Genomic DNA, 56,490 nt, shown 5'->3' with positions numbered 1-56,490 from the left:
AAGTCGGCGACACCGAGCTTGCCGTCACGCGCCTTGCGCACGATCTCCTCGTAGGCCGTCCAGAAGCCCGCGAAGTCCATGGTCTCCGCGGCCTTGATGCTGGGGACCAGCAGGGTGCGGCCGCCGTCGGGCTTGGGCACGTCGATCGCCAGGCCGAGGTTGATGTGGGCCGGGGTGATCTGGTGGGGCTTGCCGTCGATCACGTCGAAGCCGACGTTCATCTCCGGCATCGCCCGCACCGCCTTGACCAGCGCGTAGCCGATCAGGTGGGTGAACGAGACCTTCCCGCCGCGGGCGCGGGCGAGGTGGTTGTTGATGACGGTGCGGTTGTCCCACAGCAGCTTGACCGGGACGTCGCGGACCGAGGTCGCGGTCGGGACGGTCAGCGACGCCTCCATGTTCTGCACGGTGCGCGCCGGGGCGCCGCGGAGCACGGTGTACGTCGGCTCGTCGCTCGCCGCGGCCGGGGCGGCCGGGCGGGACTCCTTCGGCGTCGGGTTGCTGGTGCCCTTGGCCGGCTCGGCGGCCTTGGTGGTGGGCCGGGGCTTCGCCACCGGCGCCGGCGTCGGGGTGGGGTCGACGTGCTCGACCTGCTTCTCCGGAGCCTTCTCGGGTGCCTTCTCAGCAGGCTTCTCGGGAGCCTTCGCCGCCGGGGCCGGCTCCGTCCTGGTCGCCGCGGTGGCGCCGTTCGCGGAGCCGTTCGACCCGCCCGCACCGTTGGTGGAGCCGTTGGTCTGGAAGTACTTCACCCACGTGGCGTCCACGCTGCCGGGATCCCGCTTGTACTGGTCGTACATCTCCTCGACGAGCCATTCGTTGGCTCCGAAGTCGGCGGAGGGGACGTCGGACTGTGGACCTGGGGACTGCGGCACGGCTTGATTCGCCTCTTCCGGGACGGGCGCGGGGGAGTAGTTCAGTAGCCAAGGTTAGACCCCCGGACCAGCAATTCCAGACTGCCGGGGTGGCTTTTCGGCGTGGTGTGCCGCGGGCCACACCACGGTCACGGAGACTGCTCTCTGATCGGCATCGGCAGCGGGGAGTTTCGGAGTATGGGCAGGCGAGCTCGACGGATGACGCGCGTGGTCGCGGGACTGGCGCTCGTGGCCCTCGGATCGGGCGCGTGCACCGACGACGGCGGGTCCGACGGGACAGGACCGGACGGCGGTTCTCCCGCCGGGGCGAGCGCGACGGAGCGGACGGTCGAGACCCGGGTGTCGTTCGGTGTCCTGACCGGCAGGCTCCCGAGCGACGCGCGGCAACGGCTGTCCAGCCAGGTCGGCGCCGTGGTCGACGGCTGGATCGACGCGGCGTACGTCGGGGGCGACTACCCGCGCCGTGACTTCTCGGACGCGTGGCCGGGCTTCACCGCCGGTGCGCAGCAGGAGGCGCACCACGACCGCGCGCTGATGAGCAACGAGGACGTCGGCGACCGGATCGACGGGGTCGAGCTGCACAAGAGCACCGTGAAGCTCGACGTGCTCGCGGTGAAGCAGCACCCCGTCGGCGTGACGGCCCGGGTGTTCGTCGGGTTCCGCACCACCGGCGACGTCGAGCGGGAGGTGCGGGTGAGGGGCCGGCTGTTCCTGACCCACACCGACCGCGGCTGGCGGGTCTTCGGCTACGACGTCACGAAGGGGGACGCATGACCACCCCACGGAACATGGACCGTCTCCGGCGGCCGCTCCGGCTCCTGACGATCGGTCTGGTGCTCGCGGTCGCGGCCTTCGTGGTGCCCGACTCGGCCGTGAAGAGCACCGAGGTGGCCCTGGTGAAGGTCGACCGCGCGAACGGCGTCGACCTCACCCCCGACGTGATCTGGATCCTGGCGGTCGGCTCCGACGCCCGGCCGGGCGAGGACATGACCCGCTCCCGTGGTGACGCGCTCCAGCTGGTCGGGATGGACACCAGGACCGGCGCGGCGACGGCGATCGGCGTCCCGCGCGACTCGTGGGTCTCGATCCCCGGCCACGGCTACGAGAAGATCAACGCCTCGCTCTACTTCGGCGGGCCGCAGCTGCTCGGGCAGACCGTCGGCAACCTGGTCGGCATCCAGCCCGACTACGTCTTCGTCACCCGCTTCAAGTTCTTCCAGGCGATGATCGGCGACATCGGCGGCATCGACGTGGTCAACCCGACCGCCTTCGACGACACCTACCTCAAGCCGGAGGGCTTCCCGAAGGGCAGGCTCCACCTCGGTGGGTACGACGCCATGGCGTTCTCCCGGATCCGGCACAACCTGATCCGCGGCGACTTCGACCGCTCGGCCAACCAGCAGCGGGTGCTGCGGGGCATCCAGGCCAGGGTCCGCGCCCGGTCCGTCGTGCCCGGCTTCCTGGAGCGAGGCGTCCTCACGGTCATGCAGCACCTCTACACGGACCTGTCGCCCGCCGAGCTCTTCCGGCTCGCGCAGGCGATGGCGCAGGTCGAGCCGGGCAAGATCACGAACTGCGTGGTGCAGGGCGGGATCGGCGACATCGGCGGGGCGAGCGTGGTCCTGCCGTACGTCGACCAGGCTCGCCGGCTCGGCGACGAGGCCCGGAACGACGCGACGATCGAACACTGCTGACCCGGAGAGCAGCAGTGGCCGATCGTCGATGACGCGTCGGGGTGTCGCGGTCAGTTCGGCACGATGTGGCCGCCGGCCCAGCCGACCTCGAGGACCGAGCCGCCCGGGATCAGGTCGCGCAGGGTCAGCCGGAACGCCTTGACCTCGGCGCCGAGCCGGTTCTGCTTGACGATGCGGTACTCCAAGATGTTGCCGTCGCCGAGGTCGACCTGCTGACCCGGCTCGGGCAGCGCGACCTCCTCGCCGTTCAGCGTGATCTTCGCCAGGCCGGTCCGGATCGTCCGCTCGACCTTGGTCGTGTCCTGGGGCTTGCGCAGGGTGACCTTCGACCTGATGCCGTCGATGACCAGGCCGAGGCTCGGGACCTTCAGCGAGCCGATGGTGCTGGAGACGAACCCGCGGGCCGAGCCGTTGGCCTTCTGGTCACCCCTCAGGGCGTAGTGGATGTCGGTGAGGTCGACCAGGCCGCCGAGGACGGACACGTCGGCGATCCGGTGGTGCCGGACCTGGCCCTGGGTGCCCTGGCACGGGATCGACTGCTCCTGCAGGCCGCCGAGGCGGAGCAGGTCGTTGCCGCCGAACATCTCCAGGCCCATGGCCCGGGAGTGGAAGACACCGGCCGGGACGGGCTCGGCGATCGTCGTCCGGGCACGGCCGAGGGTGATCACGGTGTCGTGGCCGGTCGCGTTGACCAGCAGGCGCAGTGCGTAGGTCTCCGAGGACGCGGAGTGCGGCCCGACCCGGCCCGACCGCACGCCGCCGAGGCCGATGCTGCCGAGGCCCGGGATCTCGATCTGGTTGCCCGTCGTGTCGCTCAGCAGCTGGATCACCTGGCTCGCCACGTCACCCGTGGTCGAGCCGAGGACGTCGAGGAGGTCCTGGAGCTCCTGGGGGATCTGCTCGGGCAGGTTGCCGATGTGGAGGCCGTCGAAGGTGAAGGTCTCCTGGTGCCCGAAGGTGCCGTCCTTCTTGCGGAAGCTGTCGGCCGTCGAGGTCAGGCCCTGGAGCGACAGGGTGGGCGTCGCGACGCCCTGGAACTCGCCGCCGAGCGTGAGGTCACCGATCGTGCTGATGCCGCGGACGCCGTGCACGCCGTCCTCGAGGTAGGTGTTGGTCCGGCTGGACGCCGCGGAGACGTGCACGAGCTCGTTGTCGGGGATCGTGAGCGTCGAGTTCTTGACCACCTGCCGGCCGGCGACCCGGGTGCACTGCTGCTGGGCGAACGCCTCCTTGGCGTTGCGCAGCTCGACGCCGTCGACGATCACCTTGGTGCCGTAGACGGTTGCCTTGTAGCCGAGGTCGGTCCGGACCGGGTGACCCGCGCGGTGGCCGCTCGTGCCGGCGTCGGCGGACGGGATGGCGGCGAGGGTGCCGGCGAGACCGGCGGCGAGACCGGCGGCGCAGACGGCGGTCGCTGCGACTGCCCTGCGGAGGGACGAGGTGTTCACGTGCAGTCCTGCTTTCGTGGCCGGGGCCGCCGCGTCCTCCCGGTCGCGTGGCGGCTGCTGATCCCATGTCGGCGATCCCCCGATGGGTCGCTCCGGGCACGATTGTGCGGTCGGGAGCAGCGTCCGCGGGAGAGGGCGGGACGAGAAAGGGCCGAGCGGTCAAGACCTGTTCGGGTCATTTTCGCCGCCGGCGTAACCCCGGACGGACTAGCCCGTTTCCCAGCTTTCTGAAACGCGTTCCAGTCCGGTGTGAGAAGCGCCCCCGGCAGGATTCGAACCTGCGGCACCTGGTACCGGAAACCAGTGCTCTATCCCCTGAGCTACGGAGGCAACACCCCCGCTGTGCGGAGGCTGCGCGTCACCCTACAACCGACGTGCGAGCGACGTGCAATCGCCCTCGGCGGTCCCATGCCCGATATCGATGCGAGGCCCCGGTGTCCACGCCGATACCCTGGGCCGGTGACTCCCGAGCAGCTCTCCACCGCGATCGTCGACGTCCTGACGACGCTGTCCACCGACGGTGCCATCACCCTTCCGGACGGCGTCCCGACGAGTGTGACGGTGGAGCGCCCGCGCCAGAAGGGGCACGGCGACTATGCGACCAACGTCGCCCTCCAGCTGGGCAAGAAGGCCGGGCTGAGCCCGCGCGCGTTCGCCGAGCTGGTCCAGCGGGGACTCGAGCGGACCGACGGCATCGCCGGTGTCGAGATCGCGGGTCCGGGCTTCCTCAACATCACGGTCGCGGCCGGCGCCCAGGGCGTGGTGGCGGCGCAGATCGTCGACGCAGGGGAGTCGTACGGGTCCTCCGACGCGTTTGCCGGCGAGAAGATCGACCTCGAGTTCGTGTCCGCCAACCCGACCGGTCCGCTCCACATCGGCGGCGTGCGGTGGGCGGCGGTCGGTGACGCGCTCGGCCGGATCTTCACGATGACCGGCGCCGAGGTGACGCGGGAGTACTACTTCAACGACCACGGCGCCCAGATCGACCGGTTCAGCAGGTCGCTGCTCGCGAGCGCGAAGGGCGAGCCGGCGCCGGAGGACGGCTACGGCGGCGAGTACATCCACGAGATCGCCGCGGCGGTCGTCGCGAAGGAGCCGCAGGTCAAGGACCTGCCCGACGCCGAGGCGCAGGAGGTCTTCCGGGCCGAGGGCGTCGAGATGATGTTCGCGGAGATCAAGCAGAGCCTGCACGACTTCGGGGTCGACTTCGACGTCTACTTCCACGAGAACAACCTCCACAAGAGCGGGGCCGTCGACCGGGCGATCGCGCGGCTGACGGAGCTCGGCAACACCTACGAGAAGGACGGCGCGCTCTGGCTCGCCACCGAGAAGTACGGCGACGACAAGGACCGCGTCATCATCAAGTCCGACGGTGAGGCGTCGTACCTGTCCGGTGACCTCGCCTACTACCTCGACAAGCGCGAGCGCGGCTTCGACCGTTGCCTGATCATGCTCGGCGCCGACCACCACGGCTACGTCGGGCGGATGCACGCCATGTGCGCCGCGTTCGGCGACGTGCCCGGCAAGAACCTCGAGATCCTGATCGGCCAGATGGTCAACCTGCTCAGCCACGGCCAGCCGCTGCGGATGTCGAAGCGGGCGGGCACCGTCGTCACCATCGACGACCTGGTCGGCGCGATCGGCGTCGACGCCAGCCGCTACGCGCTGGCGCGCTTCAGCTCGGACTCCAACATCGACCTCGACCTGGACCTGTGGGCCAAGCAGACCAACGACAACCCGGTCTACTACGTGCAGTACGCCCACGCCCGGGTGTCCGGGATCCTCCGCAACGCCGGTGAGCTCGGCATCGAGTGGTCGACCGCCGACTTCGACCCGAGCCTGCTCTCCCACGAGAAGGAGGGCGAGCTGCTGCGGTCGCTCGCCGAGTTCCCGCGCGTGGTCGCGAGCGCCGCCGAGCTGCGCGAGCCGCACCGGGTGGCGCGCTACCTCGAGGACATGGCCGGGGTCTACCACCGCTTCTACGACAACTGCCGGGTGCTGCCGATGGGCGACGAGGAGGTCAACGACCTCCACCAGGCCCGCCTCGTGCTGGTCGCGGCCACCCGCACGGTCCTGGCCAACGGCCTCCGCCTGCTCGGGGTGTCCGCCCCGGAGCGGATGTAGCCGGATGTCCCACGAAGCGGGTTGGGCCCACGCCCCGGGTGCCCTGCGGGGTCCGGCGTGGCTGCGTGAGCCCGTCGACGCCGACGCCCTGGTCCCGCAGCTCTGGTCGTCGACCGCCCACAAGGTCGACGGCGTCCTGCACGTCGGCGGGCTCTCGGTGCCCGACCTGGTCGCCGAGGTCAACACCCCGGCGTACGTCCTCGACGAGGCCGACTTCCGGATGCGCGCCCGCGCCTTCCGCGACGCGTTCTCGGCCTACGACGTCTTCTACGCCGGCAAGGCCTTCCTCTGCACGGCCGTCGCCGGGTGGATCGCCGAGGAGGGCCTCAACCTCGACGTCTGCTCCAACGGTGAGCTGACCGTCGCGCTGCGGGCCGGCTTCGACCCGGCCCGGATCGGCTACCACGGCAACAACAAGACGGTGACCGAGCTGCGGCGCGCCGTGGCCGAGGGCGTCGGGCGGATCATCGTCGACTCCTTCGACGAGCTCGCGCGGCTCGAGATGATCACCTCCGACACAGGCCTGCGTGCCCGGGTGATGATCCGGGTCACCGCCGGCGTCGAGGCCCACACGCACGAGTACATCGCGACCGCTCACGAGGACCAGAAGTTCGGCTTCTCGATCACCTCCGGCGACGCCTTCGAGGCCGTACGACGCGCCGAGGCGGCCGCCGGCATCGACCTGCTCGGCCTGCACTCCCACATCGGCAGCCAGATCTTCGACTCGTCCGGCTTCGAGGTCGCCGCCCGCCGGGTGCTCGCGCTCCAGGCGCGGGTGTCGAGCGAGCTCGGGGTGACGCTGCCCGAGATGGACCTCGGCGGCGGCTACGGCATCGCCTACACGACCCAGGACGACCCGTCGGACCCGGCGCAGCTCGCGACGGAGATGAGCAAGATCGTCGAGCACGAGTGCCGCGCCCTCGGCATCCCCGAGCCGCGGCTCTCCATCGAGCCCGGCCGCGCGATCGTCGGCCCGGCGATGTGCACCGTCTACCAGGTCGGCACCGTGAAGCCGGTCCAGCTCGACGGCGGCGCCGTGCGCACCTACGTCTCGGTCGACGGCGGGATGAGCGACAACATCCGCACGGCGCTCTACGACGCCGACTACTCCTGCACGCTCGCGTCGCGCTCGTCGACGGCGCCGGCCGTGCTGTCGCGCGTGGTCGGCAAGCACTGCGAGGCCGGTGACATCGTGGTGAAGGACGAGTTCCTGCCCGGTGACGTCGCACCGGGTGACCTGGTGGCCGTGCCGGGCACGGGTGCCTACTGCCGGTCGATGGCCTCCAACTACAACCACGCGCTGCGGCCGCCGGTGGTCGCGGTGCGGGACGGGGTCGCGCGCGTCGTCGTGCGCCGCGAGACTGAGAACGACCTGTTGGCAACGGACATGGGTGATGCGCAGTGAGTGAGGGCGACAAGCGGCTCCGGGTGGCGGTGCTGGGCTGCGGCTCGGTCGGCTCCCAGGTGGTGCGGCTGCTCAGCGAGCAGGCCGGCGACCTGGCGGCCCGCGTGGGCGCGCCGGTGGAGCTGGTGGGCGTCGCTGTCCGCCGCCTCGACGCCACCCGCGACGTCGAGGTGGCCCAGGGGCTGCTGACGACCGACGCGATGGGCCTGGTCACCCGCGACGACGTCGACGTGGTCGTCGAGGTGATCGGCGGCATCGAGCCGGCCCGGTCGCTGATCTTGGCGGCGCTCGAGGGTGGTGCCTCCGTCGTCACCGCCAACAAGGCGCTGCTCGCCGAGGACGGCCCGACGCTCTTCGAGGCCGCCGAGAAGGCCGGCCGCGACCTCTACTACGAGGCCGCCGTGGCCGGCGCCATCCCGATCCTGCGCCCGCTGCGCGAGTCGCTCGCCGGTGACAAGGTCACCCGGGTGCTCGGCATCGTCAACGGCACCACCAACTTCATCCTCGACAAGATGGACACCTCGGGCGCGGGCTTCGCCGAAGCGCTCGAGGAGGCCCAGGAGCTCGGCTACGCCGAGGCCGACCCGACCGCCGACGTCGAGGGCTTCGACGCCGCCGCCAAGGCCGCGATCCTCGCCTCCCTCGCGTTCCACTCGCGGGTCACCGCGTCCGACGTCCACCGCGAGGGCATCTCCGAGGTCACCGCGGCCGACATCCAGTCGGCCCGTGAGATGAACAGCGTCGTGAAGCTGCTCGCGATCTGCGAGCTCAGAGCCGGATCCGGGGGGGACGACGCGGTCGCCGTCCGCGTGCACCCCGCGATGATCCCGAGGTCCCACCCGCTCGCGTCGGTCCGCGAGGCCTACAACGCGGTCTTCGTCGAGTCGGAGGCCGCCGGTCAGCTGATGTTCTACGGTCCCGGCGCCGGTGGCTCGCCCACGGCGTCGGCCGTCCTCGGCGACCTGGTGACGGTGGCCCGCAACCGGCTGGCCGACACCCGCGGCGTCGGGGAGTCGGCGTACGCCGACCGCGCGGTGCTGCCGATGGGGGAGACCCTCACCCGCTACCACGTGGCGATCGACGTCGACGACCGCGCCGGCGTGCTCGCCTCGGTCGCGACGGCGTTCGCCGAGCACGGTGTCTCGATCCAGACGGTGCGCCAGGAGGGCCGTGGCGCTGACGCCCAGCTCGTCGTCGTCTCGCACGAGTCGACCGACGCCGCGCTGAGCGCGACCGTCGAGCACCTGCGCAGCATGGAGATCGTCCGCGAGGTCACCTCGGTGATGCGCGTCGAAGGAGCGATGGAATGACCACCCGCACCCCCGCCCACACCCACCAGTGGCGCGGCGTGATCGAGGAGTACCGCGACCTCCTCCAGATCCCCGAGGGCACGCCGGCGGTCACCCTGCGTGAGGGCGGCACGCCCCTGGTCTCGTCGGAGTGGCTCTCCGGTCTCACCGGTGCGGAGGTGTGGCTCAAGGTCGAGGGCGACAACCCGACGGGCTCCTTCAAGGACCGCGGGATGACGGCCGCGATCTCGGTCGCGAAGCACGAGGGGGCCGAGGCCGTCGTCTGCGCCTCGACCGGCAACACCTCGGCCTCGATGGCGGCCTACGCCGCGAAGGCCGGCCTCAAGCCGCTCGTCCTCGTGCCCGAGGGCAAGATCGCCGCAGGCAAGATGGCGCAGGCGATCCTCCACGGCGCCCAGGTGATCATGGTGCGCGGCAACTTCGACGACTGCCTGGGCCTGGCCAAGGGGCTCGCCTGGGACTACCCGGTGGCACTGGTCAACTCGGTGAACCCGGTCCGGCTCGAGGGCCAGAAGACCGCCGCCTTCGAGATCGTCGACTTCCTCGGCGACGCCCCCGACTACCACCTGCTGCCGGTCGGCAACGCCGGCAACATCTCGGCGTACTGGCTCGGCTACACGCAGTACGCCGACCTCGGCGCGGCCACCAGGAAGCCGGTGATGCGCGGCTTCCAGGCCGAGGGCGCGGCCCCGCTGGTCACCGGTGAGCCCTTCCCCGACCCCGAGACCCGGGCGACCGCGATCCGGATCGGCAATCCCGCGTCGTGGAAGCTCGCCGAGGCGGCCCGCAACGAGTCCGGCGGCCGGTTCGCGTCGGTCACCGACGACCAGATCCTCGCCGCCCAGCGCGAGCTGGCGTCGCGCGACGGCGTGTTCGTCGAGCCTGCCTCCGCGGCCGGGGTCGCGGGCATCCTGCAGGAGCTCGCCGGTGGCGAGTCGTACCGCGGCAGCACCGTCGTCATCACGGTGACCGGCCACGGTCTCAAGGACACCGTCACCGCGCTCGAAGGCTTCACCGAGAGCGGCGGCAGCATCGTCGACACCGTCATCGACGCCGACGTGACCGAGGCGGCCGCCGCCGCCGGTCTCGCCTGATCCCGTGGTGACCTTCGTCGAGGGACCCGTCCGGGTCTCGGTCCCGGCGACGTCGGCCAACCTCGGCCCCGGCTTCGACTCCCTCGGGCTCGCCCTGGCGATGCGCGACGAGCTGGAGGCCGAGGTCGTCGAGGTCGGCCTCCAGGTCGACGTCTCCGGGTCCGGCGCCGAGGACCTGCCTCGCGACGAGTCCCACCTGGTCGTCCGGTCGATGCGCGCGGCCTTCGACGTGATGGGCGCCCAGCCGGGCGGACTCCGGCTCTCCTGCGCGAACGTCATCCCGCACGCCCGCGGCCTCGGCTCGTCGTCGGCCGCGATCGTCGCCGGGGTCGTGCTGGCCCGTGGCCTGGTCGCCGGGGGAGCGCTGCTCGTCGACGACGAGTCCCTGTTCCGGCTCGCCGCCGAGATCGAGGGCCACCCCGACAACGTCGCACCGGCCTTCCACGGCGGGTTCGTGATCTCCGGCAGCGAGGACGGCTTCTACGCCGTCACGTCGCCGGTCGACCCGCGGATCGAGACGGTCGTCTTCGTGCCGCCGACCCCGCTGTCCACCGAGGTCGCTCGCGGCCTGCTGCCCGCGGAGGTGCCCCACGCGGACGCGGCGGCCGACGCGGGTCGTACGGCGCTCCTGGTCGCGGCGCTCGCCGGCCAGCCCGAGCAGCTCTGGCGAGCCACCCGCGACTACCTCCACCAGGACTACCGGCGCGCGGCGATGCCCGACTCGCTCGCCCTGGTCGACGCCCTGCGCGCCGACGGGGTCGCGGCGATCGTGTCCGGCGCGGGGCCGACGGTGCTCGCCTTCACCGACGCCTCCGGCGCGGCCACCCTGGAGAGCCGCTGCCCCGCGGGCTGGGCCGTGCACCGCCTCGCTGTCGACCGGGACGGCGCGCGGTTGTCCTGACCGTGGCCGATGCCACACTTCCCGCGCCTGGTGGTATGTTGGCGGCGCGCCGGAGATCTCCGGCGTGGCACCGCCGCGGACGCTCAGACCTCGGCAACGGTGCACACCCTTCCTCTTCCAGGCGCGGAGACCATTCGCGCACACCCGCTTGGATGCCGTCGGCTCGGCGAGCACCCGCGGACGAGGAAGCAATGACCAGAAGCCGACGGCGTCCGCCGGATCGGCACTGATACGTGGGAAGGACCTCACGTGACGGAAACCATCGACTCCACCACCGACGCCCCCAGCTCGGGCAAGAAGCGCGGTGGCGGGCTCAACTCCATGCTGATCGCCGACCTGAAGGCCATGGCCGGCGGCATGGGGATCCCGGGCTCCGGCTCGATGAAGAAGGCCCAGCTGATCGAGGCGATCAAGGCCGGGCAGTCGAGCAGGGGTGCGACGAAGGGCCCGGACTCGGGCGCCGCCGAGTCCCAGGACAAGCCGCGCGCGAAGGCCCCCGCCAAGTCCCAGGACAAGCCGCGGGAGAAGGCCTCCGAGAAGGCCCCCGAGAAGGCCCCCGAGAAGGCCCGGGACGCCGCGCCCGAGCAGGCACCCGAGCAGGCCCCGGACGCCTCCCAGGAGCGCACCCGGACCCGTACCCGTGACCAGGGCGGGAACCCGAACCGCGACCACCAGGCCACCCGCAACCAGGACCGAGCCCGGGACAACCAGGCCGGCAACCAGGACCGCGACCAGCAGGCCAGCCGCAACCGGGACAACCAGCAGCACCGGGACAGCCAGCAGAACCGGGACAACCAGAACCGGGACAACCAGAACCGGGACAACCAGAACCGGGACAACCAGAACCGGGACAACCAGAACCGGGACAACCAGCAGCACCGCGACCAGCAGCACCGCGAGCGCGACATCCAGGGCGGCAACCAGCAGGACCAGGGGGACGAGGGCGACGGCAGCCGCCGCAACCGGCGCCGCAGGGGTCGCGACCGCGACCGCACCGGCGTCCGCCCCGCGGGCACCAGCGGCGGCAGCCAGCGCAACGAGCCCGACACCACGATCCTCGAGGACGACGTCCTGGTGCCCGCCGCGGGCATCCTCGACGTGCTCGACAACTACGCGTTCGTCCGGACCAGCGGCTACCTCCCCGGCACCGAGGACGTCTACGTCTCGCTGTCGATGGTGCGCAAGTTCGGCCTGCGCCGTGGTGACGCGATCGTCGGTCAGGTGCGCCAGCCCCGCGAGGGCGAGCGCAAGGAGAAGTTCAACCCGATGGTCCGCATCGACGGCGTCAACGGCGCCGAGCCCGAGGCCAGCAAGAACCGGGTGGAGTTCTCCAAGCTGACCCCGCTCTACCCCACCGAGCGGCTGCGCCTCGAGACCGAGCCGGGCAACCTGATCGGGCGGGTCATCGACATCGCCGCCCCGATCGGCAAGGGCCAGCGCGGCCTCATCGTGTCGCCGTCGAAGGCCGGCAAGACGATGATCATGCAGTCGATCGCCAACTCGATCACGACGAACAACCCCGAGTGCCACCTGATGGTCGTGCTCGTGGACGAGCGTCCCGAGGAGGTCACCGACTTCGAGCGCTCGGTGAAGGGCGAGGTCATCTCCTCGACCTTCGACCGGCCCGCGAGCGACCACACCATGGTCGCCGAGCTGGCCATCGAGCGCGCCAAGCGCCTCGTCGAGCTCGGTCACGACGTGGTCGTGCTGCTCGACGGCATCACCCGCCTGGGCCGCGCCTACAACCTCGCGGCCCCCGCGAGCGGCCGGATCCTCTCCGGTGGCGTCGACTCCGCCGCGCTCTACCCGCCGAAGCGCTTCTTCGGTGCCGCCCGCAACATCGAGAACGGCGGCTCCCTGACCATCCTCGCGACCGCCCTCATCGAGAGCGGCTCGAAGATGGACGAAGTGATCTTCGAGGAGTTCAAGGGCACCGGCAACATGGAGATCCGGCTGCGCCGCGACTTCGCCGACAAGCGCCTGTTCCCCGCGATCGACGCCGTGCAGTCGGGCACCCGTCGCGAGGAGCTCTTGATGAGCCAGGAGGAGCTCGCCATCGTCTGGAAGCTCCGCAGGGTGCTGTCCAGCCTCGACGGCCAGCAGGCGCTCGAGCTGCTCCTGGAGCGGCTCAAGAAGACGCAGACCAACATCGAGTTCCTGATGCAGGTCCAGAAGACGACCCCGACGCCGGGTGCTCGCGAGGACTGATCCAGACCGCAACACGCCGAGGACGGGCCGCGCCGGCAAGGCGCGGCCCGTCTTTGTGTCCCCACGCCTTCCCTTGGGGCCGATGACGGATAGGCTGCGAGTCGCACACCGCCCGAAAGGGCCTGGATGGGAAAGAGGACCTTGTGGCTCGGATCCTGGTCGCGGACGACGACGTCGACATCCGTGAGCTCGTCGAGTTCAAGCTGTCGACGCTCGGACACGACGTCGTGGCGGTGTCGGACGGCGCTGCCGCGATCGACGCGTGCCAGGCACAGCGGCCCGACCTCGCGGTGCTTGACGTCATGATGCCCGGAGTCTCCGGCCTGGACGCGATCCGAGCGATCCGCGCCGACCCCAACCTGGCGGACCTGCCGGTGATCCTCCTGACGGCCCGGGCCCAGGAGTCCGACGTCGAGACCGGCTTCGACTCCGGCGCCGACGACTACATCACCAAGCCGTTCAGCCCGCGCGAGCTCGCCTCGCGGGTGCAGGCGCTCCTCAGCCGCTCGACCTGACCAACCAGGGCCCCGGTGGTTCCGCGCGGTGGTCTGGATTCGCCACGCCCGCGGTGCCCGCGGCGCTATCCTCGTCGTGGGAACGCGCCGGGGGGGCGCAGTGGGGGAGTCGTCTCATGAGTTCAGGTCGTCCGGTCGCGCGCTTGCTCGCGCCGGTCATCATCCGGGTCAGCGTGATGGCCGCGTTGATGGCGGTGATCGCGGTCGCGGGCGTCGTGCTGTCGACCGCTGCCGTCAACTACCTCACCCACGACCTGCAGCCGGCGGCGGCCGCCAACCAGGACGTCTACCAGGACCTCACGGACATGTCGGCCGGCGTCGAAGGGTGGTCCAGCAGCGGCCAGCAGGCCGCCGTCGACGACTACCGTCAGGCCCTGCTGCGGCTGCCCGCGCACGAGACGGAGGTCCGCCAGTTCGCCGCCGGTGACAACGAGCTGGAGCTGCTCGTGACCCGCCAGGAGCGGGCCGCCGAGGCCTGGATCGAGAAGTACGCCGGTCCGCGCATCGAGTCCGCGGGCGGCAAGGCCGCCACCCCGCAGGAGGTGCGCGCCGGGATCCAGCAGTTCGACGCGATCCGCAGCGCCCACCAGGAGACGAGCCAGGCGTTCGACAGCCGGGTCCGCCAGGCCAGCACCGACGCGTCGTTCCGTCTCAAGGGGACGATCCTCGCGGTCGTGCTGCTCGCCATCGCCGCCTGGTACGTCGTCTCGCGGGCCCGGCGCCGGCTGATGACCGAGCTGTCGGAGCCGCTCCTCTCCCTCGAGAAGGTCGTCCAGCGGATGGCCAGGAACGACAACGAGGTGCGCGCCGAGCTGAAGGGACCGAAGGAGGTCCGCGCGGTCGCGACGGCGCTCAACGAGTTCGCCGACGCCCAGGGCCGGGCCCGCGCCGTCGAGGGCCGGATCACCAAGGAGCTGCGCACCCTCGACACCGCGAAGGACGACTTCGTCTCCAACGTCTCCCATGAGCTGCGGACCCCGCTCACGACCATCAGCGGCTACCTGGAGATGGTGGCCGAGGAGTTCGAGGACGACATGCAGCCCCGCCACCAGCGGATGCTCGAGGCCACGCGCCGCAACGTGGCGCGGCTCAAGCTGCTCATCGACGACCTGCTGGCGCTCTCGAAGGCCGAGAGCCGCACCACCGACCTGGACCCGGTCGACCTGGCGTTGCTCGTGCGTGAGGTCGTGACCGACGTCCGGATCACCGCGGCCCGCCGGGGCATCCACATCCAGGTCACCACGCCCGACGAGATCGTCGCGGTGCTCGCCGACCGGGCGATGCTGCACCGTGCGTTTCTCAACGTGCTGTCGAACGCGGTGAAGTTCAGCCACGACAACGGCGAGATCGCGGTCGACATGACCGTCTCCGGGCGGCTGGTCGAGGTCGCGATCGTCGACCACGGCATCGGGATCCCCGAGGCCGAGATCGACCGTCTCGGCACCCGCTTCTTCCGGGCGTCCAACGCGGTCACGAACGAGATCGCCGGCACCGGCCTCGGCCTGCGGATCATGCAGACGATCATCGACAAGCACGCGGGCGACGTGATCATCGAGTCCCGCGAGGGCGTCGGCACGACGGTCGCCGTACGGCTCCAGGTGCACACCGACGGTCCGCCGCCGGTGTCGCTGGAGGCTCTGCTGAGCGCGGATCCTCCGCCGGTCGCCGAGATCGAGGCCCAGGTCGAGAAGGAGACCGCCGACGCCACCGAGGAGGCCACCGGCGAGACCGCGGGCCGGCCCGCCCAGACCGTGGCCGAGCCTGCGCCGGACCCCGGTCTCCCGCGGATCGTCCCGGCGTTCCCGCGCCGCCCGTCGACCTCCGTCAAGTAGCGCGGGCACCGGGAATGCCGCCGATTACCGCAGCGTTCTCACCCATGACACAATCATGTGCTGGCTCCGGTTCACGCCTTCTCGTAGGGAGAGGCGACCCGGCGGCCGATGAGAGGACACCATGAAGAAGGACATCCACCCCGAGTACGTCGACACCCAGGTGACCTGCACCTGCGGCGCGTCGTTCGTCACCCGCAGCACCGTGACGTCCGGCAGCATCAAGTCCGACGTCTGCTCGCAGTGCCACCCGTTCTACACCGGCAAGCAGAAGATCCTCGACACCGGCGGCCGCGTGGCCCGCTTCGAGGCCCGCTACGCCAAGAAGGACGCTTCCGCGCAGAAGTAGCTTCGATCGAGCGCCGGTCCCCGCCACGTGCGGGGACCGGCGCTCGTGATTTGTCACGGTGTCTCGAAACCCAGCATCACATCCGTCCCAGCCGTCCTGAGGAGAGCTCATGTTCGAGGCCGTCGAGAGCATGCTCGCCGAGCACGCCGCGCTCGAGCAGCAGCTCGGCGCACCCGAGACCCACGCCGACGCCCGGCTCGCGAAGCAGCTCAACCAGCGCTACGCGGTGCTGTCGTCGATCATCGGCGCCTGGCGCGACCTCCAGGCGCTCGAGGACGACCTCGGAGCGGCCCGCGAGCTCGCCGACGAGGACACCGCGTTCGCCGACGAGGTCGAGTCGCTCGTGGCTCGGCAGCACGAGGCCGAGGAGCGGCTCCGAAGGCTGCTGGTGCCTCGCGACCCGGCCGACGAGAAGGACGCCATCCTCGAGGTGAAGTCGGGGGAGGGCGGCGAGGAGTCCGCGCTGTTCGCCGGCGACCTGCTGCGCATGTACACCCGGTACGCCGAGGCGCGGGGCTGGAAGGTCGAGATCCTCGACGCCGCCGAGTCCGACCTGGGCGGTTACAAGTCCGTGACGGTCGCCGTGAAGGCCAAGGGCACGCCCGAGCCGGGCGAGGCGCCGTACGCCCAGCTGAAGTTCGAGGGCGGCGTGCACCGGGTCCAGCGGGTGCCGGTCACCGAGTCGCAGGGTCGGGTGCACACCAGCGCGGCGGGCGTCCTGGTCTTCCCCGAGGCAGAGCAGGTCGACGTGCAGATCGACGAGAACGACCTGCGCATCGACGTCTACCGCAGCAGCGGGCCCGGCGGGCAGAGCGTCAACACCACCGACTCCGCGGTCCGGATCACGCACGTGCCCACGGGCATCGTGGCCAGCTGCCAGAACGAGAAGAGCCAGCTCCAGAACCGCGAGCAGGCGATGCGGATCCTGCGGGCCCGGCTGCTCGCCGCCGCCCAGGAGAAGGCCGACGCCGAGGCCGGTGCCGCGCGGCGCAGCCAGGTCCGGACCGTCGACCGCTCCGAGCGGATCCGCACCTACAACTACCCGGAGAACCGGATCTCCGACCACCGCACCGGCTACAAGGCCTACAACCTCGACCAGGTGCTCGACGGCGACCTCCAGCCGGTGCTCGACTCCTGCATCGACGCCGACCTGGCCACCCGACTCGAGGCGCTGGAGCAATGACCACCCCGTTCGACTGCTCCCGTCGGTCCGCTTCGAACGGGGACCCCGAACAGTGAGCTCGCGGCGAACCGCGCTCGCGGCGGCGGTCGCGCGGCTGAGCGAGTCCGGCGTGGCCAGCCCCGAGCACGACGCCGCCGAGCTGCTCGCCCACGTGCTCGGCACCACGCGGTCGCAGCTGGTGCTGGTCGAGGACATCGCCCCTTCGGCCCTCGACGAGTACGACGCGCTGCTCGAGCGCCGTGCTGCGCGGGAGCCGCTCCAGCACATCACCGGCGCGGCGTACTTCCGCCACGTCGAGCTCGCCGTCGGTCCCGGCGTCTTCGTGCCCCGTCCCGAGACCGAGCTGCTCGCCGGCTGGGCGATCGACCAGGCCACCCCGCTGGACCACCCGGTCCTCGTCGACCTCTGCACCGGGTCCGGGGCGATCGCCAAGGCGATCGCCGACGAGCTCCCGGCCGCCGTCGTGCACGCCGTCGAGCTGGACGAGGGGGCGCACGCGTGGGCGGAGCGCAACCTCGCCGGCACCGGCGTCGACCTGCGCCAGGGCGACATGGCCACGGCCTTCGACGACCTGGCCGGCACGGTCGACGTGCTGACCTGCAACCCGCCGTACATCCCGCTCGACGCCTGGGAGTCGGTGGCCCCCGAGGCGCGCGACCACGACCCGCACCTCGCTCTCTTCTCCGGCGCCGACGGCCTGGACGCGATCCGGGTGCTCGAGCGCCGCGCCGCCCTGCTCCTGCGCCCCGGGGCAGTGGTCGGCTTCGAGCACGCCGACGTGCAGGGCGAGTCCGCGCCGGGCGTCTTCGCGGCGACCGGCCGCTGGACCGACGTACGCGACCATGAAGACCTGGCAGGTCGGGCACGCTTCACGACGGCACGACTGGCACGATGACACCGACAAGGAGGGGTATGTGAGCGAGCGTCTTCCCACGACCACCGACGAGGAGCGCGAGGCTGCGGTCGAGGCCGCCAGCCTGGCCGTCCAGCGAGGCGAGCTGATCGTGCTGCCCACCGACACCGTCTACGGCATCGGCGCCGATGCCTTCGACCCGGCGGCCGTGCGAGCCCTGCTCCTGGCCAAGGGCCGCGGTCGCGACATGCCGCCGCCGGTGCTGGTGAGCGCGGCCACGACCATCGACGCGCTCGCGGTCAGGGTCCCGGGCTACGCCCGTGCCCTGATCGAGGCCTTCTGGCCCGGCCCCCTCACCCTGGTCTGTCACCAGCAGTCGTCCCTGCAGTGGGACCTCGGCGACACCCGCGGCACCGTCGCCGTCCGGATGCCCGACCTGGACCTCACCCGCGAGCTCCTCGAGCGCACCGGCCCGCTCGCGGTGAGCTCGGCCAACAAGACCGGGATGCCCGCCGCGACCGACGCCGACCAGGCCGAGCAGATGCTCGGCGACGACGTGGCCCTGATCATCGACGCGGGGGAGTCGCCGGGAGGCGAGGCCTCCACGATCGTCGACGTCACCGGCGCCCAGGGCCGGGTGCTGCGGCGCGGCGCCCTGTCGCTGGAGAGGCTCAACGAGGTCCTCGAGCCCCTCGGCGCCACGCTCACGGACGAGGGCTAGCCCTTGCGGGAGTACCTCCTCGTCTTCCTCGTCGCCGCCGCGGTCACCTACCTGCTGACGGTGATCGCGCGCGAGATCGCGCTGCGCACCGGCGCGGTGGCGCAGGTCCGCGACCGCGACGTGCACGCCGTGCCGATCCCCTACCTCGGCGGCCTCGCGATGCTCGGGGGCCTGGTGGCGGCGTACGTCGTGGCCCGCGAGCTGCCGTTCCTCTCCCTGAGCGGGCCGCTCGTCTTCCGCGACGCCGGCGTCGTGCTCATCGCCGGGGCGCTGATCTGCGCGGTCGGTGTGCTCGACGACCTCTTCGAGCTGGACGCCCTCACCAAGCTCGGCGGCCAGGTGCTGGCCGCCGGCTTCCTCATCGCCTTCGGCATCCAGTTCTACTTCTTCCCCCAGCCGGACGCCACGCAGTTCGCGCTCCTCCCCGCCCAGGGTGCGTTGCTCACCGGCTTCGTGGTGGTGGCGACCGTCAACGCGGTGAACTTCGTCGACGGTCTCGACGGCCTGGCGGCCGGCGTGGTCGGGATCGGCGCGATCGCGTTCTTCGTCTTCTGCTACCAGCTCGCCAACATCAACAAGGTGACGCTGGCGACGACCGGGGCGCTGCTGAGCGTGTCGCTCGCCGGGGCGTGCCTCGGCTTCCTGCCCCACAACTTCCACCCCGCCCGGCTCTTCATGGGTGACAGCGGCTCGATGCTGATCGGCCTGGTGCTGTCCGCGAGCGCGGTGACGTTGACCGGGCAGTTCGGCGCCGACCAGATCAGCGAGGGCGGCGCCGGCAGCCGAGCCAGCTTCCTGCCGACCCTGCTGCCCCTGCTGCTGCCGATCTCGATCCTCATCGTGCCGATCCTCGACCTGGTGCTCGCCGTCGTACGCCGGACCCGCGCGGGACGGTCGCCGTTCGCCCCGGACAAGCAGCACCTCCACCACCGGCTGCTCGAGATCGGGCACTCCCAGCGCCGGGCGGTGCTGATCATGTGGATGTGGGCCGCCCTGGTCGCCTTCGGTACGGTCCTGATGAGCCTCTACAACGAGCCCTGGATGTGGGTGTCGGTGAGCGCGATGGCGGTGCTCACCGTCGGCACGACGTTCCTGCTGCCGAAGCTCCACCGGCCTCCGGCACTGCCCCCTCACCCGGTCGGCGAGGACGCCTGAGAGAGTGGTCCAGAGGGCCGGTTTCAAGCGGCCCGGACGCTTGTGCTAGTTTTCACAAGCACCCATCAGCGACGACGAGAGAACGGCCGCCGACCATGACGACCGCGACCATCCGGACCCCCGTGATCCCGGCGGGGATCACGCGCTCCGCCTGTGGTAGTTTCGCGCCGTCGCCGGACGTGAACCTGCGTGCCCCTCTCCGTGGCCGCAGCACCGGTGCGTACAAGCCTGCTGACGACGAAAGCGACTTGGGTGAATGGTCGATGAGAGCTCCGACAACGCATTGCGTGGTCGCGACCTCGCGGGCCTCGGAGGTCTCCTCGCGGGTTCCGTCATCGCCGGCATGGTCATCGGCTACCTCGTCGACGACGCGGCCGGCTCCTCGCCGGTCGGTGTCCTCGTCGGCATCGGTTTCGGCATCGTCGCCGGCGCGGTCGGCTTCTGGCTCAAGGTTCGTGCCGCCCTGCGGGGGTGAGCGCGTCCGATGACCTCGATCTCGCACCACGACCCCAGGACAGAGCAGATGACCAGCACCGAGCCGCAGCCGACGGGCAAGCCGTCGTTCCTGCGCGTGCTGCGTGACCAGCGCAAGACGTGCCTGGTGGCGCTCGCCCTGATGGTCGCGAGCTTCTGGATCGCCGGCCAGCTCGGCGAGTGGCGCCTCGCGGGTTGCATCGCCGGCGGTGTGTTCCTCGGGCTCCTCAACCACCTGGTCACCGAGTACTGGCTGCTCAAGACCATCTCGTCCGGGGCCAACCCCACGCGCAACCAGATGATCGTCTCCACGGTGATGCGCCTCGCGGTGCTCACGGTGGTCGCGGTCGGCTTCGCCGTGATCTTCTGGCCCGACGGCATCGGGCTGCTCCTCGGCCTCGCCATCTTCCGGCTCATCGCCCTGGTGATGACGACCCTCCCGCTCTTGAAGGAGTTGAAGAACCCATGACCGGCCTGGTTCCCATGGCGGACATCAAGATCGGCCACCACGTCGAGCGCACGTTCCTCGGGATGACGTTCAACGTCGACACGATCATCTCGACCCTCGTGGCCGGCGTCCTCGTGCTGATCCTCGGCTTCTGGGCCACGCGCTCGCTCACCAAGGACACCGAGGACCACGTCCCCACCAAGGTGCAGATCCTGTGGGAGCTCGTGGTCGGCGAGGTCAACAAGCAGGTCGAGGACAACCTCGGCAAGGTGCACCCGTTCGTGGCGCCGCTCGCGATCTCGCTGTTCTTCTTCATCCTGTTCGCCAACTGGCTCGAGCTGGTCCCGACCAAGCTCAACGAGCACACCCACCTGCTGCCGGCGCCCACCGCCGACACCAACCTGACCTACGCGCTGGCCGCGGTCACGATGGTCAGCGTGTGGGCCTACGGCATCCGCCAGAAGGGCGTGAAGGGCTACTTCAAGCACTTCCTCGAGCCGTTCCCGGTGCTGCTGCCGTTGAACATCCTCGAGGAGCTGATCAAGCCGATCACGCTCGCCCTCCGACTCTTCGGCAACATCTTCGCCGGCGGCATCATGCTGGCGCTGATCGGCCTGATCCCGCTCTACGCCATGTGGGCACCGAACATCCTGTGGAAGGCGTTCGACGCCATCATCGGTGTCATCCAGGCGTTCATCTTCGCGCTGCTGACGGTCCTCTACTTCGCGATGGCCGGAGCCGGCCACGAGGAGCACGAGAGCCACGAGGAGCACGAGGACGAGCAGCGCAAGAAGAAGGCTGCCGAGGCAGCCGCGGTCTCCGACGAGGCCACCCCCGTTCCAGCGCACTGACCCACCGGGTCAGGGCGTCGACAGAGGTAAGAGAGAGGCACCGGACCCCCGGTGCGTAACCAAGGAGAGACATGGCAGACACGACAACCGCCGACGCAGTCAAGCTGGCCGGCGCCTTCGTCGGCGGTGGCATCGCCCTCGCCGGTGGCGCCATCGGCGCTGGTATCGGTGACGGCCTCGCTGGCTCGTCGTACATCCAGGGCGTGGCCCGTCAGCCCGAGGCGCAGGGCCGCCTGCAGACGATCTTCTTCCTGACGGTCGGTCTGGTCGAGGCGATGTTCTTCATCAACCTCGCGTTCATGGCCCTGTTCGTCTTCGTGCTCGGCGCAGCCTGACCGAGGGCCCTAGCCCTCCGTCCACAGGTCAGAAGCAAAGGAACCCATGATGGCAAGCGTTGCGATCACTCCCATGGAGCAGAACTTCCTGGTCCCGAACGGCACGTTCTTCGTGGAGCTCATCGCGTTCGGCATCCTGCTGTTCCTGCTGGGCAAGTACGTCATCCCGCCGATCAACCGCGCGATGACCGCCCGCCAGGACGCGATCCGCGCCGAGTTCGCCGAGCTCGACGAGGCGAAGTCCGAGGCCGAAGCGGCCGAGGAGGAGTTCAAGTCCCAGATCGCCGACGCGCGTCACGAGGCGGCCCGGATCCGCGAAGAGGCCCGCGAGCAGGGTGCGGCGATCATCGCGGAGATGCGTGAGCAGGCTCAGACCGAGGCTGCTCGCATCGTCGAGCACGCCCACGCGCAGGTCGAGGCGGACCGCAAGGCCGCGGTCGCCTCGCTGCGTGCCGAGGTCGGCACGCTCGCGACCACGCTCGCCGGGCGCATCGTCGGGGAGTCCCTCGAGGACGAGGCTCGCCAGAGCCGCGTCGTCGACCGCTTCCTCGCGGAGCTGGAAGGCGCCAACTGATGGATCTGCGCCGAGCATCGGCCGACTCCCTCGCGGAGCTCACGACCGAGCTGGACGACGCCCTCAGGGCCGGGTCCCACGCGGAGAAGGTCGCGGGGGAGCTGTTCACCGTGTCCTCGCTGCTGCGTGCCGAGCCGTCCCTGCGGCGCGTCGCCACCGACGCGTCGCTCGCGCCGGAGGCCAAGCAGGGCATGGTCAAGCAGGTCTTCGGTGGCAAGGTGGACGACGTCACGATGTCGCTGCTCGTCAGCGCCGTCGCCCGTCGCTGGACCCGCACCCACGACCTGCCCGACTCCCTCGAGCGTCTCAGCGAGATCACGCTGGTCCGCTCGGTCGGCGACAAGGCGGGCCAGCTGGCCGACGAGATCTTCGCCATCGGCCAGATGGTGACCGCTAACCCCGACCTCCGCGACGCGCTGTCGAACCCGGCGCGCTCGGCTGCGGACAAGGCGGTTCTGGCCGACACCCTGCTCGACGGCAAGGTGCTGCCGGCGACGCTGACCCTGGTCAAGCAGGCCTTCGCGGGCACCTACCGCACGATGACGGCCGCCCTGGAGAACTACCGCCAGGTCGCCGCATCGGTCGAGGGCGCCGGTGTCGCCACCGTGCATGTGGTGCACTCCTTGAGTGACGCCGAGCGTCAGCGGCTCAGCAAGGCGCTGGAGGCGCAGTACGGCCGTGAGATCCACCTGAACGAGATCGTCGACCCGAGTGTCATCGGCGGCATGCGCGTCGAGATCGGCGACGACGTGTTCGACGCAACCGTGTCGAGCCGGCTCGACGACGCCCGCCGGAAGCTGGCCGGCTGACCATCCGGTCGGCCCCAGTCACAGACAACGCAGACTTCAGTAGAGACAAGAGAGTAGGGACGAAGATGACGGAGCTTTCGATCCGTCCGGAGGAGATCCGCGACGCACTGCAGAAGTACGTCGCCGACTACCAGCCCGAGGCGGCCGGCAAGGAAGAGGTCGGCACCGTGGCGACCGCCGGCGACGGCATCGCTCGCGTCACCGGCCTCCCGTCGGCGATGGCCAACGAGCTGCTGGAGTTCGAGGACGGCACTCTGGGCATCGCGCTGAACCTCGACACCCGCGAGATCGGCGTCGTCGTCCTCGGTGACTTCGACAAGATCGAGGAGGGCCAGACGGTTCGCCGTACCGGCGAGATCCTCTCGGTCCCTGTCGGTGACAACTTCCTGGGTCGCGTCGTCGACCCGCTCGGCACCCCGATCGACGGTCTCGGCGAGATCGAGTCCGACGTCCGCCGTCCGCTCGAGCTCCAGGCCCCGACCGTGATGCAGCGCAAGTCGGTGCACGAGCCGCTCGCCACCGGCATCAAGGCCATCGACGCGATGACCCCGATCGGCCGCGGCCAGCGCCAGCTCATCATCGGCGACCGCGCGACGGGCAAGACCACCATCGCGATCGACACGATCATCAACCAGAAGCAGAACTGGGAGTCGGGCGACCCGACGAAGCAGGTCCGCTGCATCTACGTCGCCATCGGTCAGAAGGGCTCGACCATCGCCGCGGTGCGTGGCGCCCTCGAGGAGGCCGGCGCGCTGGAGTACACCACGATCGTCGCGTCGCCGGCGTCGGACAGCGCGGGCTTCAAGTACCTCGCGCCGTACACCGGCTCGGCCATCGGCCAGCAGTGGATGTACGACGGCAAGCACGTCCTCATCGTGTTCGACGACCTCACCAAGCAGGCCGAGGCCTACCGCGCCGTGTCGCTGCTGCTGCGCCGCCCGCCGGGTCGCGAGGCCTACCCGGGTGACGTCTTCTACCTACACAGCCGCCTGCTCGAGCGCTGCGCCAAGCTCTCCGACGACCTGGGCGCGGGCTCGATGACCGGCCTGCCGATCATCGAGACCAAGGCCAACGACGTCTCGGCCTACATCCCGACCAACGTCATCTCGATCACCGACGGCCAGATCTTCCTGCAGTCCGACCTGTTCGCGGCCAACCAGCGCCCGGCCATCGACGTCGGTGTGTCGGTGTCCCGAGTCGGTGGCGCGGCCATGACCAAGGCCATGAAGGCCGTGACCGGCTCGCTGAAGGTCGACCTCGCGCAGTTCCGCGCGATGGAGGCCTTCGCGATGTTCGCGTCCGACCTCGACGCCGCGTCGCGTCAGCAGCTGGACCGTGGTCAGCGCCTGATGGCGCTCCTCAAGCAGCCGGCGTACTCGCCGTACCCGCTCGAGGAGATGACGGTCTCGCTGTGGATCGGCACCACCGGTCGCCTCGACCGGGTGCCGACCGAGGACGTGCTGCGCTTCGAGCGCGAGTTCATCGACTACCTGCGCCGCTCGCACGACGGCATCCTCTCGACGATCCGCGAGACCCAGAAGTTCGAGGACGACACGGCGTCGTCGCTCGAGGGTGCCTACGACTCCTTCCTGGACCAGTTCGAGACGTCCGAGGGCGGGTCGATCAAGGTCGGCAGCGAGCCCAAGGCCGAGGCCCTGGAGGACCAGGACGTCGAGCAGGAGCAGATCGTCAAGCAGAAGCGGGGCTGACCCATGGCTCTATCGGTGCGCGAGTACCGGGCACGGATCAAGTCGACGGAGTCGATGAAGAAGATCACCCGTGCCATGGAGCTCATCGCCGCGTCCCGGATCATCAAGGCGCAGCAGCGGGCGCAGTCGGCAGCGCCGTACGCCCGCGAGCTGACCAGGGCGGTCTCGGCCGTGGCGACGTACTCCAACGTCGACCACCCGCTGACGCGGGAGCCGGAGGACCCCAAGAAGGCCGCCGTGCTCATCGTCACCAGCGACCGCGGCCTCGCCGGCGCCTACTCCTCGAGCGTGCTCAAGGAGGCCGAGCGTCTGGCCGAGAAGCTGCGGGGCGAGGGCAAGGAGATCGACACCTACATCTGCGGCCGGAAGGGCGAGGCGTACTACAAGTTCCGTGGGCGCCCCGTCATGAAGACGTGGACAGGGTTCTCCGACCAGCCGTCGTACGAAGCCGCGCACGAGATCGGCCGGACCCTCATCGAGGCGTTCCTCGCCGACGAGGGTGAGGCCAACGCCGTCGACGAGGTCCACGTGGTGTTCACGCGGTTCAGGTCGATGCTCGTCCAGGAGCCGACCGACGTGCGGCTGCTGCCGCTCGAGGTCGTCGAGGGCGAGGAGAAGCCCGACAACGGCGACGTGCTGCCGCTCTACGAGTTCGAGCCGTCGGCCGAGGCCGTGCTGGACGGGCTGCTTCCGCAGTACGTCCAGAGCCGGATCTTCTTCGCCCTGCTGCAGGCCGCTGCTTCCGAGCTCGCGGCTCGCCAGAAGGCGATGAAGTCCGCCACGGACAACGCCGACGAGCTCATCAAGAAGTACACACGGATCGCCAACCAGGCCCGTCAGGCCGGTATCACCCAGGAAATCAGCGAGATCGTCGGTGGCGTCAACGCGCTGGCCGACGCCAACGCCGGCCAAGACTAAGCGGAGAAGTGAGAGACATGACTGCCACTGTTGAAGAGACCACGGAGACCGGCTCGGCTGGCGTCGGCCGGATCGCTCGGGTCATCGGCCCGGTCGTCGACATCGAGTTCCCCGTGGACTCGATGCCCGACATGTACAACAAGCTCGAGACCCAGCTGGAGCTCGGCGGCGAGACGTCCACGCTGTCGCTCGAGGTCGCCCAGCACATCGGCGACGGCATGGTGCGCGCGATCTCGCTGCGTCCGACCGACGGCCTGGTCCGCGGCGCCCAGGTGACCGACACCGGCGGGCCGATCACGGTCCCCGTCGGCGACGGCACGCTCGGCAAGGTGTTCAACACCCTCGGCGAGTGCCTCAACCTCGAGGAGGGCGAGACGCTCGACGTCAAGGAGCGGTGGGGCATCCACCGCAAGGCGCCGGCGTTCGACCAGCTCGAGTCCAAGACCCAGATGTTCGAGACGGGCATCAAGGTCATCGACCTGCTCGCGCCGTACGTCCTCGGCGGCAAGATCGGCCTCTTCGGTGGTGCCGGCGTCGGCAAGACCGTGCTCATCCAGGAGATGATCGCGCGGGTCGCCAAGGACCACGGTGGTGTGTCGGTGTTCGCCGGTGTCGGTGAGCGCACCCGTGAGGGCAACGACCTCATCGTCGAGATGGAGGAGGCCGGCGTCATCGGCCAGACCGCCCTCGTCTTCGGCCAGATGGACGAGCCGCCGGGCACCCGCCTCCGGGTCGCCCTGTCCGCGCTGACGATGGCGGAGTACTTCCGCGACGTGCAGGGCCAGGACGTGCTGCTCTTCATCGACAACATCTTCCGCTTCACGCAGGCCGGCTCCGAGGTCTCCACGCTGCTCGGCCGGATGCCGTCCGCGGTGGGCTACCAGCCGAACCTCGCCGACGAGATGGGCACGCTCCAGGAGCGGATCACCTCGACGCGTGGTCACTCGATCACCTCGATGCAGGCGATCTACGTGCCGGCCGACGACTACACCGACCCGGCCCCGGCTGCGACGTTCGCACACCTCGACGCGACGACCGAGCTGTCTCGTGACATCGCGTCGCAGGGCATCTACCCGGCCGTCGACCCGCTGACCTCGACGTCGCGGATCCTGGACGCCCAGTACATCGGGCAGGCTCACTACGACTGCGCGATCCGCGTGAAGCAGATCCTGCAGCGCAACAAGGAGCTCCAGGACATCATCGCGATCCTCGGTGTCGACGAGCTCTCCGAAGAGGACAAGATCATCGTGTCCCGCGCTCGCCGGATCCAGCGGTTCCTGTCGCAGAACACCTACGTCGCCAAGCAGTTCACCGGCATCGAGGGTTCGACGGTCTCCATCGGCGACACGATCGAGGCGTTCAACAAGATCGCCGACGGCGACTACGACCACGTCGCCGAGCAGGCCTTCTTCATGTGCGGCGGTCTGGACGACGTCGAGAAGAAGTGGGCCGAGATCCAGAAGAGCCTCTGATGGCGGACACCGACCAGCTGCAGGTCGAGCTCGTCGCGGCCGACCGGACCGTCTGGTCCGGTCAGGCCACGATCGTGGTGGCCAAGACGGTCGACGGAGACCTGGGCATCCTGCGCAACCACGCGCCGGTGCTCTCGCTCCTGACCGACGGTGTCGTGGAGATCTCGCCCGTCGACGGTGAGCGGATGTTCGCCGCCGTCGACGGTGGCTTCCTCTCGGTCGCCAACAACCGGGTGTCGATCCTGTCGCAGTTCGCCGCGCTCTCCCACGAGATCAACGTGGAGGAGGCGCGGGCCGAGCTCGAGGCAGCGCAGTCGGACGCCGACGGCGACGACGCCGACGAGCGCGTCAAGCGGGCCGAGGCCCGGATCCGCGCCGCCGAGAAGGCTTCCTGACCAACGGACCTGACCTGCCCGAATCCTCCGTCCACCCGCCCGCTAGGGTGACCCCACTGATGGGGCACGGGGTGGACGGAGGGTTTGGATGCCGGTGTGGCAGTGGCTGCTCGACGCGGTCGGCGTGCTGCTCGCTCTCGTCCTGCTCTACGGCCTCTGTCTGATCATCCGCCGGCGCCTGCTGTCTCGCAACGGCGGCGCCTTCGAGCTCAGCTTCCGCGTCCGGACCTCGCGTCCTGGGCGCGGTTGGCTTCTCGGGCTGGGCCGCTACTCGGGTGAGTCGCTCGAGTGGTACCGCTACTTCTCGCTTTCGCCCCGCCCCAAGCGGGTGCTGCTGCGCTCCGAGCTGACGTTCGCCGGGCGCCGCGACTCGGCCGGCGTCGAGCAGATGTCGCTCTACCCCGACCACGTGGTGATCGTCTGCACCACCCCGGCCGGCAACGTCGAGCTGGCGATGTCGCCGGCCTCGCTCATGGGCTTCCAGTCCTGGCTCGAGTCCGGCCCGCCCGGCACCGACTGGAACCGGCGCTAGCCGCGAGTCGGCGCCAGTTTCCCGATCTTAGGTGCCGAGTCGGCGCCAGTTTCCGGAAACTGGCGCCGACTCGGCTGTGGTGAAGGGGAAACTGGCGCCGACTCGGCGTTCGGTCAGGCGGTGGGCGCTCCGTTCTCGAAGAGCCGCGGCACCGGGTGGTTGGCCGCGAAGGTGCCGTGCGGGTCGACGGCGCTGCGGATGCCGGTGAGCTGTGTCCACACGTCCGCGGAGTACGCCGAGCGGGTGTCGACCGGGTTCTCGGCGAAGTTGAGGTACTGACGACCGTTGGCGAACGGCGCCAGCGCCTCCATCAGGCGGACCGCGTCGGCGTGGGCGGCGGCGCCCACCTCCGGCGTGATCGCCATGCCGCCGGCGAACGCCACGAACTGCGCGTCCAGCCGGTTGAGCACGCCGCCACCCTCGTGCGGGCGGCCCAGGGCGCCACCGAGCTGACGCAGCTCGGCCATCAGCAGCGAGCTCTCGCGGCCCGGGCCGACCTCGGCGAGGAACGCGTCGACCGCGGCGCCGGGGAACGACGCGAGCATCGCGCTGTCGGAGGCGAACGGCGCGCCACCCTCGGGGTCCATGTGCAGCCGGACCAGCGACTTGGCCGGCACCCGCGCGAAGGTGTCCATCTCCGGGTCGAGAGCGCGCAGCCCGGCGAGGAGCTGCTCGCCGCGCTCGTCGGAGCCGAGGACTGCGCCGTCGATGATGACCAGCTCGCGACCGCTCAGGAAGGGCGGCAGCTCCGGCATCGCCGGGATCCGCATGGCGCGCAACGACGTGGTGATCTCGTCGGGAGCCCCCGGTGCCCAGGCGGCCCACTCGCGCAGCACGGGCTCGATGTCGGCCAGGTCCCAGAGGAGGAAGCCGGCGTACGCCGTCTCGATGTCGAACATCTGGAACTCCAGCGCCGTGACGATGCCGAAGTTGCCGCCGCCACCGCGGACGGCCCAGAAGAGCTCGGCATTGGTGGTGGCGTCCGCGCGAACCAGGGTGCCGTCGGCGACGACCAGCTCGACCGCGGTGATGCTGTTGGTGGCGAGGCCGTGCTTGCGGGCGAACCAGCCGATGCCGCCGCCGAGGGAGTAGCCGGCGATGCCGACGTCGGGGGAGGAGCCGTGCAGGACGGCCTTGCCGTGGGCGGCCGCGGCGTCGACGGCGGGCTCCCAGATGGCGCCACCCTCGACCCGGACGATGCCGCGGTTCGGGTCGGCGATCGCGGTGGCCATCTCCGACATGCGCACGAGGACGACGTCGTCGAGGCCCTGCGCGGCCAGGGGACCGGCGTTGTGGCCGGTGCTCTGCGGGGCGACCCGGAAGCCGGCCGACGCGGCGACCCGGACCACGGTCGCGACCTCGGCGGCGGACCGCGGGAAGGCGACGGCGGCGGGGCGCTGGTCGACGGCGACGTTCCACGGAAGGCGGGCGGCGTCGTACCCGGGGTCTCCGGGGAGGTGGACCCGGCCACCGAGGAGGCCCCGGAGGGCGTGCGCGGCAGGGATGGCGGTGGTGGGCTCGGCGTTGAGCTCGATGGTCATGGTGGCGACTCCTGTGTCGTGTTCGATCGGTGGGACGACCATGCCGACCGGCACTTGGAGACGACTTTGATCCGACTTGCAGCCGAGGGCCGCGCGGCTCCCTATGCTCCTCGCGTGGAGGTCTCCGTCCTCGGCCCGGTCGAAGTGACGCTCGGCGGTCAGTCGGTCGACCTCGGCACGCCCAAGCAGCGCGCGCTGGTCGCGGCGCTCGCCCTCTCGCGGGGCTGGCCGGTGTCCGTGGACGCGATCGTGGAGCTGCTCTGGGAGGACGCCGCGCCGCCCGGGGTGACCGCGACCCTCCAGGCCTACGTGTCCCAGCTGCGCCGAGTGCTCGAGCCGGACCGCGAGCGCCGCGCGCCGGCCACCGTGCTGGTCACGGTGGCGCCCGGCTATGCGCTCCGGGTGCCGGACGAGAGCGTCGACGTGCACCGCTTCGAGCAGGCGGTCGCCGGGGCACACCGGCTCCTCCAGCCCCTGGCGTCGCACGGGCCCTCGCCGCTGACCGCCGCCGAGATCACCGCCGCGGTGGCTCGGCTGGACCAGGCCCTCGCCAGCTGGCGAGGCGAGCCGTACGCCGAGCTGGGGGACGCGTCGTCGGTGGTCGCCGAGCGGGCGCGGCTCGAGGAGCTGCGGCTGGTCGCCCTGGAGGACCGGGCCGTCGCGTCCCTGGCGCTCGGGCACCACGCGACGGTCGCCGCCGAGCTCGAGGCGCTGACCGCGGCTTACCCCCTGCGGGAGCGACTGTGGGCGCTGCGCGCGCTCGCGCTGACCCGGTCGGGCCGCCAGGCGGACGCGCTCGACGTCCTCCGTCAGGTGCGCGAGCTGCTCGACGAGGAGCTCGGGCTGGAGCCGTCGGCCGAGCTGCGCGACCTCCAGACCGCGGTGCTGCGCCAGGACCCCGCCCTCTCGTGGGATCCACCGGAATCCGGATCTGACCCGGCGGCTGCCGCCACGCCGTCACCCGTGACCACCACGCCCCCGACGTCGTCCGCTCATCCAGCGGACGAGCAGGTGGCACCCTGGCCGATGGTCGGCCGCGACGCCGACCTCGCCGGTCTCGTCGGAGCGCTGTCGGCGGCCGAGCGCGGCGCCCCGTCGTACGCCGTGCTCACCGGCGAGCCCGGGATCGGCAAGTCCCGGCTCGCCGCCGAGCTGGTCCTCCAGGCCCGGCGCCGAGGTGCCCGGGTGCTCGTCGGGCGCTGCTCCCAGGACGACGGCGCGCCACCGCTGTGGCCGTGGAAGACGGTCCTCGACGGCATCGGCATGAGCCTGCTGGACGACGACGCCGCGGCCGACGGGTCGGGTGAGGACGAGGGCGGCCAGTTCCGCGCGTGGGAGCGGATCGTCGGCGGGGTCCGGGCGGCCGCGCAGGAGCAGACGACCCTGGTCGTGCTCGACGACCTGCACTGGGCCGACACCTCCACGCTGCGGGTGCTGCGGCTGCTGGTGGAGACGACCGACGCAGCCCGGCTCCTCGTCGTCGCCACCTGGCGTGCGCATCCCCAGCCGGCCGGCGCGCTCGCCGACGTGGCCGAGGCGCTGGCCCGCATGCACGCACTGCGCGTCGAGCTCGCGGGGCTGCCCGCCCACGACACGGCGACGGTCTTCGAGGCCGTCACGAACCGTGCGCTGACCGGCCCCGAGGCGGACGCTCTGCGGCAGCGCACCGACGGCAATCCGTTCTTCCTGGTCGAGTTCGCGCGGCTCGCCGGCGACCGGACCGGTGCCCCGGAGCCGGACCAGCTGCCGACGGCGGTCACCGACGTGCTGAACCGCCGGCTGCAGCGGCTGCCGGAGCGCACCGTCGCGACGCTGCGCACCGCGGCCGTGCTCGGACGTGAGTTCGACACCCCGACCCTAGCGACCATCACCGGCATCGACGAGGACGACCTGCTCGACGTGGTCGAGCCCGCGCAGGCGGCCGGCCTGGTCCGCGAGGACGGCATCGACCACTTCTACTTCGCGCACGCGCTGGTCCGCGACACGTTGCGGGGCGGTCTGAGCGCCAGCCGTCAGGCCCGGGCGCACGCGCGCGCCGCCGAGGCGCTCACCGGCGTGCCGGGACGCGAAACCGAGGTGGCCCGGCACTGGCGCGGTGCCGGGCCGTCGTACGCCGACCGGGCCTGGCGTTCGGCCGTCGACGCCGCGTCGCTGGCCCGGCGCTTCCATGCCCACGACCAGGCCGTCGAGCTGCTCGAGGGTGCGTTGAAGTCGCTCGAGGGTGACCCGGCCGCGGGACTGCGCGACCGCTACGACCTGCTGATGGGCCTGGTCGAGGCCTACCGCTGGTCGGCGCTGCTGCCGGACCTCGTGCGGGCCGTCGAGGAGGCCATCGAGGTCGGCAAGCGGCTGCGTGACCCCGAGGCCGTCGCCTGGGCCGCGGTCGCGACCACCCGCGGGTCGCTGTGGACCTCGGCGCCCCCGGGCGAGGTCAACGAGCTCGTGGTGGCGGCGCTGCGGGGGAGCCTCGAGCGGCTGCCCCGGGAGGACAGCGAGCTGCGCAGCCGCACGCTGTTGGCGCTCGCCAACGAGCTCCAGGCCGTCGCGTCCCTGCAGGAGCGCACCGCGCTCGTGGAGGAGGGCGTCGCGATGGCCCGCCGGGTCGGGGACCCCGCGCTGCTCATGGAGGCGCACCAGGTCGCGTTCGTGGCCCGGTGGGTGCCGGCCACCGCACCCGAGCGGCTGCGCCAGATCGACGAGGCGCTGCGCCTCGCGGAGGAGACCGGCAACGAGCGCGCGCACCTCGTCTCCGCGACGCTGCGGGCCGTCGTCCTCAACGAGCTCGGCCGGGCCGACGAGATGCGGGCCGCCGTCGCGCTGGCGCGCAGCGAGGCCCGACGGCTGCGGATCTCCTTCGCCGAGATGGTCCTGGCCGGGGTCGAGCTGCCGTGGCTGGCGATGGCGGGCCGCTTCGACGAGTGCGACCGGCTCCTGGCGGAGATCGCGGACATGCACCGGCAGCTGTCCCACAGCGACGCCGACGAGGCGATGGCCGGCGCGATGCTCGCCGTGCGCCTGTGGCAGGGGCGGGCCGCCGAGGTGGTGCCGCTGCTCGAGAGCCTCGGCGAGAGCCAGACCTTCTCGGCCCCGGTCGCGGTCTATCTCTGGCGCGCCGGCGAGCACGAGCGGGCGCGCGCCTACTACGCCGAGCACGGTGCCGCCCTCGACGCGAGCAGCGACGTCGAGCTGTTCAGCTGGAGCATGGCGGCCGAGATCGCCCTGCACGTCGGGGACCCCCAGGTCGCAGCGCGCGCCTACGAGCTGGTCGCGCCGTACGCCGGCTGGTGCAGCACGGCCGGCTCGGGGCTGGCGATCGGGCCGGTCGACGCGTTCCTCGCCATGGCTGCCGCGGCCACCGGGGAGGTCGGCCTGGCTGCCCGGCACGCGGACGACGCGTTGGCGATCGCCGCGTCGTGGGACCTCCCGCTGGTCGTGGACTGGATCCGCGGGCAGCGAGCGACGTACGGCTACTGAGCAGGTGGTCGTCGGTTCGTCAGGAGCAGCCTGCGTCCCGCCGCTTGGGACCGCCCGAGGGTGAACTTGGAGAAGAGCCGCACGATCCGGAAGGCTGCGGTGGTGCCAGCCGTGATCCCCGCCCGCAACGCGGTCGCCGTCGTCTTCATCCTGAACGGCTTCTGCTTCGCGTCCTTCGTCTCGCGGGTCCCCGACGTGCGCAGCACCCTCGACCTCACCAACGGGTCGCTGGGTCTGCTGCTCCTCGCGATGGCGTTCGGCTCGATCCTCGCGTTGCCGTCCGCCGGCTGGATCATCGGCCGCATCGACCCTGCCGGCGCCGTCCGGCTCGGCGCGCTGTCGTGCACGTGCGGCCTCATCCTCGCGACGATCAGCATCGGGGTCTTCGCCGCGATCCCGACGGCCGCGGTCGGGCTGTTCTTCTACGGCGTGGGCACCGGCATCTGGGACGTCGCGATGAACGTCGACGGCGCCGAGGTCGAGCGCCGCCTCGGCCGCACGGTGATGCCGCGCTTCCACGCCGGCTTCAGCTTCGGCACGATCGCCGGCTCGCTGCTCAGCGTGCCGATGGCGGCCCTCCACGTGCCCCTCGAGATCCACGTCTCGACCGTCGTCGTCCTCTCCCTCGGTGCGGTGCTCGTCGCCGCCCGCCACTTCCTGCCGCCGACCGTCGAGGAGGAGGCGCCGGTGAAGGCCCGCTCCGCCTGGCTCGAGCCGCGCACCCTGGCGATCGGCGTGATGGTGCTGGCCTTCGCCCTCACCGAGGGCAGCGCCAACGACTGGCTGGCCCTGGCGATCGTCGACGGCTACGGCACCGCCCACTGGGTCGGCGTCGCCGGCTTCTCGCTGTTCGTCACCGCGATGACCGCCGGGCGCCTCCTCGGCCCGCCCGCCCTCGACCGGTTCGGTCGGGCACCCGTGCTGTGGGCGACCACGGTGGCGGCCTTCGTCGGGGTGCTGCTGGTCGTCTTCGGCTCCTGGACGCCGGTCGTCGTCGGCGGCATCGTGCTCTGGGGCATGGGAGCGTCACTCGGCTTCCCGGTCGGGATGAGTGCCGCCGCCGACGACCCGGTCCGCGCCGCCGCCCGGGTCAGCGTGGTGTCGACGATCGGGTACGGCGCGTTCCTCGCCGGCCCGCCGTTCCTCGGCCAGCTCGGTGATCGGGTCGGCACCCTCGAGGCGCTCCTGGCCATCGCGGTGCTGATGGGTCCGGCCGCGCTGGCGGTCTTCGCGACCCGGCCCCCGAAGACCGACGCGACCCCGGCCCCGGTGGGTCTCGTCGAACCCTGACGGGTCAGTCGTCCAGCCCGAGCTGCTGCTGGGTCGACGTCACCAGCGTGACCACCGCGTCGAGGTAGAACTCGGTGCGCGACTCGGCCGCGACGGCAGCGGCCGCCGGCACCGTCAGGACGACGTGCTCGACGTCGTCCTCCGAGGGCCACGGGGTCAGCAGCCACTCGTCGACGTCGCCGACGACCACGTGCAGGCCGCGGTCGCCGATCAGGTCCCGTCGCCGCTGGAACTCGCCGTCCCCGGCCAGCACCGCGAGGGCCTCGCCCCAGGCCGGGTCGGCGGTCGGGACCCGGCCGTACGACGGGTCGTCCTCCATCTCCGGAGGAAGGTCGCCGCCCTGGGTCCACGCCGTGGTCACGTCGGCCGGGACGTGCGCGCTCTTCCACTGCAGCCAGACGCCCAGGACGTCATCGGGCTCCGCCTCGAGACCGGCCACCAGCAGGAGCTCCGCGTCCATCCACTGCCAGGCATCGGGGTCGAGGGGAGCCCGGCGGCGATCGTGCGCTCGTAGGTCTCCCGTCCGGCGGCGACGACCGCTGCCGCGATCCACTCGGCGGTGTCACCCTCGTGCGAGCCCGGCACCGGGCAGCGCGCGAGCAGGTCGTCCACCGTGACCTGCAGCGCGTCCAGGAAGCCCTCGGCGTCGCCGGACGCGGCGAGGTCGGCTTCCAGGACCGGGACGGTCCGCTCGTCGGCGGTCCCGCCGAGCAGGTCGACCAGCTGCCAGAAGCGGGTGTCGTCCACGGTCACCGCTCCCCGCCGGGCACCCACAGCACGTCGCCGTCCTCGCGGTTGGCGTGCCGGGCCAGGATGAAGAGCAGGTCCGAGAGCCGGTTGAGGTACTTGATCGCGAGCACGTTCATCGACTCGCCGTGGACCTCGTACGCCGCCCAGGCCGACCGCTCCGCACGCCGGACGACGGTCCGCGCGACGTGGAGGAGCGCGGCGCCGGGCGTGCCGCCGTTGAGGATGAAGGACCGCAGCTTCGGCAGGTCCTCGTTGTAGTGGTCGCACCACGCCTCGAGCCGGTCGACGTACTCCTGCTCGATGCGCAACGGCGGGAACTCCGGATCCGCGACCACCGGCGTGCAGAAGTCGGCGCCCACGTCGAAGAGGTCGTTCTGCACCCGCGTGAGCAGGGTGACGACGTCGGCGTCCAGGTCCCCCTGGGCGAGGGCGAGCCCGAGGTGGGCGTTCGCCTCGTCGACGTCGGCGTAGGCCTGGAGCCTCGGGTCGGTCTTCGAGGTGCTGCTCATGTCGCCGAGACGGGTCTCCCCGGCGTCGCCGGTGCGCGTGTAGATCCGGGTGAGGTTGACCATGTCCCGAGGGTATCGGCGCCGGGTGTCGACGTACGGTCGGGAGGCATGAGACGACTCGGCCCGCCGGCACTGCTCGCCCTTCCGGCCCTGTGCCTGGCGCTGGCCGGGCTCCTCCATCCGCACCACCTCACCTACGACACGTCGCAGCGGTGGTTCGCGCTGCACATCCCGGGGCTCCTGGTCTTTCCGCTGGTCGGGGTCGCGCTCGCCGCACTGGTGCGGCTCCGGACTGATCTGCTGGCGTGGGGGATCCGGACGACGGCGTACGTCTACGCGACCTTCTACACCGCGCTCGATGTGATCAGCGGGGTCGCCGCGGGCTACGTCACCCACGAGCTCGGGCCGGGGGTGCCCCGCCCCGAGGCGGTGAGCCTGCTCTTCGGGATCGGCACGCCGCTCGGCGAGATCGGCTCCTGGGCGCTGCTCGCCTGCGGTGCGCTGACCGTGGTCGACCAGGTGGTCCGCAACGCGGCGCCGGGGGCGGTCGCGCTGCTCCTGCTGGCCGGGGCCTGGCTCGTCCACGTCGGCCACATCTTCGCTCCGGAGGGGGTCGCGGGCATGGCGCTCCTCGCGCTGGGTACCGCGGGGGTGGCGCTTGTGGACGCGACACGGCGGAAAACTCCGGGACGTGACGCAACCTCCGGGGCCTCACGAGCGTCATAGTGAGTGACAAGGCAATCCATCTCGGGGATGGGGCAGCGCATGGAGATCCTGACCGACGGCTCGACGCTGGTGCTCAGCGGTGACTTCGACGTGCGCAGCACGTGGGAGGTCCGCACCGCGATCTACGAGCACCTCGAGGGCCACGACGAGGACGTCGTCGTCGATCTCACCGACGTCACCACCATCGACATGACCGCTCTCAAGGTGCTCGCGGTCGCCACCCGCATGGCCAGCCGCGACGGCCACCGCCTCACGCTGCGCGGCTGCGGGCCCGCCGTACGCCGGATGCTGCATCTCTCCCACCTGATCCGCGTCGTCGAGGTGGAGCGCTCCGTCGTCTCCGCGTGACCTGCCGGGTCGTGTCGGATAAGCCACACGACGAGGCGGTTACTTCTCGGTAGGTCTCGTCCTACCCTCGGTGCATGACCGAGAAGGACCGTCCCGAGAAGGACCGCCCCTGGGTGATGCGCACGTACGCCGGCCACTCGACGGCCGCCGCGTCCAACGCGCTCTACCGCACCAACCTCGCCAAGGGCCAGACCGGCCTCTCGGTCGCCTTCGACCTGCCGACCCAGACCGGCTACGACCCGGACTCCCCGCTCGCCCGCGGCGAGGTCGGCAAGGTCGGTGTCCCGATCCCGCACCTCGGCGAGATGCGTCGCCTCTTCGCGGACATTCCGCTCGTCGAGATGAACACCTCGATGACGATCAACGCGGTCGCGATGTGGATGCTCGCGCTCTACCAGGTCGTGGCCGAGGAGCAGAACCCCGACTCCACGCCGGAGGAGGTCGCCGCCCAGCTGGCCGGGACCACCCAGAACGACATCATCAAGGAGTACCTCTCCCGCGGGACCTACGCGTTCCCGCCCGAGGCCTCGATGCGGCTGACCGCCGACATGATCGCCTACACGGTCCACCAGGTGCCGCAGTGGAACCCGATCAACATCTGCAGCTACCACCTGCAGGAGGCCGGCGCGACACCGACGCAGGAGCTCGCCTACGCGCTGTGCACCGCGATCGCCGTGCTCGACCAGGTGAAGAGCTCCGGCCAGGTGTCCGAGGCCGACTTCGGCAAGGTGGTCGGGCGGATCTCGTTCTTCGTCAACGCCGGGGTCCGGTTCGTCGAGGAGACCTGCAAGATGCGGGCCTTCGTCCGGCTCTGGGACCAGATCACCCGGGAGCGCTACGGCGTCGAGGACCCGAAGATGCGCCGGTTCCGGTACGGCGTGCAGGTCAACTCGCTCGGCCTGACCGAGGCCCAGCCCGAGAACAACGTGCAGCGCATCGTGCTGGAGATGCTCGGGGTCACCCTGTCCAAGAACGCCCGGGCCCGCGCCGTGCAACTGCCCGCCTGGAACGAGGCGCTCGGCCTGCCCCGGCCGTGGGACCAGCAGTGGTCGCTGCGGCTGCAGCAGGTGCTGGCCTTCGAGTCCGACCTGCTGGAGTACGACGACATCTTCGAGGGCTCGCACGTCATCGAGGCCAAGGTCACCGAGCTGGTCGAGGGCGCCCAGGCCGAGATCGACCGGGTGCAGGCGATGGGCGGTGCCATCGAGGCTGTCGAGTACATGAAGTCCGAGCTGGTCTCCTCGCACGCCGCCCGCCGCGCCCGGATCGAGTCGGGCGAGGAGAAGATCGTCGGCGTCAACATCTTCGAGACCACCGAGCCGTCTCCGCTGACCGCCGACCTCGACGGCGCGATCATGGCCGCCGACCCGGAGGCCGAGAAGACCGCGCTGGCCAGCGTCGAGGCGTGGAAGGCCGAGCGCGACGAGACCGAGGTGGCCGAGGCGCTCGCCGCGCTCGCGGCCGCTGCGAAGACCGACACCAACCTGGTCGGCCCCACCCTGGTCGCGGCCCGCGCCGGCGCCACCACGGGGGAGTGGGCGGCCACCCTGCGCGAGGTGTTCGGCGAGTACCGCGGCCCGACCGGGGTCTCGGGTGCCGTCGGGGCGGGGTCCATGGCGGGGGACGCCGGCGCCGAGCTGGCCGCCGTGCGCGAGCGGGTCCGGGCCACGGGGGAGGAGCTCGGCGGACGCCTGCGGCTGCTCGTCGGCAAGCCGGGTCTCGACGGCCACTCGAACGGCGCCGAGCAGGTCGCGGTCCGTGCGCGCGACGCCGGCTTCGAGGTCATCTACCAGGGCATCCGGCTGACCCCCGACCAGATCGTCGCGGCTGCGATCGCCGAGGACGTGCACTGCGTCGGGCTCTCGATCCTCTCCGGATCCCACATGGAGCTGGTGCCCGACATCCTCGACGGCCTCCGCGAGGCCGGCCTCGGTGACGTGCCGGTCATCGTCGGCGGGATCATCCCCGACTCCGACGGTCGCCGGCTGATCGAGCTGGGCGTGGCCGCTGTCTACACGCCGAAGGACTTCGGGCTGACCGAGATCATGGGCGGCATCGTCGACGTGATCCGCACGGCGAACGACCTCGACTGAGATGACCTCGCTGCAGTGCGCGGCACGACTCTTCGTCGCGCGCCACGGTGAGGCGGAGTACGAGACCGAGCTCTGCAGCGACGACGGCGGGAGCCTCACCGCGCTCGGACGACGCCAGGCGCGCGAGCTCGCCGACCGGCTCCGGGGTGAGCGGATCGCCCGGGTGTGGACGAGCCCGCTGTCGCGGGCGGTGCAGACGGCCGAGATCGCCGCGGCCGCGCTGGGGGTCGACGTCGTCGTACGCGAAGGGCTGCGGGAGTACGGCGTGGGCTCGCTGGCCGGCACCGTCGGCGACGAGGCCACCACGATCGGGCCGGTGTTCCTGGCGTGGGCCCGGGGCGACGACACCGCCACCATCGACGGCGGCGAGCGGGTGTCCGACGTCGTCGCGCGGGTCGAGGGTGTGCTCCAGGAGGTCGCCGACGCGCATCCGGGCGAGAGCGTCCTGGTCGTCGGCCACGGCGGCGCGATCCTCGCGACGGTGCCGCAGCTGGTCGGCCTACCGCGCGCTCACGGGCTGGGGACGGTGCTGCCGAACTGCGGCGTCGTCGAGCTCGAGAAGGATGCCGACGGCTGGCGGCTGGCCGGCGGACTCGACTGAGGCCTACTCGGCCCGGATCTCCTCGGCCCGCACCCGCGGGGCGCAGGCGACCATGGTGATCGCCGCCACGACGAGGCCTCCCACGACGGCCACGCCGCCGAGGACGACCGTCTGGGCCCAGGGGACCGTGGAGCTGTCGTCGACGCTGAGGAACGTGGCACCGGCGAGCGCGCCGAGCCCGACGGCGAGGACCGAGCCGATGACGACGGGCACCGCCGTCTCCAGTCCCTGCGCACGCCGGATGGTGCCCCGGCCGATGCCGACCAGCTGGAGGGCGACGACCTCCTTGCGCCGTTGGGAGGCGCGGTCGATCGCGGAGACCAGGAGGGCCAGGAGGCCGACGCCGAGCACGACCCCCGCGACGGTCCAGATCACCGACCGCATGGTCGCGACGAAGTCGTAGTCTTCGGTGCCGTAGTAGCTGGACTGGAAGCCCAGGCCAGCCAGCCTGCCGGCCAGGTCGGGGCCGGGTGGGCCGACGACGAGGATGCTGTGCCGGGTGGTCGGCGGCAGGTCGCCGACCATCTGGGGCGGGATGATCACGTCGGCGTAGATCGGCGACAGGGCGTCGAAGGCCGGGCGGTCGACGGTGGCCACGGGGAGGTCGGCCGGTGTGGTCACCACCGGCCGAGCGTCGCGTTCGTCCGCACTCCACGCCGTGGGCCCGGACGCCGGGCCGGTCGCGCTCCCGCTGCCGAGCCGCATCGGCTCATCGTTGCGGCAACCCTCGAACCCGGGGTCGATCGCGGCCAGCTGCTCGCAGGTCGCGACCATCGCCTCGCTGCCCTCCTGGCTGTTGTGGAGGATGGGGAGGTCGACCACTCCGGTCACGCCCTCGGTCTGCGCCAGCCTCGCGGCGACGCTCTCGGCCCGCTTCTGGGTCGTCGTCACCTCCACCCGTTGCTGGACCTTCACGTTGCGCTCGGCCTGGACGTACTGCGGCGTGCTCTCGAACGCGACGAGCACGAAGCGAGCGCCGGTCGCGAGGAACAACCCGATCAGCAGCGCCGCGATGATCCGGGCCACGCCGGCCGGCTGCGCCTCGAGCCGTCGTACGGCGAGTCGCTGGGACGGGCCGAGCGATCGGCCCGAGGAGAACCGGGTGATCAGGCGCACCAGCACCGGCAGCACGAGGAGCATGCCGACCGCGGTCAGCCCGATCCCGCCGAAGAGGGCGGCGACCTGGGCATCGGAGACGTTGCCGTCTCCGGGAGTGGACCCGACGACCGAGAGGCAGAGGGCCGCACCGGCGGCGAGAGGCAGGAGGCGCCACCAGCCGGGCGGGCGCCGGTCGGCGCGGCGGGTGAGCGCGAGGGCGTCGTCGACCGAGGAGCGCGCCGGGAGCACGCTCGCCAGGATCGCGATCGCGGGGACTCCGACGACCACGAGCGCCTGGTCGACGACCGTGGGCCGGAAGAAGTCGCCCCAGGCGGCGCCGGCCGGCGCGTGCCCCAGCAGGAGCGGCCGCGCGAGCCAGAACAGGCCCCAGCCGAGGAGGGCGCCGACGAGGGAGGCGCCGCCGGCCTCGCCCGTGCCGATCAGGCGGGTCTGGTTCGGGCTCAGCCCGATCAGCCGCAGGTTGGCGAGCCGCCGGTCGCGCAACGAGGCCGAGAGCCGGGCGACCGTCGCGACGAGGACGACGCAGGGCAGCGCGACCGCGGCGACGACGACGAGCACGAGCCGCGGCATCTCGGCCTGGTACGACGTCGCGGTGACCAGCTGGTGCCGGCCGGCGGCGAGGGTCACCACGACGACGGCGGCGCCGAGCGCCGCGGCCAGCACCAGCAGCGCCGTCCGCAGCCGCGCCGCGGGGGTGACCGACAGGCGCAGACCGAGCAGGAGTGACGTCACGCGATCGCTCCGGCGGCGATCCGCCCGTCCCGGACCACGACGAGGTCGTCGAGGTGGGAGGCGACGACGTGGTCGTGGGTGACCACGACCAGCGCCGCGCCGGCCGCCGTCGTGACGGCGACCATCGTGTCGAGCACCCGTTCCGCGGTGAGGCTGTCGAGCGCCCCCGTGGGCTCGTCAGCCAGCACCACGGCCGGGCGGTGCACCAGGGCCCGCGCCACGGCGGCGCGCTGGACCTGGCCGCCGGACACCGCACCCGTGCGGCGGTCGGCGAGGTCGGCCACGCCGAGCGCGTCGAGCATCTCGAGCGCCCGGGCGCGGGCGGAGCGGGCCCTCTCGCCCAGGACCTGGAGAGGGAGCATGACGTTCTCGACCAGGGTGAGCTCCGGCACCAGGTCGCCGAACTGGAAGACCATGCCCATCCTGGCCAGGCGGCGCCGGCTGCGCTCGGCCTCGCCGAGGAGGTCGAGCCGCTCGTCCTCGAACCACACCTCGCCTCCGTCGGGTCGTACGACGCCGGCCAACGCGTGCACGAGCGTGGACTTGCCCGACCCGGACGGACCCATGACAGCGGTGCGGGACCCGGGCTCGACCGCCAGGTCGACGGCATCGACGGCGACCGTGTCGCCGAAACGGACCGTCAGGGCGCGGGCCTCGAGAACGGCCGGTCCGGGCCTCATCGGAGCTCCTCCAGCCGGGTGCCGGCCTCCTGGATCCACCGCAGGTCGGCGTCGAGGTGGACCAGCTCGTAGGTGATCGCGAGCTGGGCGGCCGCGGTGGCGGTCTTGCGTTGCTCGGTCAGCTCGCGCATCCGGGCGAGGTGTTGCACCCGCTGGCGGTCGAGGACCTCGGCGGCGGAGCGACCGGAGGTGAGGGCCACGCTGACCCGGGTGTAGAGGTTGCTCATGGCGAACTCCGTCGGCTGCTGTGGGGTGTAGACCCAGGTGGTCACCGCTGCGACCCCGTCGTCGGTGACCCGGTAGCGCTTGCGTTCGGGACCGTCGACGACCTCGATCCCGGTGACCTCGGCCCAGCCCTTCGTCTCGAACCGGGCGAGTGCGGCGTACACCTGCCCGAAGGCCATCGGTCGGGTCCGGGCGAAGCGGTCGTCGTAGCGCTGCTTCAACGTGTAGCCGTGGGCCGGCTCCTGCTCGAGGAGAGCCAGGAGGGGGAGTGCGGTGCTCATGCCGGCGACTATACACACAGTGAATAGTCGACCTCGGGGACCGCGCGCTGCCCGGGGTGTCCAGTACGTGAGGTAAGGCAACCCTTGGTCGTGTTAGGGTCCCCTTCGTGGGCAAGAAGAAGTCGCAGGTGCGCAAGCTCCCCAAGACGGAGTGCTGCGTGTCCACGTCCAAGTGCGGTCGGTGTCCGCTGCGGATGCTGAAGGAAGGCACCCTGCCCCCGGGGTATACGGTCAAGAAGCGCAAGCTCGTTCGGGTAGACGGCAAGAAGGTCACCAAGAAGAAGCTCGCCAAGGCAGCCTGAGCGCCCGCCTGACACCTGGCCAGACCGACGACCCGAGGAGCGCCCCGTGGCCGCCACGCGATTCACCGACCAGCTGAACGTCCAGATCGGCAACGAGCTGGCCGCGCACAACCAGTACCTGGCCTGCGCGGTCCACTACGACGACCTCACGATGCCGCAGATGGCGGCGTTCTTCTACGCCCAGGCGCTCGAGGAGCGGGCCCACGCGGCGATGATGATCCAGTACCTCCTCGACACCGACACGAAGGTGGTCATCCCCGCCGTCGAGGCGCCGGTCAACGACTTCGAGGACGTCGTCGCGCCGGTCGCGCTGGCCCTGGCCCAGGAGAAGCGGGTCACCGACCAGATCAACGGGCTGCTGCGGATCGCCCGCGAGGAGTACGACTTCGCCTCCGAGCAGTTCATGCAGTGGTTCATCAAGGAGCAGGTCGAGGAGGTCGCCACGATGAGCGACCTGCTGGCCGTCGTGAAGCGCAACGTCGACGACATCGAGGACATCGAGGAGTACGTCGCTCGCGAGCAGAGCGTCGGCGAGAACGACCCGACGGCTCCCCGCCAGGCCGGCGCCTGACGAGACCCTCGGTCTGCAGCTGGCGAGCCGCTGGGACTCACCCGCTGGCGCGTCTCCGCTACCCCGGTGGCCGCGAGGTCGCCGTCGAGTTCGGGCAGAACGCCTCCCGGGGCGAGCCGGTGTGGACCTCCTCCGGCAGGGCCACGCGGACGTCGCCGTCGAGGACGCCGCCCGCGCGCTCGGTGTCGACGACCACCTCGGTCACGAAGGCGCCGGCCCGAGCCGAGAGCGTCTCGCAGCCACCCATCCGCAGCGAGAGGGTCACCAGGCGGGACTCGCCGGGCCCGAGACGGAACTCGTCGTCACCGTCCTCGTCGACGAGCCCGACGTAGGTGAACAGCCGCGTCGCCGGCTGGTCTGCGGCCAGCCCGCGCACCGACACCGGGAACCGGTCGTCGTTGGTGACCCGGAACGTGTAGCGCAGCGTCCCGCCGTCGACGTACCGGACCTGGCGCACGGTCCGGTCGGCGATCCGGAAGACGGCGGTGGCCTCGGTCCCCTGGACCGTCGTCGGCCCCGAGGCCGAGAGCGCCGGCGCGCTGCGGGCCACCGCCACGCCGCCCCCGGCCAGCGTCACGGCCAGGAGGCCGGCGAGGAACGCGAACCTATGCAGCACGGCGCCACCGGGCCCGGCCACCCCGCCGGCCCAGACCGAACGCGAGCGCCAGGGCTCCCGCCGTCGTCAGGAGCGGCGCGAGTACGAGGGCGCTCGACGACACCTGGTCCGGTACGACGGCCTCCGACCCGGGCTCGGTCGGGCTGTCGAACCAGGTGCACCCCGTCGGGTGCTGCCAGGCCGGGTCGTTGCGGTCGTACTGGCTGCAGCTGAGGAAGCCCGCGTCCTTCACCGCGGCCCCGGGCAGGAACACCGAGCCGCCGTCGGCGCAGGCGGGCGGGTCGACGGTGAAGTTGTCGGTCTGGCCGGCCGAGCCGTAGTGGTTGTCCTCCCAGCAGTTGCCGACGCCCTGGTCGTCCCACCAGTGGTCCAGGCCGTTGGGACGCTCGTGTCCGGCCGGGTCGGTGCCCATGTGGTTCGCGACGGTGTGGTTGTGGTTCGAGGTGTCGTACTGGTGGTCCGGGTCGTAGTCGTCGCGCAGCGCCGCCGGGACCCAGAACTGCATGGTGCCGTAGCGCCAGTTGTCGTAGATCCAGTTGTGGTCGGTGGAGTCGAAGTTGCCGCCGGCGATCAGCACGCCGGTGCCGACCGGCGTCGGGACCACCGGGCAGACGGTGCCGTCCAGGTAGCCGCGCCGCGGCATCGGCCTGCTGCAGATGCCCGAGTCGACGAACTCGACGTACCAGTTGTGGTTGTTGGAGAACACGCGGTTGCGGCTCCACCGCGCGTGGTCCTGGGGCAGGCCCGGGTGCCCGGGGAAGAGCGAGTCGGTCGCGATGCCCGTCGCGTTGTCGTGGAAGTCGTTGTCGTGCGCCCAGATCGAGTTCCCCGCGGTCCCGGAGTAGCCGAGCGTGTTGTCGTGGCTGTTGTTGCGGCGGATCTCGATCGCGTAGCGGGTGACCTCGAAGTCCGGGTTGTCGGCGTTGAGGTCGGAGCCGGAGCCGGGGTAGATGCCCGAGTCGCCGTTGTAGTAGGCCTCGGAGTCCTCGATCAGCCCGTGGTCGCTCGCGAAGGCGAGGATGCCGTACTCGTCGTTGCCGCGGGCGATCACTCGGTCGAGCACGAACCCGTCGGTCTCGAGGACGTAGATCGCGTTGAACTCGGCCTGCTGGAAGGTCATGTTGCTCAGGTAGAAGCCGCCCATCCGGTCGGCGCGGATGCCGTTGAGCTTGGCGAAGCGGTTGTCGACGACGACGTCGCCCGGGCCGCGGCCCGTGCCGACCAGCTGGGTGCCGCAGAAGCGGCTGTCGCAGCTGATGGAGCCGTTGTCCGGGGTGCGGTCGCCGAAGAGCGCGATCAGGTTGAGGTTGTGGGCGCAGGTGCGCTGGTCGGCGTACGACAGCGCGATCGGGTTGGACTCGCCGGTCTCCGCAGCCTCCTGCTCGGCGCCCGGGTCGGGCGAGGAGAGGCTGCCGATGTACTCGGAGGAGAGCAGCGGTGCCTTCGAGGAGGTCTGGAGGTGGGAGCAGTACTCGCTGCGCTTCGACGAGGCGTACTTCTCCTCGTGGTAGGTGCCGGGCAGCACGTAGACCGACGTGCGACGCTTCGCGATCGAGTCGATCGCGTCCTGGATCGAGTGGTAGCGGCAGCTCTCGAGCAGCCGCTCGCTGCGCCGCTTCGCCGCGCCGGCGGGCAGTGCGGCGATCCGGTCGGCGCTGTCGCCGTGGCAGACCACGCGCTGCCGGTGGTTGTCGTAGCCGAGGAACTGCGGCCGCTGACCGGTGCCGTCGGGGAACTGGGCCGGTCGTTCCTCGTGCGCGGACGCGGGGGCCGCGCCGAGGGCGACGAGGAGCGCGGGAAGGGCGAGCAGCCAGAGGGGGCGGGTCCGAGACGGCATCCGAGAACCTTTCGTCGGATGCCCCAACGAGCCGGGGAAACTCGGGGTTACGGCGCGCTCAGCCGAGCCAGCGGAGCACGGCGGCCCGGGTCTTGGCCGCCGACCGCTCGAGCGGCAGCGCGCTGCCCGCTCCCGCGATGGTGCGCGAGGTGACCTCCTGGGACGCGCCGTACGAGCTCGCCTGCTGGTCGCGGGCGTCCGGCCGGTTGAGCGCGTCCTTGCTGCCGAAGAGCAGCAGGACCGGCGCCTCGACCCGTCCGGCGCCCAGGGAGGAGCTGAGCAGGAGCCGCCTCAGCGAGGTCGCGTCACCGCAGGGGGACAGGTCGCGCAGCGCGGCCGCGGTCTGCTGCACGTCGCGCGGGGCGCTGGCGAAGAACAGCCGGCGGAAGGCCGTCGCCGTCGCGGCGAACGGCGCGTAGTCGGCGCTCCCACCGCAGGCGGCGTTCTGCCGGGCCGCGGTCCGGGTCGCGAGCGCGGTGGCGCCACCGTCGGTCCACGACATCAGGACCAGGCCGTCGACGTCGTCGAAGGTGGCCGCCTCGACCTGGGCGACCGCCGCACCCACGGCGTGGCCCTGCGTCACGACGTGGGCGGCCGCGGGCGTCGAGCCCCGTGCGCGGGTGAAGTGGTAGCTCCCGGACCGGAGGTGCTGGACGACCTGGTGGAGCATGTCGGCCTGGGCGCCGAGGCAGGTCGCGTCGCCGTCCCCGAGCGGGCTCGCGCCGTACCCGAGGCGGTCCAGCACGAGCGAGGTCTCGCCGTTGCGGGCCAGCTTGGTCGCGTAGTCGTACGCCGGGTGGCGTTGCAGGTTCCAGAACCACGGGCCGGTGCCGAGGTCGTGGACCAGGACGTTGACCCGCAGGGCGTCGCCGTGGCCGAGGACGTCGCGGCGGGGGCCGACCAGGCGCGCGCGGACCCGGTAGGACTGGTTGTCGGGCGCACAGAGCACCGTGGTGGCGTTGGTGTTCTCCAACTCGAAGACGACCTGGCGCGAGACGACGGCGGGGGAGTGCGGCGCGGCGCCCGCCGGTGTGGCCGGCGCGACCACGAGCGCAGCCAGGCCCGTCGTCAGCAGGGCGGACAGGACTCCGAGAATGGTCAGCCTCACGCTGTTGAACCTACGTCAATAGCGGGTGGGAGCGAAATGTGACCTTGCCCGCGCGCCGCCTGGGCCAGACTGCCTCCCATGGTGTCCTCAGCTCGGGTGATCGTGGTCGGGGCCGGCGTGATCGGCCTGACCTGCGCCGTCCGCCTGCTCGAGGCCGGGCACCGGGTCGACGTCGTGGCCCGCGACCTGCCACTCGAGACGACCTCGGCGGTGGCGGCCGCGATCTGGTACCCGTTCCGCGCCCTCCCGCAGGATCGCGTCACGGCGTGGGCGGCGACGTCGTACGCCGTGCTCGACGCGATCGCCGACACGGACCCCGACTCCGGGGTGCGGATGGTGAGCGGCACCGAGGTGTTCCGCAACCCCCAGGCCGACCCGTGGTGGCGGGCCGCCGTGCCGGCTCTCGAGCGCACCCGCGACCTGCCGGCCGGTTTCGTCGACGGCTGGACCTTCGCGACGCCGGTCGCGGACATGCAGGTCTACCTCCGCTGGCTCGCCGGCCGGGTGGACGACCTGGGCGGCACCATCACCCGGCTCAACCTGTCCGCGCTGCCGGCGGCTGCGGGCCTGGTCGTGAACTGCTCGGGGCTCGGGGCCCGGCTGCTCGGCTCGGACCGGACCGTGGTGCCGGTGAGCGGGCAGGTGATGTACGTCGAGCAGACCGGGCTCGACCGCTGGTGGCTCGACAGTGCTGGGCCGACCTACGTGGTGCCGCGCGAGCACGACATCGTCGTGGGCGGCACCGACGTCGAGGGCGACTGGAGCCGCACCCCGTCGCCGGAGACCGCCGCGGACATCCTCCGACGGGCCACGGACCTGGTGCCGGGCCTCCGCGGCGCTCGGGTGCTGCGCCACAAGGTGGGACTGCGGCCGGTCCGGCCGGCGGTCCGGGTCGAGCGGGTCGGGGACGTCGTGCACTGCTACGGCCACGGCGGCGCCGGGGTCACGCTCAGCTGGGGCGTGGCCGACGACGTCGCCGCGCTGGTCTGACGGACCCTTGGATCGCTCCAATATCCGGTTAAGGTTCCTCCGTGGCCAGTGAGCACACGGAGTGGCACACGGAATCCTTGTTCCGGGGAGTCTTCGAAGCGGTGCCGGACGCAGTCGTGATCGTCGACGGCGCCGGTCGCATCGTGCTCGCCAACGCCCAGTGCGAGGCGGTCTTCGACCGCACCCCGGCGTCCTTGGAGGGCGAGCCGATCGAGCTGCTCGTGCCCGACCGCTTCCGGGCGCGGCACCCGAAGCGCCGGTCGGGCTACGGCGCGGACCCGAACCCCCGGCCGATGGGCCTGCTGCGGCTCGCCGCCGTCCGCCGCGACGGGACGGAGTTCCCCGCGGAGATCTCGCTGGCGCCGATCGAGGCCGACGGCGTGCACTACGTGTCGGCCACCGTCCGTGACATCACGGCCCGCATCCGCGACGAGGAGCGCTTCCGCAGCCTGCTCGAGGCGGCTCCCGACGCGACGGTGATCGTCGACTCGACCGGCGCCATCGTGCTCACGAACAACCGGATGAGCGACGTGTTCGGCTACCCGGCGAACGAGCTCGTCGGCAACCGGATCGACCTGCTGTCGCCGGAGGGGCAGGAGGAGGCGAACCTCGCGGGCTTCATGAGCTACCTCGAGTCGCCGAACGGGCTCCGCATGGGCGTCACCCAGGAGCTGTACGTGCGTCACCACGACGGGCACCTGGTCCCGGTGGAGATCTCGCTCTCGCCGCTGGACACCGACGAGGGGCTGTTGGTCTCCGTCGCGCTGCGCGACGTCACCGAGCGGCGCCGCATCCAGGAGGAGTCCCTGCGGCAGCGCGACGAGCTGATCGCCACCGTCTCCCACGAGCTGCGGACGCCGCTCACCTCGATCATCGGCTACGCGGAGCTGATGACCGATCTCGACGAGCTCGACCTGAGCCGGCGAGCACGCAAGCTGCTCGGCGTGATCGAGCGCAACGCCAGCCGCGAGCTGCAGCTCGTGGACGACCTGCTGACGATGGCCTACCTCAACGACAACCGGCTCCGGGTCAACCTGGCCCCGGTCGACCTCGCGGTGATCGGTCGCCAGGTGGTCGGCGACCACGCACTCAGGGCCCGCGAGCGGGGACTGCAGCTGACCATGGTGGAGGACGAGGTCGCGCCGGTGCTCGGCGACTTCTACCGGCTGGTGCAGGTGCTGGAGAACGTCGTGACGAACGCGCTCAAGTTCACCCGTCCCGGAGGTCGGGTCGACGTCAGCGTCCGCGACCACGGGACGATGGGCATGCTCGAGGTCCGCGACACGGGCATGGGCGTCACCCCCGAGGAGAAGGCCAAGATCTTCGAGCGGCTCTACCGGGCGCCGGCCGCCATCGCCGACCAGACCCAGGGCGCGGGGCTCGGCCTCGCGATCGTGCGGGCGATCGTGGAGGCGCACGGCGGGTGGGTCGACCTCGACAGCGAGGTCGGCGTGGGCACGGTCGTCCGGATCGCGGTGCCCCACACCGGGCAGCCCGAGTCGGCCTAGAGCTCCGTCACCGCCACCACGGCGGCGGGCGCGATCGCGCCGTACACGTGCGGGAAGGTCTCGGTCATCCCCGGAGCGGGGATCTCCTCGACCACGGGGACGTCGAGCAGGTCGGTGTCGATCTCGAGCAGCACGAGCGGCTCGGCGACGTCGGCGTAGTACGCCGCCCGCACCCGCTCCCATTGGTCGAGCCTGCTGGCATGGATGTAGCCCTCCTCCTCGAGGGTCACCCCACGGGTCGAGGTCGTGTAGGCGCCGGAGCTCTGGGCCGCCAGCCAGTCGGTCGTGGTGGCGATGTGGAAGATCCTCATCCGCCCACCTTCTCCCACACCGACACGTGCTTGACGCTGTCCCCGGTGAACGGTGACCGGTCCCAGTCGGCCCAGCGGTCGCGCAGCCGCATGCCGGCGATCCGCGCCATCAGGTCCAGCTCCGCCGGCCACGCGTAGCGGAACGGGATCGTCCGGCGGTGGTAGGTCTCGCCGTCGGTCGACGAGTAGTGGTGTGACCACATCTGCTGGGTGGCGACGTCGTACTCGTCGATCCCGGTGTGCTCGTCGGAGTGGTTGAACACGGCGAACCGCTCCCCGGGCGGGAGCCGGCGCACGATCGGCACGGAGGTCTCGATCAGGAAGCAGCCGCCCGGCTCGAGGTGGGCGGCGGCGTTCTCGAAGACGGCGACCTGGCCGTCCTGGGTCGTCACGTTGCCGATGGTGTTGAAGACCAGGTAGGCGAGCCCGAAGCTGCCCTCCACGCGGGTCGACGTCATGTCGCCGATCGTCACGGCGATCTTCTCGGCGCCGGGCTTCGCCCGCAGCTGCTTGACCATCGCCTCGGACAGCTCGATGCCGTGGACGGGCACGCCGCGCTCGCTCAGCGGCAGCCCGACCCGGCCGGTGCCGATCGCCAGCTCCAGGGCGGCCCGCCCGTCGGCGAGGTCGACCAACAGGTCGACGGTCGGCCCGAGGACCTCGGGGGAGAACATCGCGTCCTCCGGGTCGTCGTACCGCTTCGCGACGTCACCGTCGAAGTAGTTGGGGAGCATGCCGGCCATCGTGGTCGACGGGCACGGTCGGCGCGAGCGAGTTTGGTCTCGAGACACGCCGTCGCGGCCTCGTTCGTCGCCGGCGGGCGGTGCTCAGAACAGCCGGTGGCTCGGGTCGTCGAGCCCGCGCAGCGCGTCGTAGTCGACGACCGCGCAGGCGATGCCGCGGTCGGTGGCGAGCACGCGGGCCTGGGGCTTGATCTCCTGGGCGGCGAAGATGCCGCGGACGGGCGAGAGCAGCGGGTCGCGGTTGAGCAGCTCGAGGTAGCGGGTGAGCTGCTCGACGCCGTCGATGTCTCCCCGGCGCTTGATCTCGACCGCGACGGAGGCGCCGTCGGCGTCGCGACACATCAGGTCGACCGGACCGATGGCGGTGGGGAACTCGCGGCGGACCAGGGTGAGCCCGGGGGAGAGGGTCGCGGGGTGCTCGGCGAGCAGCTCCTGGAGGTGCTTCTCGACGCCGTCCTTCTGCAGGCCGGGGTCGATGCCGAGCTCGTGGCTGGAGTCGCTGAACACCTCGATGAGCAGGATCCGCAGCGTGTCGTCGGTCTTCGGGTTGGTGACGGTCCACTCGACCTGGCCGTCCTCGGTGGTGCCCTCGCGCAGCGTGCACGGGGGTGACATCCAGTTCAGTGGCTTGTAGGAGCCGCCGTCGGAGTGCACGAGCACGGATCCGTCGGCCTTGATCATCAGCACCCGGGTGGCCAGGGGGAGGTGGGCGGTCAGTCGCCCGGCATAGTCGACCTGGCACCGGGCTACGACGAGTCTCACGGGCGACGAATCTACAGTGACCCTCATGCCCGACGAGACCGCCGTCCGCCCGGCCCGGCGGGAGGACCTCGACCTGGTCACCGCGATCGAGGGCGAGGCGGACCAGACGTTCGTGCCGCTCTTCGGGCCGCTCGACTGGCGACCGACGAAGGGTCAGTGGCGGATGGCCGCCCCCGGCTTCCTGCTGGTGGCCGGTGAGCCGGTGGCCGGGTTCGCCCACGTCATGGAGCTGGAGGGCATCGCCCACCTCGAGCAGCTCGCCGTACGTCCGGCGCTGCACCGCCGGGGGATCGGCACCGCGCTGGTCCGCGCGGCGATGGCCGAGGCGGCGCGGCGCGGGTACGCCGAGATCTCGCTCTGCACCTACGCCGACGTGCCTTGGAACGCCCCGTTCTACGCGTCACTCGGCTTCGTCGAGCTCGCCGACCTGGGTCCGCTGCACACCCGGATGCAGGAGAAGGAGGTCCAGATGGGCCTCGATCGGCACGGCCGGAGAGTGGTCATGAGCGCCCCGACCGCCACATGAACGATCCAAGTTACTCGCGAGTGAACTAGGCCACTGCCACCGAGGGTCCCCCCGTGCAACCATGCGCGACATGACGACCTCGGCACCTGAGCCCCGCACCATCTCGACCATCGGCGTGATCGGCCTGGGCACCATGGGTGCCGGCATCGCCGAGGTGTTCGCCCGCAACGGGTACGCCGTCGTCGGGGTCGAGCAGAACGACGAGGCGCTGGCCCGCGGCCGGCAGTACCTCGAGCACTCCACCGGGCGGGCCGTGAAGCGCGAGAAGATGACCGCCGAGGAGCAGGCCGAGCTGCTCGGCCGGATCACGTTCTCCACCGCGCTGAAGGACCTCGCCGACGCCGACTTCGTGATCGAGGCCGTCGTGGAGTCGATCGACGTCAAGAAGGGCATCTTCCGCGAGCTCGACGCCATCGTGTCGCCGGACGCGATCCTCGCGACCAACACCTCCAGCCTTTCGGTCACCGAGATCTCGACAGCCAACTCGAGCCCGGGCCGGGTCATCGGCGTGCACTTCTTCAACCCGGCGCCGGTGCAGAACCTGGTCGAGATCGTCCGCACCGTCGTCACCGAGCAGTCCGTGCTCGACGAGGTGAAGGCCCTGGTCGAGGCGCTGGGCAAGAACCCCGTCGTCTGCGGCGACAAGGCCGGTTTCATCGCCAACACCCTGCTCTTCGGCTACCTCAACCACGCCGTCTCGATGTACGAGGGCCGCTACGCCACCCGCGAGGACATCGACGCCGCGATGCGCTTCGGCTGCGGCTACCCGATGGGCCCGCTCGCGCTGCTCGACCTGATCGGCCTCGACACGGCGTACGAGATCCTCGAGACGATGTACCGCCAGGGCCGCGACCGCCTCCACGCGCCGGCCCCGATCCTCAAGCAGATGGTCACCGCGGGCATGCTCGGCCGCAAGACCGGCCGCGGCTTCTACACCTACGAGGGCCCCGACAGCCCGACCGTGGTCGCCGACGACCGGACGCCGTCGGCCGACGGGCAGCCCCAGCTCAAGCACGACATCAAGCAGGTGGGCGTCGTCGGCACCGGGACCATGGCCACCGGCATCGTGGAGGTCTTCGCCAAGAGCGGGTACGACGTCCTCTACGTCGGCCGATCGGCCGACAAGGTCGACGGCGTGGTCGCGGCCATCACCAAGAGCTTCGACAAGCAGATCCAACGCGGCCGCTCGACCGAGGAGGCCAAGGCCGAGGTGCTCGGCCGGCTGACCGGGTCCACGTCGCTCGACGACCTCGAGGACGTCGATCTCGTGGTCGAGGCGATCGCCGAGGACCTGAAGGTCAAGACCACGCTCTTCGAGAACCTCGACGAGATCTGCAAGCCCGGTGCGATCCTGGCCACCACGACGTCCAGCCTGCCGGTCATCGCCTGCGCCCAGGCGACCAAGCGACCGCAGGACGTCATCGGCATGCACTTCTTCAACCCGGCGCCGATCATGAAGCTGGTCGAGATCGTCTCGACGGTCTCCACCGACGAGGACGTCACCGAGACGACCCGGGCGCTGGTGGCGAAGATCGGCAAGGTCGGGGTCTCGTGCGCCGACCGCGCGGGCTTCATCGTCAACGCGCTGCTCTTCCCCTACCTCAACGACGCGGTCAAGATGCTCGAGGCGCACTACGCCACGGCCGACGACATCGACCTGGCGATGAAGCAGGGCTGCGCGCTGCCGATGGGCCCCTTCGAGCTGCTCGACGTGGTCGGCAACGACGTGTCGCTGGCGATCCAGCGTGAGCTCTACCTGGAGTTCCGCGAGCCCGGCTTCGCCCCGGCGCCCCTGCTCGAGCACCTGGTCACCGCGGGCTACCTCGGCCGCAAGACCAAGCGCGGGTTCCGGGACTACAGCCAGCGCTGAGCCGCTACGGTCGCGGGTAGCCGCGCCGCACCGTCCGGTCGAGGATCCCGAGGGTGCCGCGCAGGGCGTTCTCGGAGAGCACCGGGAAGATGCCCATCGCCTTCCAGTCCTCGTGGATGTCGGACCAGTCGTAGAACGAGGTCACGAGCGTGCCGCCGTCGGGATCCGGCTCGAGGCGGTAGCCGTAGACGTGCCCGATCTGGGGCCGGACCCGGCCCAGGACCGTCCAGGAGATCAGCGCGTCCTGCTCGAACTCCCGGATCGTCACCGTCACGTCGTACTCGCCCATCTCGGGGAAGTCGTTGAGCGACTCCCGGTCCATCTTGATCGCGAAGCTGTCGCCGACGGCGGTCACCCGCTCACCCTCGGCGTCCTGGAGCATCCCGGAGGAGTCGATGGCGACGTGGCCGTGCGGGTCGCAGAGCAGGGCGAAGATGTCGGCGGCGGCCGCGGCGATCGTCCGCCGGGTCTCGATGCGCGTGGGAGTGACGGCTGACATACACCGATCCTGACATGGGTAAGGCACCGGCATGGGAGCGGAGACAGGACGTATCACGACCGACATCCCGGCGCGGCTCGACCGGCTGCCGTGGGCGCGGTGGCACTGGATGGTCGTCATCGGGCTCGGGACCGTCTGGATCCTCGACGGGCTCGAGGTGACGATCGTCGGGTCGATGTCGGCGGCGCTGAAGCCGAGCGGCACCGGGCTCGGGCTGAGCAGCTTCGACATCGGCCTCGCCGGCGCGGTGTACGTCGCCGGAGCCTGCATCGGGGCGCTGTTCTTCGGGCAGCTGACCGACCGGTTCGGCCGCAAGAAGCTCTTCCTGATCACGCTCGGCGTCTACATCGCGGCCACCGTGCTCACGGCGTTCTCGATGACCCCGCTGTGGTACTTCGCCGCCCGCTTCCTGACCGGCATGGGCATCGGCGGTGAGTACGCCGCGATCAACTCGGCCATCGACGAGCTGATCCCGGCGAAGTTCCGCGGCCGGGTCGACATCGCGATCAACGGGTCGTTCTGGGTCGGCGCGGCGGCCGGATCACTCCTCACCATCCCGCTGCTCGACCCGACGATCGTCGATCCCGCCTGGGGCTGGCGGCTCGCGTTCGGGCTCGGCGCCGTCCTCGCGGTCGGCATCCTGATCGTGCGTCGCCACGTGCCGGAGAGCCCCCGCTGGCTCTTCATCCACGGACGCGAGGACGAGGGCGAGCGGATCGTCGAGAGCATCGAGAAGACCGTCGCCGACGAGTCCGGCGCGGCGCTCGACCGGGTGGACGACACGATCACGATCCGCCAGCGGAAGACCATCGGCATCGTCGAGATCGCCAAGACCGTGTTCACGCTCTACCCGAAGCGGACCCTGACCTGCTTCTCGCTCTTCGTCGGACAGGCGTTCCTCTACAACGCGTTCTTCTTCACCTACGGCGACACCCTCACGACGTTCCTCGACGTGAAGCAGACCGGCTGGTATCTCGCCGTCTTCGCCGCCAGCAACTTCGCCGGTGCGCTGCTCCTGAGCAAGCTCTTCGACACGGTCGGCCGGGTCCGGATGATCTCCGGCACCTACATCCTCTCGGGCGTGCTGCTCGCGGGCACGGGCATCTTCCTCGGCAGCGTCACCGCGGTGACACTCACCCTGATGGGGGCGATCATCTTCTTCTTCGCCTCGGCCGGCGCGAGCGCGGCGTACCTCACCGCGAGCGAGGTCTTCCCGATGGAGACGCGGGCGCTGTGCATCGCGTTCTTCTACGCGATCGGGACCGCGGCCGGCGGTATCAGCGGGCCGATCTTCTTCGGCTGGCTCATCGACCAGGCCTCCGCGAGCGGCGACATCACCAAGATCGCGATCGGCTACTTCATCGGCGCCGCCCTGATGATCGCGGGCGGGCTGGTGCAGGTGTTCCTCGGCGTCAAGGCGGAGGGCAAGTCGCTGGAGAGCATCGCCCAGCCGCTGACGGCGGACGATCCGGAGCCGGCACCGGCCTGACCGCTTGGCCGTGCTCCGTACGCTTGATGCATGACGGGCCTGGTGATCCTCATCGTCCTGGCGGCTCTCGTGGTCGCCGCGGTCGTGGCACGCCGCTCCAGCCAGCAGCGTGAGCTCGACCGGCAGCGCGCCGAGCTCGAGCCGGTCAAGAAGCTGGCCTTCGAGGACATCACCGCGCTCGGGGTAGACCTCCAAGCACTCGACCTGGATCTCGCGGGACGCGAGCTCGGGCCCGGGGAGAACGCTGACTACCAGCGCGCCCTCGACGCCTACGAGTCAGCCAAGACGGCCGGCGACGCGATGACGCGTCCCGACGACGTCCGGCACGTCACCGAGATCCTCGAAGACGGGCGCTACGCAATCGCGTGCGTCCGCGCGCGGGTGGCGGGCGATCCGCTGCCGACCCGCCGCCCGCCGTGCTTCTTCGACCCCCGCCACGGTCTCTCCGTCGTCGACGTCCCCTGGACGCCGCCCGGTGGTGCGACGCGTGACGTCCCCGCGTGTGCCCTCGACGCCGAGCGCGTGCACGCCGGTGCCGAGCCCGACTCCCGGATGGTGATGGTCGGCTCCCAGCGGGTGCCGTACTACGAAGGCGGTCGTGCCTACGCGCCGTACGCCACCGGCTACTTCGGCATGAGCACGATGAACCTGATGTTCGCCGGGCTGATGTTCGGCAGCTTCGGCGGCTTCGACGCGCTCGGCGACGGCATCGGTGCCCTCGGTGACGGGATCGGCGACGGCATCGGGTCGATCGGCGACGGCGTCGGCGACCTGTTCGACGGGTTCGACTTCTAGCTGTACCCGGCCGGGA

At 71.1% G+C, this 56,490-nt stretch carries 56 protein-coding genes and 1 tRNA gene (1 of these 57 only partly in view); 40 read left to right on the top strand and 17 right to left on the bottom strand.

The genetic code is table 11. From position 1 onward, the window contains the following. On the bottom strand, positions 1-872 hold the 5' end (the start) of the coding sequence (locus tag PD653B2_RS14020; protein ID WP_085873007.1) for a multifunctional oxoglutarate decarboxylase/oxoglutarate dehydrogenase thiamine pyrophosphate-binding subunit/dihydrolipoyllysine-residue succinyltransferase subunit. It extends 2,893 nt beyond the left edge of the window; 872 of the gene's 3,765 nt are visible here — the first part of the coding sequence; it begins with the start codon at positions 870-872; its stop codon lies beyond the left edge, outside the window. A gap of 207 nt (positions 873-1,079) precedes the next feature. Between PD653B2_RS14020 and PD653B2_RS14015 the strand changes: the two genes are divergently transcribed. Together PD653B2_RS14015 and PD653B2_RS14010 are read left to right on the top strand one after the other, a co-directional pair. Next, entirely contained in the window at positions 1,080-1,646 is a 567-nt protein-coding gene (locus PD653B2_RS14015) for a hypothetical protein (protein ID WP_133059075.1), read from the top strand. Further along, entirely contained in the window at positions 1,643-2,566 is a 924-nt protein-coding gene (locus PD653B2_RS14010; protein ID WP_242665286.1) for an LCP family protein, read from the top strand. The genes PD653B2_RS14015 and PD653B2_RS14010 overlap by 4 nt, the downstream gene beginning before the upstream one ends. A 50-nt stretch (positions 2,567-2,616) precedes the next feature. Here the strand turns inward: PD653B2_RS14010 and PD653B2_RS14005 are convergent, their stop codons facing one another. Together PD653B2_RS14005 and PD653B2_RS14000 are read right to left on the bottom strand one after the other, a co-directional pair. Next, on the bottom strand, positions 2,617-4,014 hold the full coding sequence (locus PD653B2_RS14005; RefSeq protein ID WP_085873004.1) for a choice-of-anchor P family protein: 1,398 nt from the start codon (positions 4,012-4,014) through the stop codon (positions 2,617-2,619). 257 nt (positions 4,015-4,271) lie between these two features. Beyond that, positions 4,272-4,344: transfer RNA gene (locus tag PD653B2_RS14000), tRNA-Arg, on the bottom strand. Between the two features lie 129 nt (positions 4,345-4,473). Between PD653B2_RS14000 and argS the strand changes: the two genes are divergently transcribed. From argS to PD653B2_RS13880, 24 genes are all read left to right on the top strand, one after another. Then, the gene (gene argS / locus PD653B2_RS13995; RefSeq protein WP_165763475.1) at positions 4,474-6,138 is read left to right on the top strand and encodes an arginine--tRNA ligase; all 1,665 of its coding nucleotides are present in this window, start codon (positions 4,474-4,476) and stop codon (positions 6,136-6,138) included. 4 nt (positions 6,139-6,142) lie between these two features. Further along, complete coding sequence (gene lysA, locus PD653B2_RS13990; RefSeq protein WP_085873002.1) at positions 6,143-7,543, top strand: diaminopimelate decarboxylase; 1,401 nt, start codon at positions 6,143-6,145, stop codon at positions 7,541-7,543. Next, positions 7,540-8,853, top strand: coding sequence for a homoserine dehydrogenase (locus PD653B2_RS13985; protein ID WP_085873001.1), 1,314 nt, complete (start codon positions 7,540-7,542; stop codon positions 8,851-8,853). Before lysA ends, PD653B2_RS13985 begins: the two co-directional genes overlap by 4 nt. Then, positions 8,850-9,947 (top strand): threonine synthase, encoded by a 1,098-nt coding sequence (gene thrC, locus PD653B2_RS13980; protein ID WP_085873000.1) that lies wholly within the window; start codon positions 8,850-8,852, stop codon positions 9,945-9,947. Before PD653B2_RS13985 ends, thrC begins: the two co-directional genes overlap by 4 nt. Positions 9,948-9,951: 4 nt before the next feature. Further along, positions 9,952-10,848, top strand: coding sequence for a homoserine kinase (thrB, locus tag PD653B2_RS13975; RefSeq protein WP_085872999.1), 897 nt, complete (start codon positions 9,952-9,954; stop codon positions 10,846-10,848). A 249-nt stretch (positions 10,849-11,097) separates the two neighbouring features. Then, positions 11,098-13,056: a transcription termination factor Rho gene (rho, locus tag PD653B2_RS13970; RefSeq protein ID WP_085872998.1), complete on the top strand. Its 1,959-nt coding sequence runs from the start codon at positions 11,098-11,100 to the stop codon at positions 13,054-13,056. A gap of 143 nt (positions 13,057-13,199) precedes the next feature. Beyond that, complete coding sequence (locus tag PD653B2_RS13965; protein ID WP_085872997.1) at positions 13,200-13,571, top strand: response regulator transcription factor; 372 nt, start codon at positions 13,200-13,202, stop codon at positions 13,569-13,571. A gap of 116 nt (positions 13,572-13,687) precedes the next feature. Further along, a complete protein-coding gene (locus PD653B2_RS13960; RefSeq protein WP_085872996.1) occupies positions 13,688-15,403 on the top strand; it encodes an ATP-binding protein in 1,716 nt (571 codons plus the stop codon). 121 nt (positions 15,404-15,524) lie between these two features. After that, positions 15,525-15,749, top strand: a complete 225-nt coding sequence (gene rpmE, locus PD653B2_RS13955; protein ID WP_085872995.1) for a 50S ribosomal protein L31 — start codon at positions 15,525-15,527, stop codon at positions 15,747-15,749. A gap of 109 nt (positions 15,750-15,858) precedes the next feature. Continuing rightward, complete coding sequence (prfA, locus tag PD653B2_RS13950; protein WP_085872994.1) at positions 15,859-16,932, top strand: peptide chain release factor 1; 1,074 nt, start codon at positions 15,859-15,861, stop codon at positions 16,930-16,932. 52 nt (positions 16,933-16,984) lie between these two features. Continuing rightward, positions 16,985-17,827, top strand: a complete 843-nt coding sequence (prmC, locus tag PD653B2_RS13945; RefSeq protein ID WP_085872993.1) for a peptide chain release factor N(5)-glutamine methyltransferase — start codon at positions 16,985-16,987, stop codon at positions 17,825-17,827. 19 nt (positions 17,828-17,846) lie between these two features. Continuing rightward, on the top strand, positions 17,847-18,506 hold the full coding sequence (locus PD653B2_RS13940; protein ID WP_085872992.1) for an L-threonylcarbamoyladenylate synthase: 660 nt from the start codon (positions 17,847-17,849) through the stop codon (positions 18,504-18,506). 3 nt (positions 18,507-18,509) lie between these two features. Next, the gene (locus PD653B2_RS13935) at positions 18,510-19,661 is read left to right on the top strand and encodes an MraY family glycosyltransferase (RefSeq protein WP_085872991.1); all 1,152 of its coding nucleotides are present in this window, start codon (positions 18,510-18,512) and stop codon (positions 19,659-19,661) included. Between the two features lie 256 nt (positions 19,662-19,917). After that, positions 19,918-20,136: an AtpZ/AtpI family protein gene (locus PD653B2_RS13930; RefSeq protein WP_085872990.1), complete on the top strand. Its 219-nt coding sequence runs from the start codon at positions 19,918-19,920 to the stop codon at positions 20,134-20,136. Between the two features lie 48 nt (positions 20,137-20,184). Further along, positions 20,185-20,604: a hypothetical protein gene (locus PD653B2_RS13925; RefSeq protein ID WP_133059074.1), complete on the top strand. Its 420-nt coding sequence runs from the start codon at positions 20,185-20,187 to the stop codon at positions 20,602-20,604. After that, on the top strand, positions 20,601-21,434 hold the full coding sequence (atpB, locus tag PD653B2_RS13920) for a F0F1 ATP synthase subunit A (RefSeq protein WP_085872988.1): 834 nt from the start codon (positions 20,601-20,603) through the stop codon (positions 21,432-21,434). Before PD653B2_RS13925 ends, atpB begins: the two co-directional genes overlap by 4 nt. A 71-nt stretch (positions 21,435-21,505) precedes the next feature. Beyond that, entirely contained in the window at positions 21,506-21,769 is a 264-nt protein-coding gene (locus PD653B2_RS13915; RefSeq protein WP_085872987.1) for a F0F1 ATP synthase subunit C, read from the top strand. Between the two features lie 49 nt (positions 21,770-21,818). Beyond that, positions 21,819-22,343 (top strand): F0F1 ATP synthase subunit B, encoded by a 525-nt coding sequence (locus tag PD653B2_RS13910; protein ID WP_085872986.1) that lies wholly within the window; start codon positions 21,819-21,821, stop codon positions 22,341-22,343. After that, positions 22,343-23,152 (top strand): F0F1 ATP synthase subunit delta, encoded by an 810-nt coding sequence (locus PD653B2_RS13905; protein WP_085872985.1) that lies wholly within the window; start codon positions 22,343-22,345, stop codon positions 23,150-23,152. The genes PD653B2_RS13910 and PD653B2_RS13905 overlap by 1 nt, the downstream gene beginning before the upstream one ends. Positions 23,153-23,217: 65 nt before the next feature. Next, positions 23,218-24,861 carry a F0F1 ATP synthase subunit alpha gene (gene atpA, locus PD653B2_RS13900; RefSeq protein ID WP_085872984.1) on the top strand — a complete coding sequence of 548 codons (1,644 nt, stop codon included), beginning with the start codon at positions 23,218-23,220 and terminating at the stop codon, positions 24,859-24,861. 3 nt (positions 24,862-24,864) lie between these two features. Then, positions 24,865-25,779, top strand: a complete 915-nt coding sequence (locus PD653B2_RS13895) for a F0F1 ATP synthase subunit gamma (RefSeq protein ID WP_085872983.1) — start codon at positions 24,865-24,867, stop codon at positions 25,777-25,779. A 17-nt stretch (positions 25,780-25,796) separates the two neighbouring features. After that, a complete protein-coding gene (gene atpD, locus PD653B2_RS13890; RefSeq protein WP_085872982.1) occupies positions 25,797-27,251 on the top strand; it encodes a F0F1 ATP synthase subunit beta in 1,455 nt (484 codons plus the stop codon). After that, positions 27,251-27,646, top strand: a complete 396-nt coding sequence (locus PD653B2_RS13885; protein ID WP_085872981.1) for a F0F1 ATP synthase subunit epsilon — start codon at positions 27,251-27,253, stop codon at positions 27,644-27,646. Before atpD ends, PD653B2_RS13885 begins: the two co-directional genes overlap by 1 nt. 88 nt (positions 27,647-27,734) lie before the next feature. Further along, a complete protein-coding gene (locus PD653B2_RS13880) occupies positions 27,735-28,178 on the top strand; it encodes a DUF2550 domain-containing protein (RefSeq protein ID WP_085872980.1) in 444 nt (147 codons plus the stop codon). 113 nt (positions 28,179-28,291) lie between these two features. On the opposite strand, the gene PD653B2_RS13875 is transcribed toward PD653B2_RS13880, so the two are convergent. Beyond that, positions 28,292-29,719, bottom strand: a complete 1,428-nt coding sequence (locus PD653B2_RS13875) for an FAD-binding oxidoreductase (protein ID WP_085873098.1) — start codon at positions 29,717-29,719, stop codon at positions 28,292-28,294. A 114-nt stretch (positions 29,720-29,833) separates the two neighbouring features. Between PD653B2_RS13875 and PD653B2_RS13870 the strand changes: the two genes are divergently transcribed. Both PD653B2_RS13870 and PD653B2_RS13865 read left to right on the top strand, forming a co-directional pair. Further along, the gene (locus tag PD653B2_RS13870; RefSeq protein ID WP_165763474.1) at positions 29,834-33,193 is read left to right on the top strand and encodes a BTAD domain-containing putative transcriptional regulator; all 3,360 of its coding nucleotides are present in this window, start codon (positions 29,834-29,836) and stop codon (positions 33,191-33,193) included. 102 nt (positions 33,194-33,295) lie between these two features. Then, positions 33,296-34,483, top strand: coding sequence for an MFS transporter (locus PD653B2_RS13865; RefSeq protein ID WP_085873097.1), 1,188 nt, complete (start codon positions 33,296-33,298; stop codon positions 34,481-34,483). 4 nt (positions 34,484-34,487) lie between these two features. On the opposite strand, the gene PD653B2_RS13860 is transcribed toward PD653B2_RS13865, so the two are convergent. Genes PD653B2_RS13860 through PD653B2_RS13850 form a run of 3 tightly spaced genes read right to left on the bottom strand, consistent with a single transcriptional unit; the run spans position 34,488 to position 35,805 of the window. Next, a complete protein-coding gene (locus PD653B2_RS13860) occupies positions 34,488-34,943 on the bottom strand; it encodes a hypothetical protein (protein ID WP_133059072.1) in 456 nt (151 codons plus the stop codon). After that, on the bottom strand, positions 34,841-35,230 hold the full coding sequence (locus PD653B2_RS13855) for a hypothetical protein (RefSeq protein ID WP_133059071.1): 390 nt from the start codon (positions 35,228-35,230) through the stop codon (positions 34,841-34,843). The genes PD653B2_RS13860 and PD653B2_RS13855 overlap by 103 nt, the downstream gene beginning before the upstream one ends. A 2-nt stretch (positions 35,231-35,232) precedes the next feature. After that, positions 35,233-35,805: a cob(I)yrinic acid a,c-diamide adenosyltransferase gene (locus PD653B2_RS13850; protein WP_085872976.1), complete on the bottom strand. Its 573-nt coding sequence runs from the start codon at positions 35,803-35,805 to the stop codon at positions 35,233-35,235. Positions 35,806-35,850: 45 nt separating this feature from the next. On the opposite strand from PD653B2_RS13850, the gene PD653B2_RS13845 reads away from it, so the two are divergent. The 4 genes from PD653B2_RS13845 to PD653B2_RS13830 all read left to right on the top strand — a co-directional run bounded on the left by PD653B2_RS13845 (position 35,851) and on the right by PD653B2_RS13830 (position 39,510). Continuing rightward, positions 35,851-36,468 carry a hypothetical protein gene (locus tag PD653B2_RS13845; RefSeq protein WP_085872975.1) on the top strand — a complete coding sequence of 206 codons (618 nt, stop codon included), beginning with the start codon at positions 35,851-35,853 and terminating at the stop codon, positions 36,466-36,468. A 39-nt stretch (positions 36,469-36,507) separates the two neighbouring features. After that, positions 36,508-36,816, top strand: coding sequence for an STAS domain-containing protein (locus tag PD653B2_RS13840; protein ID WP_085872974.1), 309 nt, complete (start codon positions 36,508-36,510; stop codon positions 36,814-36,816). A gap of 74 nt (positions 36,817-36,890) precedes the next feature. Next, on the top strand, positions 36,891-38,909 hold the full coding sequence (locus PD653B2_RS13835; protein ID WP_085872973.1) for a protein meaA: 2,019 nt from the start codon (positions 36,891-36,893) through the stop codon (positions 38,907-38,909). A gap of 1 nt (position 38,910) precedes the next feature. After that, positions 38,911-39,510, top strand: a complete 600-nt coding sequence (locus tag PD653B2_RS13830; RefSeq protein ID WP_085872972.1) for a histidine phosphatase family protein — start codon at positions 38,911-38,913, stop codon at positions 39,508-39,510. Positions 39,511-39,513: 3 nt separating this feature from the next. On the opposite strand, the gene PD653B2_RS13825 is transcribed toward PD653B2_RS13830, so the two are convergent. From PD653B2_RS13825 to PD653B2_RS13815, 3 genes are read right to left on the bottom strand one after another with little or no spacing between them, the layout of a single operon-like run. Continuing rightward, complete coding sequence (locus PD653B2_RS13825) at positions 39,514-41,361, bottom strand: FtsX-like permease family protein (protein ID WP_085872971.1); 1,848 nt, start codon at positions 41,359-41,361, stop codon at positions 39,514-39,516. Then, complete coding sequence (locus tag PD653B2_RS13820; protein WP_085872970.1) at positions 41,358-42,041, bottom strand: ABC transporter ATP-binding protein; 684 nt, start codon at positions 42,039-42,041, stop codon at positions 41,358-41,360. The genes PD653B2_RS13825 and PD653B2_RS13820 overlap by 4 nt, the downstream gene beginning before the upstream one ends. Then, entirely contained in the window at positions 42,038-42,547 is a 510-nt protein-coding gene (locus PD653B2_RS13815) for a PadR family transcriptional regulator (protein ID WP_085872969.1), read from the bottom strand. The genes PD653B2_RS13820 and PD653B2_RS13815 overlap by 4 nt, the downstream gene beginning before the upstream one ends. A 107-nt stretch (positions 42,548-42,654) precedes the next feature. Here PD653B2_RS13815 and PD653B2_RS13810 point away from each other — a divergent pair, with 107 nt between their 5' ends. Next, on the top strand, positions 42,655-42,849 hold the full coding sequence (locus PD653B2_RS13810; protein ID WP_085872968.1) for a hypothetical protein: 195 nt from the start codon (positions 42,655-42,657) through the stop codon (positions 42,847-42,849). A 46-nt stretch (positions 42,850-42,895) separates the two neighbouring features. Next, positions 42,896-43,420 carry a ferritin gene (locus PD653B2_RS13805; RefSeq protein ID WP_085872967.1) on the top strand — a complete coding sequence of 175 codons (525 nt, stop codon included), beginning with the start codon at positions 42,896-42,898 and terminating at the stop codon, positions 43,418-43,420. Between the two features lie 58 nt (positions 43,421-43,478). Here the strand turns inward: PD653B2_RS13805 and PD653B2_RS13800 are convergent, their stop codons facing one another. From PD653B2_RS13800 to PD653B2_RS13790, 3 genes are read right to left on the bottom strand one after another with little or no spacing between them, the layout of a single operon-like run. Continuing rightward, positions 43,479-44,036, bottom strand: coding sequence for a hypothetical protein (locus PD653B2_RS13800; RefSeq protein WP_133059070.1), 558 nt, complete (start codon positions 44,034-44,036; stop codon positions 43,479-43,481). Beyond that, positions 44,026-45,873, bottom strand: a complete 1,848-nt coding sequence (locus PD653B2_RS13795) for a right-handed parallel beta-helix repeat-containing protein (protein ID WP_085872965.1) — start codon at positions 45,871-45,873, stop codon at positions 44,026-44,028. The genes PD653B2_RS13800 and PD653B2_RS13795 overlap by 11 nt, the downstream gene beginning before the upstream one ends. A gap of 58 nt (positions 45,874-45,931) precedes the next feature. Further along, positions 45,932-46,981, bottom strand: coding sequence for an alpha/beta hydrolase (locus tag PD653B2_RS13790; protein ID WP_085872964.1), 1,050 nt, complete (start codon positions 46,979-46,981; stop codon positions 45,932-45,934). A gap of 78 nt (positions 46,982-47,059) precedes the next feature. Here PD653B2_RS13790 and PD653B2_RS13785 point away from each other — a divergent pair, with 78 nt between their 5' ends. Both PD653B2_RS13785 and PD653B2_RS13780 read left to right on the top strand, forming a co-directional pair. Beyond that, the gene (locus PD653B2_RS13785; protein WP_085872963.1) at positions 47,060-47,971 is read left to right on the top strand and encodes an FAD-dependent oxidoreductase; all 912 of its coding nucleotides are present in this window, start codon (positions 47,060-47,062) and stop codon (positions 47,969-47,971) included. A 41-nt stretch (positions 47,972-48,012) separates the two neighbouring features. Further along, the gene (locus PD653B2_RS13780) at positions 48,013-49,479 is read left to right on the top strand and encodes a PAS domain S-box protein (RefSeq protein ID WP_085872962.1); all 1,467 of its coding nucleotides are present in this window, start codon (positions 48,013-48,015) and stop codon (positions 49,477-49,479) included. Here the strand turns inward: PD653B2_RS13780 and PD653B2_RS13775 are convergent. From PD653B2_RS13775 to nucS, 3 genes are all read right to left on the bottom strand, one after another. Continuing rightward, entirely contained in the window at positions 49,476-49,790 is a 315-nt protein-coding gene (locus PD653B2_RS13775) for a DUF952 domain-containing protein (RefSeq protein WP_085872961.1), read from the bottom strand. The two genes, PD653B2_RS13780 and PD653B2_RS13775, sit on opposite strands and share 4 nt — an antisense overlap. Then, on the bottom strand, positions 49,787-50,524 hold the full coding sequence (locus tag PD653B2_RS13770; RefSeq protein ID WP_085872960.1) for a class I SAM-dependent DNA methyltransferase: 738 nt from the start codon (positions 50,522-50,524) through the stop codon (positions 49,787-49,789). The genes PD653B2_RS13775 and PD653B2_RS13770 overlap by 4 nt, the downstream gene beginning before the upstream one ends. Positions 50,525-50,617: 93 nt before the next feature. Then, complete coding sequence (nucS, locus tag PD653B2_RS13765; RefSeq protein ID WP_207559482.1) at positions 50,618-51,295, bottom strand: endonuclease NucS; 678 nt, start codon at positions 51,293-51,295, stop codon at positions 50,618-50,620. A gap of 25 nt (positions 51,296-51,320) precedes the next feature. On the opposite strand from nucS, the gene PD653B2_RS13760 reads away from it, so the two are divergent. Both PD653B2_RS13760 and PD653B2_RS13755 read left to right on the top strand, forming a co-directional pair. Next, positions 51,321-51,821, top strand: coding sequence for a GNAT family N-acetyltransferase (locus PD653B2_RS13760; protein ID WP_085873096.1), 501 nt, complete (start codon positions 51,321-51,323; stop codon positions 51,819-51,821). Between the two features lie 70 nt (positions 51,822-51,891). Next, positions 51,892-53,691 (top strand): 3-hydroxyacyl-CoA dehydrogenase family protein, encoded by a 1,800-nt coding sequence (locus PD653B2_RS13755; protein ID WP_085873095.1) that lies wholly within the window; start codon positions 51,892-51,894, stop codon positions 53,689-53,691. A 4-nt stretch (positions 53,692-53,695) separates the two neighbouring features. Here PD653B2_RS13755 and PD653B2_RS13750 read toward each other — a convergent pair whose 3' ends face one another. Further along, positions 53,696-54,190 carry a polyketide cyclase gene (locus PD653B2_RS13750; protein ID WP_085872958.1) on the bottom strand — a complete coding sequence of 165 codons (495 nt, stop codon included), beginning with the start codon at positions 54,188-54,190 and terminating at the stop codon, positions 53,696-53,698. 31 nt (positions 54,191-54,221) lie between these two features. Between PD653B2_RS13750 and PD653B2_RS13745 the strand changes: the two genes are divergently transcribed. Beyond that, positions 54,222-55,679 (top strand): MFS transporter, encoded by a 1,458-nt coding sequence (locus PD653B2_RS13745; RefSeq protein WP_085872957.1) that lies wholly within the window; start codon positions 54,222-54,224, stop codon positions 55,677-55,679. A 30-nt stretch (positions 55,680-55,709) separates the two neighbouring features. Next, a complete protein-coding gene (locus PD653B2_RS13740; RefSeq protein WP_085872956.1) occupies positions 55,710-56,474 on the top strand; it encodes a hypothetical protein in 765 nt (254 codons plus the stop codon). Positions 56,475-56,490 lie beyond the last annotated feature (16 nt).

This window comes from Nocardioides sp. PD653-B2, from assembly GCF_002117935.1.
Taxonomy (GTDB): domain Bacteria; phylum Actinomycetota; class Actinomycetes; order Propionibacteriales; family Nocardioidaceae; genus Nocardioides.
Note: the sequence above shows the minus strand (reverse complement) of the source record. Positions and strands in the feature narration are given on the sequence as shown.

Coding starts and splice junctions, on each gene's coding strand:
- PD653B2_RS14010 (WP_242665286.1), top strand. CDS start 1,643: ATGACCACCCCACGGAACATGGACCGTCTCCGGCGGCCGCTCCGGCTC.
- lysA (WP_085873002.1), top strand. CDS start 6,143: ATGTCCCACGAAGCGGGTTGGGCCCACGCCCCGGGTGCCCTGCGGGGT.
- thrC (WP_085873000.1), top strand. CDS start 8,850: ATGACCACCCGCACCCCCGCCCACACCCACCAGTGGCGCGGCGTGATC.
- PD653B2_RS13960 (WP_085872996.1), top strand. CDS start 13,688: ATGAGTTCAGGTCGTCCGGTCGCGCGCTTGCTCGCGCCGGTCATCATC.
- rpmE (WP_085872995.1), top strand. CDS start 15,525: ATGAAGAAGGACATCCACCCCGAGTACGTCGACACCCAGGTGACCTGC.
- prfA (WP_085872994.1), top strand. CDS start 15,859: ATGTTCGAGGCCGTCGAGAGCATGCTCGCCGAGCACGCCGCGCTCGAG.
- PD653B2_RS13930 (WP_085872990.1), top strand. CDS start 19,918: ATGGTCGATGAGAGCTCCGACAACGCATTGCGTGGTCGCGACCTCGCG.
- PD653B2_RS13925 (WP_133059074.1), top strand. CDS start 20,185: ATGACCAGCACCGAGCCGCAGCCGACGGGCAAGCCGTCGTTCCTGCGC.
- atpB (WP_085872988.1), top strand. CDS start 20,601: ATGACCGGCCTGGTTCCCATGGCGGACATCAAGATCGGCCACCACGTC.
- PD653B2_RS13915 (WP_085872987.1), top strand. CDS start 21,506: ATGGCAGACACGACAACCGCCGACGCAGTCAAGCTGGCCGGCGCCTTC.
- PD653B2_RS13910 (WP_085872986.1), top strand. CDS start 21,819: ATGGCAAGCGTTGCGATCACTCCCATGGAGCAGAACTTCCTGGTCCCG.
- PD653B2_RS13905 (WP_085872985.1), top strand. CDS start 22,343: ATGGATCTGCGCCGAGCATCGGCCGACTCCCTCGCGGAGCTCACGACC.
- atpA (WP_085872984.1), top strand. CDS start 23,218: ATGACGGAGCTTTCGATCCGTCCGGAGGAGATCCGCGACGCACTGCAG.
- PD653B2_RS13895 (WP_085872983.1), top strand. CDS start 24,865: ATGGCTCTATCGGTGCGCGAGTACCGGGCACGGATCAAGTCGACGGAG.
- atpD (WP_085872982.1), top strand. CDS start 25,797: ATGACTGCCACTGTTGAAGAGACCACGGAGACCGGCTCGGCTGGCGTC.
- PD653B2_RS13885 (WP_085872981.1), top strand. CDS start 27,251: ATGGCGGACACCGACCAGCTGCAGGTCGAGCTCGTCGCGGCCGACCGG.
- PD653B2_RS13880 (WP_085872980.1), top strand. CDS start 27,735: ATGCCGGTGTGGCAGTGGCTGCTCGACGCGGTCGGCGTGCTGCTCGCT.
- PD653B2_RS13875 (WP_085873098.1), bottom strand. CDS start 29,719: ATGACCATCGAGCTCAACGCCGAGCCCACCACCGCCATCCCTGCCGCG.
- PD653B2_RS13860 (WP_133059072.1), bottom strand. CDS start 34,943: ATGGACGCGGAGCTCCTGCTGGTGGCCGGTCTCGAGGCGGAGCCCGAT.
- PD653B2_RS13850 (WP_085872976.1), bottom strand. CDS start 35,805: ATGGTCAACCTCACCCGGATCTACACGCGCACCGGCGACGCCGGGGAG.
- PD653B2_RS13845 (WP_085872975.1), top strand. CDS start 35,851: ATGAGACGACTCGGCCCGCCGGCACTGCTCGCCCTTCCGGCCCTGTGC.
- PD653B2_RS13840 (WP_085872974.1), top strand. CDS start 36,508: ATGGAGATCCTGACCGACGGCTCGACGCTGGTGCTCAGCGGTGACTTC.
- PD653B2_RS13835 (WP_085872973.1), top strand. CDS start 36,891: ATGACCGAGAAGGACCGTCCCGAGAAGGACCGCCCCTGGGTGATGCGC.
- PD653B2_RS13830 (WP_085872972.1), top strand. CDS start 38,911: ATGACCTCGCTGCAGTGCGCGGCACGACTCTTCGTCGCGCGCCACGGT.
- PD653B2_RS13820 (WP_085872970.1), bottom strand. CDS start 42,041: ATGAGGCCCGGACCGGCCGTTCTCGAGGCCCGCGCCCTGACGGTCCGT.
- PD653B2_RS13815 (WP_085872969.1), bottom strand. CDS start 42,547: ATGAGCACCGCACTCCCCCTCCTGGCTCTCCTCGAGCAGGAGCCGGCC.
- PD653B2_RS13795 (WP_085872965.1), bottom strand. CDS start 45,873: ATGCCGTCTCGGACCCGCCCCCTCTGGCTGCTCGCCCTTCCCGCGCTC.
- PD653B2_RS13785 (WP_085872963.1), top strand. CDS start 47,060: ATGGTGTCCTCAGCTCGGGTGATCGTGGTCGGGGCCGGCGTGATCGGC.
- PD653B2_RS13775 (WP_085872961.1), bottom strand. CDS start 49,790: ATGAGGATCTTCCACATCGCCACCACGACCGACTGGCTGGCGGCCCAG.
- PD653B2_RS13770 (WP_085872960.1), bottom strand. CDS start 50,524: ATGCTCCCCAACTACTTCGACGGTGACGTCGCGAAGCGGTACGACGAC.
- PD653B2_RS13760 (WP_085873096.1), top strand. CDS start 51,321: ATGCCCGACGAGACCGCCGTCCGCCCGGCCCGGCGGGAGGACCTCGAC.
- PD653B2_RS13755 (WP_085873095.1), top strand. CDS start 51,892: ATGACGACCTCGGCACCTGAGCCCCGCACCATCTCGACCATCGGCGTG.
- PD653B2_RS13750 (WP_085872958.1), bottom strand. CDS start 54,190: ATGTCAGCCGTCACTCCCACGCGCATCGAGACCCGGCGGACGATCGCC.
- PD653B2_RS13745 (WP_085872957.1), top strand. CDS start 54,222: ATGGGAGCGGAGACAGGACGTATCACGACCGACATCCCGGCGCGGCTC.
- PD653B2_RS13740 (WP_085872956.1), top strand. CDS start 55,710: ATGACGGGCCTGGTGATCCTCATCGTCCTGGCGGCTCTCGTGGTCGCC.